The following is a 57,671-nucleotide window of genomic DNA, read 5'->3' on the forward strand; positions in this document are numbered from 1 at the left end:
GCACGTCGTTCTTGTCAAACAGCGCTTTATCATATTGCTGAAGCTATGACTCGCTGGATGGCGCCAATCATGAGCTTTACAGCGCAAGAAATTTGGGAAGCACTTCCAGGTGAGCGCAGTGACTATGTATTTACTTCAACATGGTATGAGGGATTACAAGCACCAACAACGACCAAGTTTAGTAATGAAGACTGGCAAGCTATTTTAAATGTGCGTGACGAAGTGAACCGTCTGTTAGAAGCTGCACGTAAAGAAGATGTGATTGGCGCAACATTACAAGCAACCGTAAACCTGTTTGCCAGCAAAGAGCTTGCAGCAAAACTTGCGGCGTTAGGCGATGAGCTACGTTTTGTGTTGTTAACCTCTGCGGTTAACGTTACCGAGGTAGACAGTCAACCTGCAGATTCACAAACTACTGAAATTGATGGCTTATACATTAGCGTATCAGCAACAGATGCTAAAAAGTGTGAACGTTGTTGGCATTACAGTGAAGATGTAGGTGTTGAGCCTGCTCATCCCGAAATTTGTGGTCGTTGTGTAAGTAACGTTGACGGTGAAGGTGAAAAGCGTCAATTCGCTTAGGAGTTGTTTTTAGTGAGCAAACTAACCCAAAAAAGTGGTTTAGTGTGGCTTTGGTTGAGTCTATTACTGCTTGTAATAGACTTTGCCAGTAAAACACTGGTTGTAAACACCATGGCTTATGGTGAGTCAATTAATTTACTGCCTGTTTTTAGCATCACTTATGTACATAACTACGGTGCAGCCTATAGCTTTTTAAGCGAAGCGGGTGGCTGGCAGCGTTGGTTTTTAAGTGCAATAGCAATCGCGATTAGTTGTTTGTTGGTGTGGTGGTTAAAACGTCTTCCAGCGTCTAATAAAGTATTATGTGGTGCTTACTCGTTAGTTTTAGCCGGTGCTATTGGTAACTTGTACGACCGCATTGCTTATGGTTACGTTATTGATTTTTTACATGTGTTTTACGAAGACTCACATTTTCCCGTATTTAATATTGCAGACTGCGCTATTTGTATTGGTGCTGCATTATTACTATTTGACGCCTTTACCGGCGAAAATCCAAAGGAGCATAAAGCATGAGCCAAGCTGTAATTGGTGAAAACTCAGACGTTATTTTTCATTTTTCTATTAAACTAGAAGATGGCTCTGCCGCTGACTCAACGAAAGTGCATAACAAGCCGGCTAAGCTCACTATGGGTGATGGCAGCTTAACCGCTAATTTTGAAAAATGTTTACTTGGCCTAACGGCCGGTGAGAGCAAAACATTTGAGCTTGAGCCGGAAGATGCCTTTGGTCAACCAAACCCAGATAATATTTATTATGTAGATCGTAGTAAGTTTGGTGTAGAAACGCCGGCTAAAGTAGGTGCTATTATTGCGTTTACTCAACCTGATGGCACCGAGCTTCCGGGTTTGGTGCGTGAAGTGCAAGGCGAGTCAGTTACTATCGATTTTAATCACCCATTAGCGGGCCAGCGCTTAACGTTTGAAGTTGATATTATTGAGGTGCAAGGTTAATGGAAATATTATTAGCTAATCCACGAGGCTTTTGCGCCGGTGTTGACCGCGCAATTAGCATTGTTGAGCGCGCTTTAGATATTTTTGAAAAACCAATCTATGTGCGCCATGAAGTGGTACACAATCGTTATGTGGTTGATGGCTTAAAAAATCGCGGCGCTGTGTTTGTTGAAGAGCTTGATCAGGTACCGGATGACAGTATTGTTATATTTAGTGCTCATGGTGTATCACAGGCTGTACGCAGTGAAGCAAAACGCCGTGAGCTTAAAGTATTTGATGCAACCTGCCCGTTAGTGACTAAAGTGCATATGGAAGTTACCCGTGCCAGCAGAAAAGGCATTGAATGCATTTTAATTGGTCACCATGGACACCCCGAGGTTGAGGGCACTATGGGTCAATACGACAATCAACAAGGTGGCATTTACCTAGTTGAAACCGTTGATGACGTGTTAAAGCTTGATGTTAAGAATGCAGATAACCTTTTTTATTGCAGCCAAACAACCTTGTCGGTAGATGATACTGCGGATGTGATTGATGCTTTACGCAGCAAGTTTCCTGCTATTGATGGTCCGCGTAAAGATGATATTTGTTATGCAACTCAAAACCGTCAAGATGCAGTACGTGACTTAGCAGACAAAGTCGATGTGCTATTGGTTGTAGGCGCTAAAAATAGCTCTAACTCCAATCGTTTACGAGAACTAGCTGATAAAATGGGTACGCGTGCGTACTTAATTGACGATGCCAGCAATGTTGAAGCGTCATGGTTTGATGGTATCAATAGTGTGGGGGTTACCGCAGGCGCCTCAGCACCTGAAGTGCTAGTGCAGCAAGTGATTACCCGCTTAAAAGAGCTCGGTGGTAACCAAGTAACAGAAAATCCTGGTGAAGAAGAAAACATTGTTTTTGCTGTACCAGTAGAGCTGCGTTAATTTAGAGATAAATCATAAAAGGAGGGTCGAATGGGTAAGCAACTGTCACCAGATGCGTTACTTTTTTCGGCCCTTTTTAATGAGCGTGGTGTGCTTGCATCCCTCGTAGTAACACAGGTTGTGGCTATTATATTAGCTTTTGCTCCTAATGCTGGCGATGACATATGGCTGCATTTGGGGGCGATCAGTTTGTTTCTCCATGTAACTGTGCTGGTCAGTACCTCTTTTTTATATCTTTGTCGTCGATTACTCGCAAAACAGACTCAGTTTATTCAGATCAGTTTTTTTATTGCTTCATATAGTCTCAGTACTGCTGTATTTAGTCTGGTGTTTTCTCATATTGCTTTTGATATTGAAAACGAAAAACAACTGACGTTTTTTGTGCTGCGTAATTGCATTATTGTATTTTTGCTTACCTTACTGTTTGTACAATTTTTGCTTATTCATTTTGAAAAAGAGCAGCAAACCAAAGCACTTTCTCGTGCAGAACTTGATGCTTTGCAGGCACGGATCCGACCCCACTTTTTATATAATAGCTTGAATACGGCGGCAGAATTAACGCATCATGACGTTGAGGCTGCAGAGCATGCAATTTTAGCACTAGCAGCGCTGTCTCAAGCTGCAATGCGTTCAGGTCAAAGTGTATTACTCAGTGATGAAATAACATTAACTAAACAGTATATTGCGCTTGAATCATGGCGCTTTGCAGAGCGCTTAAAGGTTGAGTGGTTATTACCAGAACATCTCCCTGCGCTCTATATTCCATATCTAACATTACAACCTTTGGTAGAGAACGCAGTATGTCATGGCATTGAGCCAAGCCAAAGTGGTGCTACTATAAGTATTGAACTGCATGTGACAACACATTATTTAACCTTAATTGTAACTAATCCTGTACCTACTGAAACTGAAAATACTAGAGAGCATAACGGTATGGCTCTTGATAATATTCGTTCTCGTTTAAGTATTTATTATAAAGGTCGGGCGCAACTGACAATAACCAACAAAGATAATCAATTTAGAGTCAAAGTAGTCATCCCAAAACAAGCAGAGAATACGTTATGAATGTACTGATTGTAGATGATGAACCCTTAGCAAGGGCACGATTGAAGCGTTTACTCGCTGAGAACCATACATCCATTCATGTGCAAGGAGAGGCTAGTAATGGCAATGACGCTTTAACACAAATGAAAAAGCAGCAGCCTGATTTAGTGTTTTTAGATATTGATATGCCAGGCTTAAATGGCATCGAAGTGGCCAATCAACTCAATGATCTAGCGGTACCTCCGGCGATTATTTTTATAACCGCTCATCCTGAGCATGCACTTGATGCGATGCAGTTAAATGCAGCCGGATATTTGGTAAAACCTATATCAGAAAAAAGTTTGCAACATGCATTACAACAGCTAGGACGTTTAAACAGAGTACACCTGCAACAGCAACAAACAGAAAAAGTAACGTATCAATTGGCAGGCACCGTAAGAAGCATAAAAATAGAAAATATTTTCTATTTTTATGCACAGGAAAAGTACACAAAAGTCGTATTCGATGGTGGGGAGGCTTTAATTGAAGACAGTTTAAAGCAACTTGAAATGCAATATCCTCGTCACTTATTGCGAATTCATCGAAATACCTTAGTGAATAAAAATAAAATTTTGGCACTCCATACACTTAAAAACCATCAACATGTTATTGAACTCAAAGGGTGTTCACCTTTTTTAGCTGTTAGTCGTCGAGCGCTCAAAAGCGTAAAAAGCGTACTTTAGCACACCGACCTATTAACCGCTTATCAACATAATTAACCGTTGGTCGTGGTCCTAGTTGAATCTATTTTTTTATTGCATACACTTAGTATCAGATAATTATTATTTGGTTTTACTATGTCTTTGAGCACGTTTAAATTGCAAAAAGGTTTTACCCTTATTGAAGTCCTGATTGCGTTTATTATTCTTAGCTTTGGTTTATTGGGGGCTGTAGCCCTGCAAGCAAAAGCAAAACAAGCAAGCTTTGATTCAATGCAACGTGCTGCTGCTGTTGCATTAGGTAACGATATTATTCAACGTATACGTGTTAATGATACCTCAGCGCTTGTAACTCAGTATAAAGGCAACTTTACGAGTGAAACAACTTTAAATTCATCCAATACTTGCTTTACAGATTCGTGTAGCAGTGCGCAAATCGCTGTATTAGACATAGAGCAGTGGAAGCGTGCTATTCGTGCCCGCGAAAATACGGGATCACTTGATGGTGCCACCGTGTGTGTTAATCCCGAAGCGGTAGCAGGCTCTGGCGGTAAAGCGTTTAACATTGAAGTAATTGTATCATGGCAGGGTAGGCAAGAATTCACTGCAAATGAAAATACAGCAAATATTGATTGCGGAACAGCTGATAAAAAACGCCGTGTAGTAGTACTTACCAGCTATGTTTATGTTAGGAGCTAAAATGAGGCAAGCAGGTTTTACACTCATTGAAATGATGATCTCTTTGTTCATCGGCGGGCTAATTTTAGGTGGCGTCATGTTTACTTATATTGGTATGAAAACAACCACCAAAAGCACCATGGCAATAGGTGAACTGCAAGAGTCAGGGCGTTTAGCGATTAATATTATGCAACGCGATATAGAACAAGTAGGCTTTTGGGGCACATTTTATGGCAATTCATTTACTGCAATAAACACCTCATCATTAGCAAGTCCAACAGGTGATTGCTTTGAAGGTCTCAACAATGGCAGTTTTCCTGATTTAACCAGCAGTAGTAACTTTAAAACCCTTTATGCAAAAACAGCGGCAAGTCCAAGTGAACTTAATTGTGTTAATAACCCTGTATCGGGCACTGATATTTTACAAATTAAGTTTGTGCAAGGGCACCAATTAGATGTAACTAACGCGGTTAACGAAACAGCTAATAATGATTATTATTTTGTGGCCGAACAAGAACTTGCTCGTTTTGTCAAAGATCAGGTTGATGCCAACACACTTAATGTCAATGCCACTGTGTGGCCTTACAGCCACCATGTTTATTATATTAGCGAACAAACTTATACCGTAAATAATAAAAAACTAACAGTGCCCGCATTGATGCGAAAACGCCTAACTGGCAACGGTATGACCACCGAAACAATCATGGAAGGGGTTGAAAATATGCGTTTTATTTTTGGTCTCGATACTAATGGTAATGGCAAGGTCGATTCGTATCGCAGCATAAACAAAATGACTGCAGCTGAGTGGGGCAATCAACAAGGTATTTTAACCGTGCAGCTATTTTTATTAGTAAGAACATTGCAACCCGATCCAAGCATAAATAGCAAAAAGCAAATATATACACTCGGTGAAGATGAAAACGCGCGTAAGCTTGAAGTTACTGATAACTATAGGCGTACTGTATTTACTACCACTATTCGTTTAAATAATGTAGGGGCAAATTTATGGCGTATGTAACACACACACCTACACAGCATAAGCAAAAGGGAGTAGTGCTTATTACTGCTCTAATTATGGTAATAGCAGTAACCGGTATTGCCGTTACATTAATGAGTAGCAGTACCATCGACATTAAAATTACCAATGCAGCACAAGAGCGGGAAGTGGCAGAAAACATGCTAGTCGGCGAGGTTCAACGAGTGATAGCACAAGAGGCTAATAAAGGCGGCGCTAGCCAGTTTTTCTTAACTAAGAACGAGATCCCTGAGCAATGGAAAACGATAGCTACTCATGATGGTATGCAAAGTGCCATGACCAATTTAAATAAGGGAGTAATGGAGCTTAACTGCCCGCGTAGATACAACCCTACAGAGGGGGTCGTTTGCAACATGATGCAAGTCACCACTACTATTGAATATGGCTCTAAGAGCAAGCACCAGCTAACAGTTGTAACGGGTATAGCGCAAGAAATGGCCGATAAAGGTAAGGGGATTTAACATGAAACTAGCAGCAAGTATTATATTTACTTATTTTATGTGCCTTTTTTTTACAGCGCCGAGCAAAGCTGAAGACATAGAGCTGTATGTAAATAAAGATGTCAATGTAGATGAAAAACCTCGGGTATTGTTTATTTTTGATACGTCAGGAAGTATGGATGAGGAAGTTACATCAGCAGGCACAAGCGAGCGTTGTTTTATAAAAAGGAGGGGGTTTCTTTGGTTTCCTCCTTATTATGAACAACTACCAAGCTGTTATGAAAGTAAAGATAGCTACAACGAATATAATGAACAATGTTATATAAATATTGGTAACAGAAACTATCAACCAAGTTGTGTTGATGAAGTTGAAAGTGGAACAAGGCTTGAGGTTGCAAAAAGAGCTGTAAAAGGTTTAATAAAGGACAATAATGATATTGACTTTGGTTTAATGCGTTTTAATTATAACGCAGGTAACGAACCTGGTGGTGGTTATGTGCTTGCTAGAGTTGGCACAGGCGAAGATACGTTGGTTGATAGAATTAATGAATTACCTGCTTATGGCTCAACGCCCTTAACAGAAACATTATGGGAAGCGTATTTATACATTTCAGGGCAAAACCTTAAGTTTGCAAAAAATGTTGATGATAGAGACACAAGTGCAGAAAATAGCCAAAAGTATGAGTCGCCTTTTAGAAAAAACAACGAAAATTCGCTGCGCTGTGATAACTCCATCAATATTATTTTAATGACCGACGGCGAACCTCAGAATGATGATGAAGCAGATAATAGTATAAAGAGTACCTATAATAACGTTTTTAAAAGTAATGCGGGATCTTTTGGGAGTTATAGTAGTTATTTAGTAGCGCTAGCCAAAATTTTACATGGCAACGATAATACTGATGTTGATTTATATCCTCAAACTACTGAAACTATTGATACTGCCAGGTTATTTACTATTGGCTTTGGTGGAGGGATGGATGAAGATGCACTTGAACTATTGGAGGAGGCAGCTAAAGTTGGCGGTGGCGATTATTTTGAAGCAGATACAGCCGCTACTCTTACCTCCGCACTTAAAAATACCATTACCTTAATACGAGAAGAAAACAGCACTTTTACATCGCCTTCTTTTGCGAGCAACAATGTGGATCAAACTCGCAGTAAGGATGCGGTCTATCTCGCCATGTTTTATCCTGAAGTGGGCACTCGGTGGCGCGGTAATTTAAAAAAAATAAAAGTGATGGGAAATAAACTCATAGACTCTACATCAACGCTTGCATTAAATAGTGACGGATTAATTAAAAAAGACGCTAAAACATTTTGGACGAAGGGCAATTTAGCTGATGGCAACTCCGTTGAAAGCGGTGGAGTTAATGCGATGCTGACAAGTTTAGATCCGGGTAAGCGTAAATTAATTTCAGATATTGGGGTATTTAATATATCTAACCTTGTGAAAGTTTATGGTGACAAAGAAAAAGCTGCTGGTGTTTTTAATGTTTCTGAAAGCGTTTTTGATTCAACAATAAACTGGGCACGTGGTGTTGATGTTGATAATGAGAATAGTACAAGCACCCAGCGAGCTGACATTTTTGGCGACCCTTTACATTCAAAACCTGTGGCGATTGATTATGGCAATAATGATGTTCGCATACTTATTGGTACAAACGCAGGCTTTTTACACATGTTTAAAGATGATGATAGTAAGAATGAAGTAACTGAAAGCTGGGCATTCATACCTTCAGCGTTATTTAATATTATTAAGCCGCTTAGAGCCAAAGAGGCCGGAAAAAAATATGGCATGGATGGCCCTATTAGCGTGTACTCTAAAAATGAAAGTTTAGATGAAGATGGTATTAATGATGGCATTGTTAATGCTGGTAAAGGTGATACTGTATGGGCGTTTGCAGGCATGCGACGTGGCGGTAGAAATTATTATGGGTTAGATATTACTAAGCCTGACTCACCTTCTTTAATGTGGAGTATTAAAGGCGGGGTAGATTCAGGTTTTGAAGAGCTTGGTCAGTCTTGGTCGAAACCACAAGTTGCGTTTATAAAAGCCTTTGGTGATAAGCCCGTTTTGATTTTTGGTGGAGGCTACGACACCATTAAAGATAAAGACAAAGGGAATAAACGCGATGCAGACTCAATGGGTCGAGATGTGTTTATTGTTGATGCTAAAACCGGTAAAAAGCTTTGGTCATTACGCAGTAACAATAGCTTTACTGGTAAACACAGTATTGCCGCAGACGTTACATTACTTGACTCTAATTACGATGGCTATATTGATAGAATTTACGCAGCAGATACTGGTGGCGACATTTGGCGTGTTGATATGCCAAGTAGTCAAACAAATGAATTTAGTCACTTTAAACTTGCATCGCTTGCTGATGGTAAAGACAGGCGCTTTTTTTATAAACCAGCCATAGCGCGAACTATATTAAGTAAAGTGACTCAAAAAGAGGGTGTTACTTCACGTGTTGAAACTCCTTACGACGCCATCGTTATTGGCAGTGGTAATCGCACTAACCCTATAAACTCAACCACAGCCGATGAGCTTTTTATGATAAGAGATGAAAATACGCTCACAAAATCATTTAAAAGTAACGCTCCTGAAACTATTTTATTTACAGATTTAATGTCGATGAATGAAGATAAGTTTGGTAATGCATTAAGTAATGTTAGTGAGTTTATAAATCTAGAAGTTGAACTGACAAATACATTTAAAGGCTGGCATTATACGTTATCGCCCGGCGAAAAATCGCTTGCTGCGGCAACCGTGGTAGGAGGCGTTGCGTATTTTACTTCATTTAGTCCTGCATCGGATACTGGACTAAACCAATGTTCGTTAACCGGTGGCGGTGGCTCTTTATATGCATTTCATTTGCATTACGGCACTAAAGTATATGATGAGTTAAAATTTGCCACCAGTTATGAAGTCCCTGATACGCCGCAACTTTATTTTGGTGCCTCCTGTGTTGACGGTAATTCAGACGGTAAATGCGACGATGACACAACGGTTGACGTACAAAGCCAATTTTATTTAATTGGCCCAGGCATAAAAGGCAAAAATGCAGAGAATCCGCTTAGACCAATCGAAATTATTGGGCCTAATTTAAAAATAGTAGATGGTAAAATTCAGCTAGTTAACGATACTCAGCCTATTGGGTTTGGCTTTAAAACCCAGCAAATGTATATTTACAAACGTGAAGAAAACGATGAAGTGAATAATTAGGAGTCATTAAATGGTTGCCAAGCACACAGGGTTTACTTTAATTGAGCTGATGATAGCCGTGGCAATTGTGGGTATTTTAGCCGCTATTGCCGTGCCTAATTACAGTGAATATGTAAAACGCGCATCACGTGCAGAAGCCGCTTCTGCACTTTTAGATGCTGCAAACAAGCAGGAGCAGTACTTTGTAGATAACCGAGTCTATTCAACTTCGTTTAGTGACTTAGGTATTCAAAGTAAAACTGAAAACGGGCATTTTGAGTTAGCAATAAATGTGGTTAATAGTAATGAATTTACAATTACAGCGAAGCCCATCGCTGGAGCTGTAAAGGGGGATACTGATTGTACTGAATTGTCTATTAATGACTTAGGCATAAAAGGGGCTAAAGGCAGCAAAGGTAAATCAGACATAACTTATTGTTGGGGTAGATAATGCTAGTTAACCTGAACTCTGATTTATACACCTATTTCAAGTAGCTATTTTAGCGCTAATTGCGTTGAATCTACTTGCAATGGGCTTGCTACTTACGTGAAGCCCGGTTTTTTTCACTGTACCCCCTAACTAGAATTCAGGTTAGTTATTTTTGCATCTATTTGTGGACTTTATCCTTATGCGACCTGTTTGACTTATAGATAAAGCAAGCCCTTCAAGGTTTGCTTTTTCACTATTAGGGCAATAGACAAAAGTACCGTTTTGAAAGCCGTTTAAAGAGCCGTCGGGTCTAAAAGTGATGGCATCCCGAGGATACTCTAAGCTATCAGAGGGATGGGTATGTTCAAAGGTACTAATAAGGCGCTCGTCATCATCCAAAGAGGTTGACTTGTCGTTATCAATAAAAAGTGACACCTGATTGTCCCAATCATCTTCTAAACACTCATTATTTTTCAAGGCACATAGAGTGACGTAGCTATTATTTTCTATTGCATAAAGACGTGCATAATTAATGTTTCTGTGTAATAGATTAATCTGGTTATCTGCGCGATTGAGCGCCAAGAAATCAGGAAAAAACCATAAAGAGAGTTGGCTTAGTATCGCTATAACTGAAATGGTTACTAGTAATTCTAATAATGTAACGCCACCATTTTTGTGAGCACTTATAATTAACTTCATCCCTGAAGCCTTTCATTGAACAGTCCATTATATTAGTTTAGTAAACAATCAAAAAAACGACAAAGTATGAAATGGCTTTTAACCACAGCTCTCTGTGGTATCCCCTAAATAAAAAGCGGTGCCTGATTGCGTTAATGTTAACGCTTTTTGGTTTTTGTTGTCGCCGTTAGGACAAAATATGAAGTTCCCAGGATTTGTAGTTATACGTCCGCTGGTATTAAATCGTATACGGGTATCTGTAAATGAAACGCGATCATTAGGACTAATTTCCTCCATGACTCTGATCAAGCTATCTGTTTCATTATTATATTGGCCATTATTATTAGCATCAATAAAGGTAATAATTATTTGATCAACATCCCATTTACTTGAGCAAGTTAGGGTTTTATCATTACTTTTTACTTTTGTACCTGGAGCAGCGCACACAATTACGATCTCATCGGTACTAGCCGCTTGTGAACGTGCAAAACTAATATTGCGTTTAAGTTCTAATAAAAAATTTTCACCTCGGTTTTCTTCCAGCATATCGCTACTGTTCCACAACGCAATAGTGGCTATAATGCCAACAATGGCCACGGTGACCATTAACTCTAATAGGGTAAATCCACGGTGCTTAGTTTTCATATAAATCTCATTAACTCGGTGATGTTTTAGTATAGTTATTTTTATTAAAATAATCATACCATGATTATTTTTCACCGGTGCTATTCAATCTCTTTGTTTGCTATGAACCTCATGATTGTCTAAAATCGAGGCAACTGAAGCTTTCAAAAGTAATTACTATGAAAAAAATAGAAGCAATCATTAAACCGTTTAAGCTCGATGATGTGCGTGAAGCATTATCTGATGTAGGCATTACGGGTATGACAGTAAGTGAAGTAAAAGGGTTTGGACGTCAAAAAGGCCACACAGAGCTATACCGTGGTGCTGAGTACATGGTTGACTTTTTACCTAAAGTAAAACTAGATATTGTGCTCGGTGATGAAGACGTAGAACGTGCTATTGATGTTATTGTTAAAACAGCACAAACTGGCAAAATTGGTGATGGTAAAATATTTGTCACTGACGTAGAACGTGTTGTGCGAATTCGTACTGCAGAAGAGGATGAAGAGGCTATATAGTCGAATAAACCTCGTAAAAAAAAGGCGCTAATTTTATAACTAGCGCCTTTTTCGTGTTATTTATTTCTGCTATTAAATTTACGCGTTTGCTCTGCATGCTGACTTAGTTCAGTCAAGCCAAGCTTCTCGTAACTTTTTTCCATCATGGCGAGTGCCGCATCAAGATAACTACTTTGTGAGTAGTGCTCTACCACATATTTACCGCGATTTGCGGCTGCTAAATAGGCTTCACGTTCGTAATAGTAAGTTGCCACTTTTAGCTCATAACGTGCCATGCGGTTTAATAACCAAACTAAACGACGTTTTGCTTCTGGCGCATAATCACTTTCTGGAAAACGTTTAACCAAAGTTGATAAGTCGGTATAAGCAACACGGGTGCGTTTGGCATCTCTGTCTGCTCTATCTACACCAAAGTATTCTTGGAAAGCATTTTTATCCGCCTTAATATTAACCAAGCCACGCATGTAGTACATGTAATCTAAATCTTTGTGGTTTGGGTTTAAGCGAATAAAACGGTCGATTGTAGCAAGCGCTTGCTCTGTATTACCTGATTGGTAGTGTGCATACACTAAACCCATTTGGACTTGTTTTGAAAACGGACCAAACGGATAGCGAGAGTCAATTGCCGTTAATAATTCAATTGCACGAGCGTATAAACCAGAATCAAGCGTTTGTTTTGCATCTTCGTATAGTGCTTGTGCCGATCTGTTGGGTACGCGTTGAATATCTTCTTGGTCAGGTGCAGACGAGCAGGCCCCTAAACTAAGCACTGAAACTGAAAAAACAATGGCGAATGCACGTTTCCCTATTTTATTTATCATTTTATTTGTTACCTTCGATGTCTTCGGCTAGGCCAAGTGGGTAAAACCGAGTAAACTATGCGTATTATGTTATGCTTTTATTAAAAGCGATTCTAACCCAGTCAAGCAAAGCTTGCACTGGTAAATTGGGTAAAGTTACTAATGTCAGAGCAAATATCTCTCCAAGCCGAGGTCCCAACAGACTTAGGTGGTAAACGTCTAGACCAAGTATTAGCACAATTGTTCCCTGATTATTCACGATCACGGATAAAAACGTGGATTTTAGATGATAAAATCACCGTTGATGGTGAAATTTTCAACACCCCGCGTGAAAAACTACTCGGTGGTGAAGTTGTAGCTGTTGAAACAACAATAGAAGCACCTCGTGAATACGAAGCACAAGATATCAAATTAAACATCGTTTATGAAGACGATGATATTTTAGTGATCAACAAACCAATGGGATTAGTGGTTCATCCTGGCGCAGGTAACCCTGATGGTACGGTGTTAAATGCTTTATTACACTACTATCCAGAAATTATTAACGTACCACGAGCGGGTATTGTGCATCGTTTAGACAAAGACACAACAGGTTTAATGGTTGTTGCTAAAACGATTCAGGCACAAACACATTTAGTTAAAGCACTGCAAAAGCGCGAAAACTTCACACGTGAATATGAAGCGTTATGTAATGGCACTATGACCGCCGGTGGTATGGTTGAAAAACCAATTGGTCGTCATGCTACACAGCGTACGCATATGGCAGTTCATGAAATGGGTAAACCAGCTATTACGCATTACCGTGTTGCCGAAAAATTCCGCGCCCATACTCGTTTGCGTTTACGTCTTGAAACAGGGCGTACACACCAAATTCGTGTGCATATGGCGTACTTAAACCACCCATTAATTGGCGATCAATCTTATGGCGGTCGTCCTCGTCCACCAAAAGGGGCAACGCCGGAGTTATTTGAGTTACTGCGTAGCTTTAAGCGCCAAGCGCTTCACGCCGTAAAATTAAGTCTTGCGCATCCAATCACCGGTGAAATGATGACCTGGCAAGCGCCTATCCCTGATGATATGGTCCAAATGACTCAAGCACTGCGTGAAGACACAAAAGCAAACCCTGATATAGCGAGTTAACAATGTTTGGCTTATCAGCTACATGGCAATCTCTTCATGGTGTAGATACATTGAGTACTACACGTGAAGGGGGCGTATCTCAGCCTCCATTCGATAGTTTGAATTTAGGGTTGCATGTAGGTGATAACAGCCAAGATGTATTAAATAACAGAGCACGTGTAAATGCTCATTTGCCTAAACCGGCAATTTGGTTAAATCAGGTTCATAGCGCTGATGTAATTACAGTGGATGAGCGATTTGACCCCAACCAAACACTCACAGCCGATGCGCTATATACGCAATTACGCAATCAACCTTTAGCCATAATGACTGCTGATTGTTTACCTATTTTACTCTCATCGAGTGACGGGCAAGAAGTGGCCGCAATTCATGCTGGTTGGCGAGGGTTAGAGCAAGGGGTGATCAACAATACGCTGGCATGTTTTAAAAACGCCCCGTCGAATATACATGCTTGGTTAGGTCCTGCAATAGGGGCTAATCAATTTCAAGTAGGCCTAGAGGTAGTCGAGTTATTTACAGCAAATAACCCCCTAATGCACAGCGCGTTCAAAGCTCAAAATAATGAAAAGTATTTAGCTGATATCTATCTAATAGCAACTATTTTACTTAATCAACAGGGCGTTATAAACATTAGCGGGGGTGAGCATTGCACGGTTTCTCAAGCTAACTTGTTTTTTTCTTATCGGCGCGATGGCCAAACCGGTCGTATGGCAAGTTTGATCTGGCGCAAGTAAATAATCATTAGGTGATTATTTTTCCCACAATACCTTGAACAAACCCGCTAACATACCCATCTATTAAGTAATTCGTTTTTTTATAGGTAAACCCCCATGCGTTTAGATAGATTTACAAGTAAATTTCAGTCTGCGCTTTCAGATGCGCAATCATTAGCGCTAGGTCGCGATCATCAATTTATTGAACCTGTGCATCTAATGTACGCTTTGTTAAAACAAAGTGGCTCAAGTGTACGTGCACTATTTGCACAAATGAGCATCAGCGTTGATGAACTCAACACTAAATTATCACAAGAGATAGAAAAGTTATTTAAAGTGGAAGGTGTTGGTGGCGATGTACAGTTGTCAAATAACATGGTTTCACTGATAAACCTATGTGATAAATACGCCCAAAAGCGTAAAGATAAATACATTTCAAGTGAGTTGTTTGTATTAGTTGCGTGTGAAGATAAAGGCCCGCTTGGCAGTGTTTTTAAAGCACTTAACATTACTGCGAGTAAGGTTGAAACGGCAATTGAAGCGATTCGTGGTGGCCAAAAAGTTGACGATCCTAATGCGGAAGAAACACGTCAAGCACTTGAAAAGTACACCATCGATTTAACTGAGCGTGCAGAGCAAGGTAAGCTTGACCCTGTAATCGGTCGTGATGATGAAATTCGCCGCACTATTCAAGTATTACAACGCCGTACCAAAAATAACCCTGTGTTAATTGGTGAGCCAGGGGTGGGTAAAACAGCTATAGCTGAAGGGCTTGCACAGCGTATTATTAATGGTGAAGTGCCTGAGGGCTTAAAAAACAAGCGCGTATTATCACTTGATTTAGGCGCATTAGTTGCTGGTGCAAAATACCGAGGTGAATTTGAAGAGCGTTTAAAATCAGTACTTAATGAGTTGGCTAAAGAAGAAGGCCAAGTTATTTTATTTATTGATGAAATTCATACCATTGTTGGTGCTGGTAAAAGTGATGGCGCTATGGATGCGGGTAACATGTTAAAACCTGCCTTAGCACGCGGTGAACTCCATTGCGTAGGCGCAACCACTTTAGATGAATACCGTAAGTACATTGAAAAAGATGCTGCGCTTGAGCGCCGTTTCCAAAAGGTATTAATAGAAGAGCCTTCAGTAGAAGACACCATTGCTATTCTGCGTGGCTTGAAAGAGCGTTACGAATTACACCATTCAGTGGAGATCACCGACCCTGCAATCGTTGCCGCAGCGCAGTTATCGCATCGTTATATTAGTGATCGCCAATTACCCGATAAAGCAATCGATTTAATTGACGAAGCGGGCTCTTCTATTCGCTTGCAAATTGATTCAAAGCCAGAAGCTTTAGATAAATTAGAGCGCCGCATTATCCAATTAAAAATTGAAGATAACGCACTGGCCAAAGAGAAAGATGAAGCAAGTCAAAAGCGCCGTACAGAAATGGTCGAGCTGATCACTGAGCTTGAAGGGCAATACCGTGAACTAGATGAAGTATGGAATGCAGAAAAAGCGTCTTTACAAGGCACGCAGGTTATTAAAGCTGAACTAGAGCAGGCACGACTTGATTTAGAAGTGGCTCGCAGAGCAAGTGACTTGCAGCGTATGTCTGAACTGCAATATGGACGTATACCTGAGCTTGAGCGCAAACTCGATTTAGCATCACAAGCAGAAATGCAAGAAATGAGCTTGCTTAAAAATCAGGTGGGCGAAGATGAAATTGCAGAAATTTTATCCCGTTGGACCGGGATCCCAGTGGCGCGTATGCTTCAAGGTGAACGTGAAAAACTATTACAAATGGAAGAGCAGTTACATAACAAAGTCATTGGTCAAGATGAGGCCGTCGTGGCGGTGGCTAATGCCATTCGTCGTTCGCGTGCAGGGCTTGCTGATCCCAATCGTCCAATTGGTTCGTTCTTATTTTTAGGGCCTACAGGGGTTGGTAAAACAGAACTTACCAAGGCACTAGCAGGCTATATGTTTGATACCGAAAGTGCCATGGTGCGTATAGATATGTCTGAGTTTATGGAAAAACACTCAGTCGCACGTTTAGTCGGTGCGCCTCCAGGGTACGTAGGTTACGAAGAAGGTGGTTATTTAACCGAAGCTGTTCGTCGTAAACCTTATTCGGTTATTTTGCTTGATGAAATAGAAAAAGCGCATCCAGATGTGTTTAATATTTTATTACAAGTCCTTGATGACGGGCGTTTAACGGATGGCCAAGGGCGTACGGTTGATTTTAAAAATACGGTTATCATTATGACCTCCAACTTGGGATCAGATATCATTCAAGAGCAAGCGGGAAGTAATGACTATGACGAGCTTAAAGCAAAAGTCATGGGTGTTTTACATAATGAATTTAGACCCGAGTTCATTAACCGTATTGATGAAACTGTGGTATTTCACTCACTTTCACATAATCATATTAAAGAAATTGCAGATATTCAGTTAAGTAAATTACGTCAACGATTGACAGAGATGGGGTATTTACTTGAGTTGACAGATGTTGCTCTTGAGCGAATTGCTGCAAGTGGCTTTGATCCTGTCTATGGCGCTCGTCCACTTAAACGGGCAATACAGCAAACCATTGAAAATCCATTAGCACAAAAACTGCTTAATAATGAATTTCAACCAGGTTGTATCATTGTCATTGATGCTAACGAAGACGGCTTAGTGTTTACGAGTCGATAATCTGAGCACAGCAAAAAGCCGCTGTTTACAGCGGCTTTTTTGTTTCTATTTTAGGGCGATGGTTAAACTTTAAAAGTCAGTAATAAGTCATTCACTTTTCTTGAGCCTTCCACTAGTTCAGCCGCACCGCGTGCTACGCTAAAACTCAATTGTAAATTGTCATCCCCTAAGCCTTTAATCTTTTCAACATTGCTACCAATGTCTTTACTTACAACCTGTTGCTGTTCTGCTGCGGCTGAAATATCCGTGGCGAGCTGTGAAATTTCACTAATTTGAATAAAAATACTATCAAGCTCTTGTTGTGTTTGTCCTGTTGTATTAACACAGTCATCGGCTTGTTGTTTTGTGCTCTGCATAATTTTAGACCAGCTAAACAAGGTATCTTGAATTTCTTTAATTGAGCTATGAATTTGTGCTGTGGCGTTTTGAGTTCGTGACGACAGCGCTCTTACTTCATCGGCAACGACGGCAAAACCACGCCCATGCTCACCGGCGCGTGCCGCTTCAATAGCCGCATTGAGTGCCAATAAGTTAGTTTGTTCAGCAATCCCTTCTATTTCACTCATGACTTGGCCAATTTTATCCGCTTCAGAGGCAAGCCCCGTTGCTGTGGCGGCCGCTTGCTCAACTTGTACAGCTAAGTCAGACACCATTTTACTGTTATCTGCAATATGATTCTTGATATCAGAGCAGCTTTGATAAGTAATGCCCACTTTATCAGCCGTGTTATTGGTATTGTTAGAGATTTCACCAATCGTGGTACTCATTTGTGACATCGCTGAAGCAATTTGTTCTAGCTGAGTGCCTTGAGAAGAAATACCTTGCTCGGTCAACGTCGATTGTTGATCTAACCCTTGGGCAATCGAATTAAAACTCAAGGTTGAATCTTTTACCCGCCCTAGTACCGTTCTTAATTTAGCACTGAGCATCTGCTCTCTATACTCACTAATACTATGTGGGTGCGAGCCACTAAACACATAACGAGATACAGAGTCTGCTTGGCTTTTTTGTTGTTTGAGGGTTGCAGGTGTTATTACCAGCTCATCATAATTTAAAACTAAAATAACAATACATACTAATAAGTTAATCGCGGCAAGCGAAAGAGAGCCCCACATTGCGACACTGGCTAACCAAATTATAATACCGGCAATGCTCAAACTTTGTCTTAATGATGTGCGTTCGCGCCAGCTAAATAATGATTTATTAGCGTTAATTTTGGCATAGAGCTTTTGCGCTCTGCGTTTTGCGCGTTGCTCTAGTTTTATTCGTACAGACTGATAACCAATAAGTTGGCCATGCTCAAAAATAGGCGTTACAAATGCATCAACCCAATAATAGCGGCCGTCCTTACATAAGTTTTTTACCGCGCCACGCCACGAATGGCCTTGTTTTAAGGTGTCCCACATTTCTTTAAATGCAGCTTTTGGCATATCAGGGTGGCGAACGATATTGTGATTTTTATTTATCAGTTCATCCATCTCGTAGCCTGCGATACTACAAAACTCATGATTGGCATAAGTAATAACACCGCGTAAGTCAGTGGTTGAAACCAACTCTTGGTGTTCTTCGAAGTTAACTTCTTCATCTATTAAGCTTTGATTACGACGCATAGTGACTCTTTATCATTCTTTATTATGGCGGCTATTGTAATTACTAAAACTAATGTACGTTAGTGATATGTGTAAAATAGCAGGAATAAGACATTTTTTTTGATATTTATATGATCTTTATCAATATTAAGCGTAATTGAATTTTTCAGTTATGACAAACTTTTAGGGTTTAACTCTATCTTATCAAAGTGTTTTAAAACGCCATGTTGTCAGCGGGGGGTTATGGCAAATAATATGTAAAAGAAATTGTATATTCGTAGTGGCAATGGCAAGATTATCTTTTATAGCGTGAAACAAAGCGTGTTTAAAATCCAGTAAAAACTATATCTAATAAATTCATATAGTTTTTTCATCGTTTAATCTTGAGTAAAGGTAAAAAGACCCCATAACCTTATGATTAAGCCACTTGGCTCGAGGAAACTTTTTTTTGACAACTTATAATTTAAAGAACACGCTCAACGCGCTATCTAATGCAGATAATCAACAGGCTATTAAAGGCATTATGCGCGGTATTGAGAGAGAATCATTAAGAATTAATCACGATGGTTCCATTTCAAAACAGGCTCATCCTCAAGGGGTGGGCTGTGCGCTCACCAATGGGCATATTACCACTGATTTTTCTGAGTCTTTACTTGAGTTCATTACACCGGTTAGCGAGTCATCAACGCAAACTTTGCAGCAGCTAAAAGATTTACAAAAGTTCACCCTAGAACATATGGGCGATGAATTATTGTGGCCAATTAGTATGCCGTGCTTTATAAATCATCAAGACGATATTGTATTGGCACAATTTGGCGACTCTAATGTCGGTAAAATGAAAACCCTATATCGCGAAGGCTTGAAGAACCGTTACGGCAGTATGATGCAAGCGATTGCTGGCGTGCATTTCAATATTTCTTTTCCACAAACGCTATGGCAGTCACTGCACTCATTAAAGCAAAGTGACGCGAAACTTGAAGATTTTATATCGGATAGTTACTTGGCGTTAATTCGTAACTTTAAACGCGAACTGTGGTTAATTAGCTACATGTTTGGCGCATCACCGGCATTATGTAGCTCTTTTTTACAAGGGCGTAAAAGCGACTTACCGTTTAAAAAACTCGGTAAAGGCACTTTATATTTGGAAGTGGGCACCGCATTACGTTTAGGCAACTTAGGCTATACCAATAGCGCACAATCGTCATTACGAGTAATGTATAACTCATTAGATGAATATGTTGCAGGACTTAAAAAAGCCATAAATACGCCTTCAGATATTTACGGCAGTATTGACGATTACACCAGTGCTACGCCAAAGCAATTAAATAAAAACATTTTGCAAATAGAGAACGAGTTTTACTCGCCAATTCGTCCTAAACGTAATGCAAAAAATGGTGAAACGCCCACCGATGCATTGCTAAGAGCGGGTATAGAATATATTGAAATTCGTGCATTGGATGTTAATCCGTTTAGTGAAGTTGGCATTGATTTAGAGCAAATACACTTTTTAGATGTGTTTTTAACTTATTGTTTATTAAAAGATTCAGCGCCTATGGATTGGCAAGAGCAAACTCGTAGCACTGAAAATCTTGATACTGTGGTTAACCAAGGTCGAGAACAAGGCTTGATGCTTAATTTTAATAATGAGCAGCGCAGCCTAGAATCTTGGGGTGATGAAATATTTAGTCAGCTGAGTGATGTTGCTCAGTGGATGGATACTGCTTACGATGTTGACTACTACTCAAACACTATTAAGCGCATGGCGACTTGGATTCATGATCCGGCATTAACGTATTCTGGTCGTTATGTTGAGCAGTTAAAAGCGTCTGGGTTAGATAATGGCCACTTTGCACTCTCACTTGCTCAGAAGTACAAACAAAGCCATGAAACAGCAAGTTATACTGAATTTTCAAAATCGTGGCTAGAGCAACAAGCTGCAGAGTCGTACCAAGCCCAAAAGGCAATTGAACAAGCTGATAAACAATCATTTACCGCATTTTTAGATACGTATTTCAGGGTCTGTTGACCTTTGCGGATTATAATTTGTTCAAACTAGGAGCGGTTTAATCGCGGCGCGAGGTTTGTAACCTAGTGGGCTCGATAACTGCTCCTGCGTTATTCTACTGGCTTACATCCATGTAAGAATAAGTAAAAACCGAGCAACAAAGAGTAAATCGCTCCTAGGCAGAACCCGAAGGGCAGCACCTGTTTGGCATTGATGCTGCGTTATCGCCTATTTATGGGAAATAACCATACCACATAGGCTTTGCCTTGCCTAAATACCAAACAAACTGCTGCAAATGCAACCTTGAAAGGTCAACAGACCCAAGTAAGTAGCAGGCAAAAAAAAACGCAGCTCATAGTAGCTGCGTAAATATTCTTTAGGGATGAAACAATGCTGTACTGCTGCATTCATAGATTCAGACCCACACTTTATTAAAAAGTTCAGTGAGATCTAAAAAAATGAAAAAAAATATTATTACCTTATCTTTGCTGCTCACTATAGCTGGGTGTGCAACAGCTCCCCCAAAGCAACCAGAAGATATTTGTAAAATTTTCGAAGAGAAATCTGACTGGTATTTTGATGCCAAAGACGCGCAGGAAAAGTGGGGCTCCCCAAAACATGTGTTAATGAGCATGATGTATCAAGAAAGTTCTTTTCGCCACGATGCAGCACCGCCTATGGAATACTTCTTATGGATAATCCCTACTGGTCGTGCAAGCGATGCCTATGGCTATTCTCAAGCTAAAACGCCTACTTGGTCTGATTATATTCGTGAAACAGGTAACAGTGGCGCCGACAGAGACGAATTTGAAGATGCGATTGATTTTATGGCGTGGTTTGTTTACAAAACCCATAAAGTTAATGGTGTGTCTAAGTGGGACGCCTACGCACAGTATTTAAATTATCATGAGGGATGGGGCGGTTATAAACGAGGCACCTATCGTAAGAAAAAATGGCTAATGAGCGTTGCCAATAAAGTAAAACATCGGGCAAGCCGTTATGGCGCACAGCTAAGACGCTGCGAAGATGATTTAGATAAAGGTTGGTTAGAGCGATTGTTCTTTTAGATTAGATTAAAAAGGAGCCAGCAGGCTCCTTTTTTATTGGTTTATTTTTTACGTTTGTTTGGTTGAATTTTAACTTGTTTAATCATGTTTTCTTTTACCTCAAGTACTTCAACCGGATAGCCTGCAATACGAATACTTAAATTAGCATCGGGGATATCTTCTAAGTACTCAACAATCAAGCCACTCAATGTTTTAGGGCCGTCTAATGGGAATTCCCAGCCCATTTCTTTATTTAAGTCGCGAACGTTAGCACCGCCGTCGACAATGTAAGAGCCATCGTTTTGTGTGGTTACTTCTTCACTCGGTGTCCGAGTTTGAGTGGTAGTAAAATCACCCACAACTTCTTCAAGAATATCTTCAAGAGTGACTAAGCCCTGAATGTCGCCATATTCATCAACAACAATACCAATACGTTCTTTTGATAACTGAAATTTTAGTAGCTGAGTGTTAAGCGAGGTGCCCTCAGGGATAAAGTAAATTTCACGTACCGCACGTAATAGCGAAGGCTTATCAAACTGCTCTTTAGTTAAAAGGCGAAGCGCATCACGAGAGTGAATAAAGCCAACAGCATCATCAATATTGTCGCGGTATAAAAGCACCCGAGTATGTTGAGCGTGAGTAAGTTGTTTACTGATTATTTTCCAATCGTCATTAATATCAATCGCCACAATTTCATTGCGAGGGATCATAATATCTTCAACGGTAACTTGTTCTAAATCTAAAATAGAGGTCAACATACTTTGGTGACGAGCGGGGATCAGCGCCCCCGATTCATTTAGCACGGTTTTTAATTCTTCTTTACTCATGCTGTGCTCATCTATTTGTGCAGCGCTAATACCAAATAAGCGCAATATACCATTGGTCATCCAGTTAACAACGACAACAAATGGGAAGAGAATTTTTAGTAACCCTTTGAGTATCACCGAACTTGGAAAAGCGACTCGCTCAGGATAGAGGGCGGCCAGTGTTTTTGGCGTTACTTCAGCGAAAATCAGCACCACAAGTGTTAATGCACCTGTTGCTATAGCAATACCTAAATCACCATACAAACGAATACCAATAATGGTGGCAACTTGGGCAGCCGCAATATTGACAAGGTTATTACCAATAAGGATAAGACCTATCAACCTGTCAGGTCGACTGAGTAATTTACTAACGCGTTTCGCAGCACGATGATTCTCTTTAGCGAGGTGTCGTAAACGAATACGGTTGATTGACATGATTCCGGTTTCTGACCCGGAGAAGTAAGCAGAAAAAAGTACCAATAAACCTAAAATGATAAACAGCGTACTTGTCGATATGTCGTCCAACGATGGATCCTTTTTTTATAAACCAATGCGTATTAAGCTAGAGTGAGCTTTCAGAGTCAAGTTAAAACTTATTTAGAACCACTTCTTGTATAAAACGGCTGCCAAAATAAGCGAGTGTGAGTGTAAATGCGGCAATCATAATACTCACTACCACCATTTTCCCTCGCCAACCTCGTTTTACATGGCCAACGGCAATCGTAGCAAAAATAGCCCAAGCAACTAAAGATAAGATTGTTTTATGGATAAACTCTTTGGCAAACATGCCATCAAGAAATACAAACCCTGTAATCAGCGCCACGCTTAATAATACTGTGCCTAAATTTAATAGTTGATAAAGTTGACGCTCTACCACCATTAGTGGCGGTAAATGGCTATGTACTATTGCTAAATCTTTACGTTTCAAACGTTTATCAATAAAGTAAAATTGTACGCCGTAAAGGGTGGCAATAATTAAGATACAGTAGGCTAATAACGACAGTGAAATATGCGCAACTAACGCAAGCTCTACATTAATGCTATGAAGTAAAACGTGATGAGGAATAAACAGGCTAGCAATAGTTAACAGGGCAGCAAAGCCGTATACAACAGGTAATAGCAGTGTCGCAGGGAACTTCAAAGAGACGGTGGTGACACAAAGCACTATTACCCAACAAGTCAGTAATGCAACATTAACAATACTTAAATCTTGGCCATCGGCTCTAAACACCGAGTTTACTAAAAGCAGCATATGCGCCAAAATAGCGACAGTGCTCAGTATTATGGTAATTTTTTGGCTTGGTCCCTGACGATGAAACAATCGCGAAAGCACGTGAGACGTTGCTAACACATAAAATAAACTGGCAATAATAGTTAAACTAATAATCAGCATTTTGCTTTGGCCACTTAATTGAAGTCAAATAATTCGTGTTCGTTATCTGGTCATTGTATTTTATAGCAACGCAAATGCATAGACCCTGTAAAAAGAAACTCAATAAGCAGCACTTCAGCACTGTATTGTATGCCACCATTTACGGTATACTATTTTCAATTGAATTTTAATAACATCGACCTTATTAATAGAGTTGATATAAACGTCTTTTCGGAACCGTTACATGTTTGAGAACCTCCAAGAACGATTAGGTAAAACCCTAAAAAATATTAGTGGCCGTGGTCGCTTAACTGAAGACAACATTAAAGATACACTTCGTGAAGTGCGAATGGCATTTTTAGAAGCCGATGTGGCGTTGCCTGTTGTTCGCGAGTTTGTAAAGCAAGTTAAAGAGCGTGCGGTTGGTGTTGAAGTCACCAAAAGCTTGAGCCCTGGCCAAGTATTTATAAAAATTGTTCGTGAAGAACTTGAAAAAGCCATGGGTGAAGCCAACGAAGAGCTAAGCCTTAACGCACAGCCGCCAGCGGTAGTGATGATGGCTGGTCTTCAAGGTGCGGGTAAAACCACCAGTGTGGGTAAGCTGGCTAAGTTTTTAAAAGAGCGCAAGAAGAAGTCTGTGCTAGTGGTGAGTGCCGATGTGTATCGTCCAGCAGCAATTAAGCAATTAGAAACCTTAGCAACAGAAGTTGATGTAGAATTTTTCCCAAGTGATATTTCGCAAAAACCAGTTGATATTGCAACTGCCGCCATTTCTCATGCGAAAAAGAAATTTATTGATGTTGTATTAGTCGATACTGCGGGTCGTTTGCATGTTGATAGCGACATGATGGATGAAATTAAAGCCTTGCATCATGCAATTAATCCAATCGAAACGCTATTCGTTGTTGATGCAATGACAGGTCAAGATGCGGCAAATACAGCAAAAGCATTTGACGAAGCTTTACCGCTGACCGGTGTGATACTGACTAAAACAGATGGTGATGCCCGAGGTGGTGCTGCTTTATCTATTCGTCATATTACTGGTAAGCCAATTAAGTTTATGGGTGTGGGTGAGCGCACTGATGCCCTTGAGCCTTTCCACCCAGACCGAATTGCTTCACGTATTTTAGGCATGGGTGATGTACTTTCATTAATCGAAGAAGTCGAGATGAAAGTAGACAAAGAACAAGCGGCAAAAGTAGCACAAAAAGTATTTAAAGGTGATGGCTTTACGCTGGATGACTTTGCTGATCAACTAAAGCAAATGAAAAACATGGGTGGCATGATGTCGATGCTCGATAAACTGCCTGGCATGCAAAACATCCCAGATGCGGTTAAAGGGCAAATGGGTGATAAAACCTTTATTCAAATGGAAGCGATTATTAGCTCTATGACCAAAAAAGAGCGTGCACGCCCAGAAATCATCAAAGGTTCGCGTAAAAAGCGTATTGCTGCGGGCTCTGGTACTCAAGTACAAGAGATCAATAAACTGCTTAAGCAATTTACGCAAATGCAAAAAATGATGAAGAAGATGAAAGGTAAAGGTGGCATGCAAAAAATGATGCGTGGCATGAAAGGGATGTTACCACCTGGCATGATGGGTGGCGGTGGTCCAAAATTTTAATAATTTAACCTTTAATACCTCCAATACGAGATAAAAAGTAATCAATAAAGAGGCAAAATGCCTCTTTATTGTTGAATAAACTATGCACAGAATAGCTTATTCATATACTTTTTCATCTTGGATCACGGTTTAATCTACTAAACTGGCTTTTTGCATCACTTCTTACTTGCATTGTTGCTAAAAACTCGTACAATTCACCGGCTCCCCATACTGGGGAGTAAATCTTATTAATGAAAACAGTCAATCTATTTAGAGGACGGTATGGTAACTATTCGTTTGCAACGTGGTGGCGCTAAAAAACGCCCTTTCTATCAAATTGTGGTTGCGGATAGCCGTTTCTCGCGTGACGGTCGCTTCATCGAGAAAGTAGGTTTCTTTAACCCAATTGCTTCAGGTCAAGAAGAAAAACTTCGTTTAGATTTACCACGTGTTGAACACTGGTTAGGTCAAGGCGCAGGTCTTTCAGATCGTGTAGCTAAATTAGTTAAAGACGCTCGTAAAGCGGCTTAATAGGCGTAAGTGTAACCATGAGTCAAGAGAACACCTCATCAATAATTGTCGTAGGAAAGCTCGGCGCCCCATATGGTATAAAGGGCTGGCTTAAGGTGCATTCATTTACTGATGATCCCCAAGGGATCTTCGATTTCAGCCCGTGGTTGATAGGGCAGCAAGGTAAATGGCAATCCTTAGAAGTGGTCGACTGGCGTCGCCACAACAAAGGCTTTATCGCTAAGTTTGCGCAAGTAAATGACAGAGACCAAGCAATGGCTTATACCAATGTAGAAATTTCTGTTGATTCAGCGCAGCTACCAGAATTACCGCAAGGTGAATTCTATTGGCGAGATCTCATCGGCATGTCGGTTGTAACTGATAAAGGTTATAACTTAGGCATTGTTGATGACCTTATGGAGACAGGCTCAAATGATGTACTGGTTGTGAAAGCAAACAGTAAAGATGCATTTGGCCAAGCAGAACGTTTAATTCCTTTTTTAACTGATTCAGTTATTCAAGAAGTTAAATATGATGCGAAAGAAATTACTGTAGATTGGGATCCAAGCTTTTAATGAGTCAAACAAGTTCGTTGTGGGTAGGGGTTATCAGCCTTTTCCCGGATATGTTTGATGCAATTACAACGCAAGGTGTAACCGGTCGTGCTGTTAAAAATGGCTTAATCGATTTTAACTGCTGGAATCCACGTGACTATGCAACTGATAAGCATAGAACCGTAGATGATCGTCCTTACGGGGGCGGGCCAGGCATGTTAATGATGGTTGAACCATTAAAACAAGCCATTCTTGAAGCCAAACAGGCTGCAGGTGATGGTGCAAAAGTAATTTATATGTCGCCACAAGGGCGCAAATTAGATCAGCAAGGGGCTAGCGAACTCGCAAACTCTGAAAAACTGATTTTAATTGCCGGTCGCTATGAAGGTATAGACGAGAGAATAATAGAGTCGTACGTTGACGAAGAATGGTCAATTGGTGATTTTATTTTGAGTGGGGGTGAACTACCTGCCATGACATTAATTGACGCAGTAGCGCGATTAGTGCCAGGGGTGTTAGGACACAACCAGTCAGCAGAGCAAGACTCATTTTCGGATGGCTTGCTAGATTGTCCTCACTATACACGGCCAGAAACATTGGACGACAAACAGGTGCCTGCTGTATTACTCAGCGGAAACCACCAAGAGATAGCAAAATGGCGGCTTATGCAGTCATTAGGTAGAACTTGGCTTCGCCGTCCTGACTTGTTGCATAACCTAGCTCTGACTGAGGAGCAAGCGGTATTACTCGCGAAATTTCAGCAAGAGTACCAAAAAGCTTGTGGCTAGAAGACAGTTACACCTAGGAAAGTGAGAAACATAATGGCAAAAGTAAACCAAAATATTATTAAAGCGCTTGAAGATGAGCAGCTTAAAACAGACGTACCTGCATTCGGCGCTGGTGATACAGTAGTTGTACAGGTAAAAGTAAAAGAAGGTGCTAAAGAGCGTCTACAGGCCTTTGAAGGTGTTGTAATCGCTAAGCGTAATCGTGGTCTTCACTCAGCATTCACAGTTCGTAAAATCTCGAACGGTGAAGGTGTTGAGCGTGTATTCCAAACGCACAGCCCTCTTATTGATAGCGTAACAGTTAAGCGTCGCGGTGCGGTTCGTCGTGCGAAACTTTACTATCTACGTGAGCGTTCTGGTAAATCTGCACGTATTAGAGAAAAACTTAACTAATACGCGCTGTTTATCAACGCAAAAAAACGGGTTGCAACCTTTGGGTTGCAACCCGTTTTGGTTTTAATGCTATTGCAATTTTTATATCGCTACATTTAAAAACCAATACACACCTTAACCAGCATGCGTTAAAGTGTGGTTCACTTCAAAGCACAATATCTTCTCACTTCTTGCAAAAAATGATGTACAAAAATGAATGATAAAACGATAGTTACGCACAACGGCAATTTTCATGCAGATGATGTTTTTAGTATCGCTGCGCTTAAAATTATTTTCCCTTCTTTTACCCTGATACGCACACGCGATAATGCGATTATTAATGACGCTGATGTGGTTATTGATGTTGGCGGCCAATATGACCCAGAAACTGACCGGTTTGATCATCATCAGCGCGGCGGTGCCGGTGCTCGCGAAAATGGGATTCCTTTTTCGTCATTTGGCTTGGTGTGGAAAAAATATGGCTTAGCAATATGTGATGATAATCAAGATGTGGCGAATGCAGTTGATGCAGGGCTTGTATCAACTATTGATGCCATTGATTGTGGTCATGTTGAAGGTGTTGCCACAGGCATTAGTTTAAGCCAAACAATTTCTATGTTTAACCCAACATGGGAAGAGGAAAGTAATTTTGATGCTGCTTTTGATCAAGCGGTTGAATTTGCACACACTTTGCTGCTTCGTTTTGTTGCCTCAGCGCAGGGTGGTTTAAATGCTAAAAAGATTGTTGCTCAAGCAATTAAACAGGCAGACGATCCACGATTAATCGTACTAGAGCGTTATACGCCGTGGAAAAAAACCGTACATAGCTTATCAGAAGAGGCGCTATATGTAGTGTATCCATCGCATTCTGGTAAGTGGATAGTGCAAACGGTACCTGCAGAGCTAGGCTCGTTTGAAGACCGAAAGCCATTACCTGCACCGTGGGCTGGATTATCTGATAGTGAATTTCAAGCAGTGACCGGTATAGATGATGCTATGTTTTGCCATAATGGCCTATTTATCGCCGGTGCAGAATCATTTGAAAGTGTTATGTCGCTTGCGACTATGGCATTGGAATATTAGATAAAAAGTGCTAATTAAAGTGGCTATTAAGCCACTTTAATTTTCATTGTTTAAACTCGGCATAGACTTACATTTTTATATGCTTTTTAATTCACTTTACGCAAGCTGTGTTCTATTCATTTAATTATCCTACCTTGGTCGCAGTTGAGTGACTCATACTGATCTTTTCACTAATTAGCCTTTTAACCCCTAACGTATCCTGTTAGTATTTATCGTATTGATTAGTTTACTTTTTTGTAATTATTAATTTACGATTTTGCTTTTTTTGGATGGAATGAGAACGTGGCAGAGATAAGTGATTTAGCGCAGCTAAGAAAAAGTATAGATGAATGCGATGCGCAACTGGTTGCCTTACTTGCAAAGCGCAATGGTATTACTCAACAAATTGGCGCAATAAAACAACAAACTGGCGCGCCACTACATGCACCCGATAGAGAAGCTGATTTATTAGCTGCACGACGCCAAGAGGCAATTAATCAAGGTGTAAACCCTGATTTAGTCGAAGACATTCTCAGGCGCATGATGCGTGAAGCTTATCAAAATCAACAGGCCAAATTAGCTTGTGCCGACTCACAACTATCTCCGATTGTCATTGTTGGTGGTGAAGGGGCAATGGGGCAGCTATTTGCAAAACAATTTCAGCGCTCGGGTTACGAAGTTAAAGTTTTAGATAAAGCCCAGCAATTACAGGCAGCAGAGATTTTAAAAGGCGCAAAACTGGTGATGATCAGTGTGCCAATTAATGCCCTCGAAACGGTTGTTAACGCGTTACCTAAACTCGATGATGATTGTTTGCTGGTTGATATTACATCGGTTAAACAAGCGCCGTTAAATGTGCTCAAAAAAGTTCACAATGGCGCTGTTGTTGGCTTACACCCCATGTTTGGTCCTGATATTTCTCATTGGGTGAAACAAACCGTGGTGGTATGTGAAGGGCGTAATCCTGAAATGGCACAAGGTTTATTAAAGCAGCTACAAATTTGGGGCTGTCAGTTAGTAGAACTTGATGCTAAAAAACACGATGAAGCGATGCAAATCATTCAGGTTATGCGCCATTTAACCACCTTTGTGTACGGTCAGTTTTTAGCAAAACAAGGACATACACTGGCAGAGCTGCGTAGTTGCTCATCACCTATTTATCAGTTAGAGCTGATGATGGTCGGTCGTCTCTTTGCGCAATCGCCAGAGTTGTATACTGATATTATGCTGGCGCAATTTGATAATGTAGAAAGCTTATTAGCGCAGTATCAGTGTTTGTTCTCAGAGACGCTTAAAAAGTTAAAAGCAGGGGATAAGCCAGCCTTAATCGATGCCTTTGCTGATGCAAAAGCCTACTTTTCTGACTCCACAGCGCACTTTTTGACACAAAGTCGCAGTTTATTAAATAAAGCGAACGACGCCAAAGTACTCGATTAAACGTGACAGATTAATTAAAACTAAAAAAGGGCCCGCAGGCCCTTTTTTAATGTTGCTTTAGACTAGCTTTGTACGCTCACTGCTTGCAGTGATTCGCTTTGATAACAGCCTAATACGCGTACGTACTGGGTATGCTCTTTAAGCTCTTCTAACGCATGTTTCACTTGGCTATCAGCAAGGTTCGCTTCTAAATCCACATAGAATACTTCTTCCCATGGATTTCCTGGTACAGGACGAGACTCTAATTTTACTAGATTTATATTATGCTGTTTAAAAATCATCAGCGCATCGGCGAGTGAGCCTGCTTGCTGCTTAGTTGCCATAATTAAACTGGTTTTAGTGGGGATTTGTTTAGATACATGTAGCGGTTTACGTGCAACCACAATGAAGCGACTATGGTTTTCTTTTTGATTAGCAAGATTGGCCTTAATGACTTCAAGCCCTACATTTTTACCTGCTTGTGCAGAGCCAATAGCCGCACTGTTAGGTGTTTCAAGTGCTGATTTTAATGCACTCGATGTTGAATCGCAGGTCTCATGCTGCAAATCGCCAAGCCCTTGTAAAAAACGGCTACATTGAGCAAACGGTTGCGGGTGAGCAAACACTTTGGTTAATTGGTTAAGTTCTGTGTCTGGGGCGGCTAATAAACAATGCTCTACGCTGTGAGTGACTTCGCCGACAATAGAGACTTGCGCGTGTTGGAGTAAATCAAATACTTCATTAATACTGCCTGAGCTAGTATTTTCAATCGGTAACAAGCCAAAGTCTGCTTGGCCATTTTCTACTTTACCGGTGATCTCATCAAAAGAACTACAGCCAATTTCAATTAATTTTCCTGGTCGGCGACTAAAGTACTTATGACACGCAAGTTGACTGTAAGATCCTTGTCCGCCTAAATAGGTCACCCGATGGGTTTCACTTAGCGCATCAGGGTTGAGGTTTTTTTGCAGCATAGCTTGTTGATGTAATACTGAGTCTTCTAATATGGTTTGAAAAACATTATTTACATAGTAGGCATCTAAACCAAGAGATTTACCATAACCGATTAATTTTTCGAGTAATGCTAATTCACGTGCTTCATCACGAATTGGTTTATTATTCGCTATCTTATATTCAACAACACCATGGCTAATACGGCGTCGCTTCGCTAATAACACAAGTAGGTCAGAATCGATTTCATTTATATCGTGCCTAAGCGTGTCTAAAACATCATTGCTCATTTGGTTTTCCTCATTCCAAAAATGTCACTGTATTTAACAGCGTAAACAAAAAAGCCTCCCAGTTGGGAGGCTTTACTATTCGATTGATTTTATCTCACAAACAGGGAAGCCTCTTCTATATAAAGAAGCTAAAAAAAGATAAGAAAGTAAGTGAGTATTTTATATTCATGCCCTTAATGTATGAAGAGTAACCTCTAATGTCAACAAGCACTTATATTAAATAGGTTTTTTACCTGATATATATACAAAACATATTGTTTTTTAAAAACTTTACAAATAATTTATAATTCTGATTTGAGATCTGGTATATTTCTACTACTCGCAAAAATAATAATTATAAATAAGGTTGGCCTTTTGTGTATCGACGCCCTCCATCTCGATTTGGAATAAACTCACTCAGTGTCAAGTTATCACTGTTGATCTCTGGCATTTGTTTAGTTGCAGGTATTTGTGCGGCTGCATTAATGCTCAAATCAGAAGAGAAACAGCTTGTATTTGAAGAGCATGAGGTATTAAAGCAATCAAATGAATTATTAATAAACCAGTTTAATAATTTGATAGCGACCAAAGTTAAAATAGCTGAGCAAGCTAATATTGTTGTTAGCGAGCAGTTATTTGAGGGGCAATTATCATTTAAGAATAACAATGCCCCGACTATGCAAGTCACCAATGATGGTTCAGTGCGCAGCGCATCTGCCGATGGCTTATCTGCGGCGTTCATTCCCGAAAATGCTTATTCTCCTTTTTATAAACAGTTAATTGCAGATTCTGAATCGCTTTGGAAAGTGATTTCCCCCACGTTAATTCAAGATTTTTATAATTTTTACCTGATCACCAAAGATAATTTTATCCGTGTTGCGCCACCAAATTGGGCACTTAATGTCCCCGGAGATTACACCTTTAATCAAAGCAAAAGTTTTAATTACGCAAAATCGTTAACAAACCCACAACGCGAGCCGCTGTGGTCACGAGTGTATTACGATGGCGTTTGGAATAAGTGGGTCGTTAGTTTAATTGTACCTATTTATAAAAATGATGAGTTTTTAGGAGTTACGGGTAGTGATATTTCTCTCGATTCTCTCATATCGCAATTGCCCGTTGGCGGAAAAGAAAAACACTTAGTGGTGTTCGATAAGCAAGGGCAGCTATTGGCGCACCCTAATTTAGGAGCCGATAGTTATGCACAATACGGAGAGGCGGGTAAAAAGCTGCTACCTGGCGATTTTATTTCTCCTGAGCTAAAGCGAGTTATTGATAATGCAGGGCAAATACAATTGCCGGAATATGCCGACTCGTTTTCATTAAATGGTGAAGACTACATTATAAATATCCATAAAGTTGAAGGTGTAAATTGGTACGTGGGCGTATATAAAAAGCGCTCTTCTACACTATCGGCACTGAAAGACTTAAAACTGAAGTTTTTTGGCTTGTTTATTCTGTATGCCATTTTAGTTGCTTTGTTATTACACCAAGCACTTTATCAACTAGTTTTAAGACGCCTACATTCACTGGTTTATGCGGTTACTAACTTTGGTAAAGGTCAGTTAGAAATTGATTTTCCAAAAGAAAACAAAGATGAAATTGGCACGCTTAATGGTTCATTCAAAGATATGACCATTGAAATCCGCAAACTCATCGATGGCTTAAACCAGCGCATAATAGAAAAAGAAATTGCAGAAAAGGCTGCAAATCGCTTGTCTAAAGCGGTTGCCTTCTCGGGCACGGGTGTGGTGATCACTGATGAAAACTTTGTGATTGAATATGTTAATCCAAAAATGCTGGAAATGACCGACTTTGCAGAAAGTGATTTCCTGCGCCAGCCACTTCTGACTATTATTGCTAATGAAATGACCATGCTGGTAGAGGATATTGACATTGATTTGCGCAACCGTAATTACTGGCGAGGGGATACCCTTATTGAAGCGCAAAACAAGCCACCCATATGGGTATCGCTGAGTGTGTCACCTATTCGTGAAGATGGTGGAAAAATCACCAGTTACGTTGCTTCAGCGCAAGATATTTCATTTGTAAAAGAAAGCCAACGCAAAATGGAACAGCTCGCTTACTTCGACACATTAACCGGGCTTGCTAATCGTACATTCTTTAGAATGCAGCTTAGAAAGTCGATGGCGCTTGCTGAAAGAGGGCGTTACTCGTTTGCTTTATTTTATTTTGATTTGGATGAATTTAAGCGTATTAACGATACTTTAGGTCACGATGCAGGCGATCAACTATTGGTTGAAGTGGCAACACGCTTAAAGCAGCGCTTACGAGCAGAAGATACTATAGCCCGTTTAGGCGGTGATGAGTTTGCGGTATTACTCAGTGGTATTGAGCATCAAAAAGAAGCATCGGAAGTCGCTGACACCATTCAAAAAACGTTAAATCAGCCAATAAAATTAGGTAGTAACGAAGTGATTGTTAGTGCCAGTATTGGTATTACCTTGGCGCCATTTGATAGCTTAGAAGAAGATCAGTTATTAAAACATGCCGATTTAGCCATGTATGAAGCAAAAGCGAAAGGGCGCAATACGTTCCACTTTTACAGCCAAGATCTAAATGCAGCCGCCAATGAGCGATTATTCCTTGAAAATGAGTTGCGCCATGCAATTAAAGAAAAGCAACTCACACTGCATTATCAGCCACAAGTTGATTGTCGCGATAATAGTGTAGTGGGATATGAAGCATTGCTTCGCTGGTTCCATCCTACGCAGGGATTCATTCCACCTACTAAATTTATTCCTATTGCTGAGGCAACGGGTTTAATTGTGGAACTTGGTAAGTGGGTGTTACAACAAGCATGTGAGTTCACTAAACGACTAGAGCAACAAGGTAGAGCGAGCAACATGTCGATAAACCTGTCAGCAAGGCAGTTTAAAGACGCAAGCTTAGTACCTATGCTGAAAAAAATAATCATAGAGACGCAAATTAATGCTAAAAGCCTGCACCTTGAACTGACTGAGAGCATGCTAATGGGTAATGTTGAGGCGGCTATTGATCAGCTACATCAATTGAAAAAGCTGGGTATTTCAATTTCTATTGACGATTTTGGTACGGGCTATTCTTCGTTGAGTTACCTTAAACGTTTTCCTGTTGATATTCTTAAAATTGACCGCTCGTTTGTTAAAGATATCCCTGAAGATGATAATGATATGGAGATCACCGCTGCGATTATTGCGATGGCACAAAAGCTCAAGCTTGATGTGGTTGCTGAAGGGGTTGAAACAATAGAGCAAGTTGAATTTTTACAAAACAATAATTGTTTTATTGTGCAAGGCTATTACTTTAGTAAGCCCGTAGCCGAAGCCGATATCCCTGTGTTGTTTGATCAATTAGCTGCGTTAAAAGTCCCTGAATAGAACAAAAATTGCGGGTTAACCACCCGCAATTTTTACCTTAAACTTTAATCCTTCTAAAATCGCCTTTAACTTATCGCGATCATCACCTTGTACTTCAATAACTCCTTCTTTTACTGCGCCACCTTGGCCCATCTTACTTTTTATTGTTTTTGCTAACTTTTTTAAATCGTGCTGTTGGGGATCTAATCCTACAACTAGCATTACGCCTTTACCTTTTCGACCTTTGGTTTGACGCTCTATGCGAATAGACCCGTCTTTAAATAGTTTTACATCCAGTTCTTTTTCTGGCTTTGGCTGGTCAATTCGCCCTGTTGCTGTTGAATATACTAAGTGATTATCACTCATAAATAACCTATCTAAGATTGAATCTAATATTGGGCTAAATAATAACAAATTTGTGACGCAAAGGCGTAATTTTTGCGCCTAAGCTGAACACCTTTTAATCCCGCAAAGATAAACATCTTCTGTTTAAGTACCGCAATAGTGCTTATGAATAAAAGTGCTTAAGGATTTTAAAAAGCGCTTTAAATTGGCTAGCGCTATAAAAATATCCATGCTACTATTTCGGCATTATAGATGTATGGATGGCCAAATGATAAATTCTTATTTAGAGCAAGCTCAGCTTAATGTAGAGCAACAGTTAATTAATGCTGAGCTAGAAAAGCTTGAGCAGTACTTAAATAGCAATGCTGCACCGGCCGTGCGTTGGCAGTATCAAATTCCAGAACTCGGTGAAGGTGGCGCATGTAGTTTATTCGGCTACTTGCAAGATGAGCCGTTTAATTTAAACGATTACGTTAGCCAAAATACGCAAACAACGGCAAAGTTAGCGCAACTTCAGTTGATTGTTGACTATGTAATCGAAAACACCCAGTTAGATTGGTATGGCATCTATCAAAATACGGCCACCCCTGAAGGCGAGCAGTTATTAAAGCTCGCTTATTTTGGTGCACCGAGTCGCCCTTTATTTCCGCTCACCGCTGAATTTGCAACCGGCAGTAATAATGTGCAAGTGGCACTCAGTGGTAAAGGACGTGTCATTAATAATGTTGAGCAATATTTAGCCGCGGGTGGTGAGTATTACACCTGCGATCCGAAAGTAAAAGCAGAGGCCTGTTTACCACTATTTAATGCGCAAAAGCAGTGCATTGGCATTGTCGATGGCGAAGCCTTTAGCACGGATTTTTTTGATAATGCGACACTCGCATTATTAATTGCATGCTGTATTAAAATTCCTCACTTTTTAGTGTAAATAACACTGGTCAATCGAGTGAGTTTTTATGTTAAGCTTAGCGCAACAGCTAACCCCTAAATAACGAAGAGATAGTCAATGTTCTCAGTATTAAAACCATTACCAACAGACCCTATTCTTGGCCTTATGGCGGCCTATAAGCAAGATACTAACCCTAATAAGATTGACTTAGGGGTTGGTGTATATAAAGACGAGCAGGGGAATACCCCAGTATTAAAGTCAGTAAAAAAAGCAGAAGCGTTTCGTTTAGAAAATGAAATGAGCAAATCTTACATTGGTCTTGCTGGTAACTTAGATTACTGTCAACAAATGGAAAATCTTCTTCTTGGTGAGCACCCAGCATTATTAGCTAATCGCGTACGCACAGCACAAGCACCTGGTGGTACAGGCGCACTTCGTGTTGCAGCAGAATTTATTGTACGTTGTAATCCAGGCGCTACTGTATGGGTTACTAACCCAACGTGGGCTAACCACATTAGCTTATTTGAAGCTGCAGGCTTAACTGTAAAAGAATACCCATACTACGACTACGAAAACAAAGATTTATTGTTTGATGAAATGGTTGAAACATTAACACAGGTGCCTAAGGGCGATGTTGTGTTATTACATGCATGTTGTCACAACCCAAGTGGTATGGATTTAAACGAAACACAATGGAATACTATTGCTGAACTTGCAAAAGATGTGGGCTTTACGCCATTGATTGATATTGCATACCAAGGTTTTGGTTCTTCTTTAGAAGAAGATGCCAATGGTTTACGTATTTTAGCCAATGCGGTTGAAGAGTTGATCATTTGTTCATCATGTTCTAAAAACTTTGGCTTATACCGTGAGCGTATTGGTGCGTGTTCAATTATTGCAAAAGACAGTGCAACCGCTGATATTTCAAACTCGGTATTATTAAGTGTGGTACGTAGCATTTATTCTATGCCGCCAGCGCACGGTGCAGACATTGTAAACACCATTTTAAGCAGCACAGAGTTAACGCAGTTATGGCACAGTGAACTTGATGAAATGCGTAACCGTATTAATGGTTTACGTAGTTTAATTAAAGACAGCCTTGCAGCCAAAGACATTGCTCAAGACTTCTCATTTATAGACCGCCAACACGGTATGTTCTCTTTCTTAGGTATTAATAAAGAGCAAATCGAGCGTCTACAAAAAGACTACGGTATTTATATTGTGGGCTCTAGCCGTGTAAACGTAGCGGGAATTAGTCAAGCAAACATCGATTACTTTGCTAACGCTGTTGCTGATGTATGTAAGTAACCAATAATAAGTTTTAGCTTATTAGCAATAAAAAACCGCACACTCGTTGCGGTTTTTTTATTGTTTGTAATACCTATCCCCTTATATCAATCTGCTTAGATATAAGGGAGTTTAATTCGTTAAATTGTTCAAATATTTATACAAATTGGTATTACAGCCAGCGAATAGCGCCTGCAATACGTTCATTATACATATCAACCGGTGAGCCTAGGCTTGCTATTAGTACAGTATCAGCTTGTTTTCCTCGGCTTATATGGCCTACATAGCGAGAGTCACTAAAGTCACCCGAGCCAATTTCAAAGACTTTGTTATCACTAGGGACAATAAACACGGTCATAGGGCCAAAGTCCGATTCAAACACTAAATGGATGCCTTTCTCGCCTTGAAAATCGCAAAAGTTAACATAAGTAACTTTCCCAGGTAAATCATTAAGTTGACCGCCAAGTAAAGCCAGCTTTTCATTGACTGTTTGTAAGCTGATAGGTTGAGTTTTATTTAACGCGTTAAGTTCATGATAAACATGCGCCAATGCATGCTCGCCAGCCGCATGATTCAAGTTTTGCTCTGTGCTAAACATAAACGCACTTACCGCAATCACAAATGAAGCAGCGAACGCCAAATATACACGGTCAAACTTAAAGCGTGAGCGTGAATCAATAACGTTGTCTTTTTGTTCAAGCTCATCTTTTCTGGCTTTTTCTTTTAACGAGGTGTTTAAAATAATCCGTTCAGCAAGGTTGTCAGGCACAGGAATATCAAGCGCATCATTAAGTTGCTTATCAAATGTTTTGTTTTCATTTAAAAATTGTTGTCTATCGGGACTGCTGTTTGCAAATTCCAGTAGTTCTTTGTCTAGCTCGTTTGGCTGTGCAATCGTGCGGCGACGAAACTCAAGTTCATCCATTATTTTGATGCCCCTTTAAGTTGTTCATCATCACGGCTTAGTGCCTCTTTAAGTTGATTTTTTGCTCGAAATAAACGTGTCATAACCGTATTTTTGTTTAAATCGAGTATGTCTGCAATTTCATCCCCAGAGCAGCCCATAACCACTTGTAATAGTAGCGGCTCTTTGTATTCATCGGCCAACAACGAAATTTGCCGTTGAATAACGGTTTGCTCCATTTCATCATCTAAAGAATGACTGGTTTGATCCACTAGCGTGTCGTTATCTACATCACTGTAATCAAATTGCTTGCGCTCAAAGCGCCTCGCATTTTCGCGTCTTAAAATTGTTAGCAACCATGGCTTAGCTGCTTTTTGATCGAGTAACGAGTCAAGCGATCGCCAAGCACGTAAAAAGGTTTCTTGCACTAAGTCATCTGCAATATTCGGATCGTTACATAACCAGTAAGCGAAGCGATAGAGTTCCTTATGATAAACGTGAACCAGGGCTTCGTAGCGTTGTTGTTTTTCAGCCATATTTAGTAAGACCCGATCATTCGATTTTTTATTTCCAAACATAAGCACTTTTTAGTTAAAATTATTATAGGTCAAAAAAGCAAAATACAATTGAGATCAAGAATACAGCTCTTTTAACGCAGGTGATGAAGGCTTAGCTGTTTGCGATTGATGTGCCTTTAACATGCTAACTATAGCGTCTAAGTTGGCGCTAGCCGTTTGCTTACTGTACAACTGTGCTTGTAAATTGTTTACCTGCGCGGTGAACTGCGAGTTGTTTATCATAGCGCATAAATGGGATAGCGCCCCTACCTTTTTACCTGTAAGGGTTAGCGCATACTGATTAAGCGCATCGTAAAATGCTTTTTCGTCATGGCTTTTAGCTAATACCAGCAGGGCTTTTAAAGATGGTTGTTGATTTGTTTTATTAGTTGTTTGAGCCGCTTGTTGCACTTCTTTAGTTGGGCGTTTAATAAAGTAAAAAATCACCGTCGCAATCCATAAAACATAACCAAGTGCGGCCACAATAATTAGCCACAGTGGTGTGGCAGTTTGCTGTTGCACTGTAACTGCTTGCTCCGTTGACTCTGCCATAGTATTACTTAGATTGTTTTCAGCTGGCGGATTAAGCGTTTGCACTGGCGCTGTTGTACTGGGTGTTACTGTAATAGTGCGCTCAGGTAAGGTCGCGTAACTAATTCGATTCATTTTGGTGTTATACCAAGGCAGGCTAATTTCAGGCAATGTGTAAGTGCCAGGTGTTTGTGGCAGTAGCGCATACGAGGCCGTTTGCTGTGATACCACTCGGCCATCGCGTACCGCATTATTGGTTTCTTTTTCATCAGGGTAGCTGCGAATACCATTAATAGTAGGCATATCAATTTCGGGTAACTGCTCTTTAGTCACCCCTAGCGCGGTGAGCATAATTGTACGTGTTATTGGCGTACCGGCTTCAACGGTATTATCCTCTGGCTGCCATTGCTCGGTTAAGCTCACCAGTTCACTGGGTAACCAGTCTCCTTGATAGTTTTCAGGGATAGGTTTAATTTCAATTTGCTGCTCATCGCCAAGCGCTGACACTTCCAATTGACGATAGTTTTGCTGAATACGCCCCTGAAAAACGGGAGCTGCAATAGTGTATGCGCCACTTTTTTGGGGCTGAATTAAATAATTACGGGTGATCACTAAATAACGTTTACCGTTAACCAGTTCATAATCTTCGCTTTGTTTACCGAGTTGGGTAAGTTGGGCATCTTCCATACTTGGCGCACTTAAGCTGCCATCAAGAAGCTCTTTGGCTAAGTAAAGCTTAATGGTGTAAACGCCAGCCTCTTGCACAAATAAGCTGTTGTTTGAGAGTGAGGTTTTTAAAAATATATCGTTATTTTTATCTGCGTCGCTGCTGCGCTCTTTAACCGATAAACTAATTGGTTGCGAGTTTAGCCCTGCAACACTAAAACTGGGAATGGTGTATTCACCCGCCTTGCGGGTCATTAGTTTAACAGACCAAGAGGTTTGTTTTTTTATACTGCCATTAATAATGTTAGTGCGGCTACTTAAGCTCATAGGGCCGACTACAAAATCTTTTAATAATGCTGAGGTGTCGGGTTGTTGCCCTTTTATTGAATCATCAATGCTAATATTAAGCATAAAAAATTCACCCGCTAATACTGGGTTTTTATCAACGCTTGCCTCCAAAGTGGTGGCGGCCATTAATGGCATGGCAGTTAATAGCAATAAACAGCAAAATAATCGCATTACCATGATTTTTCTACTCCTGTTGGACGACGTTGATATTGTCTTTTTTGGGCTTCTAATTGCATTTTGTTTCTTAATAAAATAGCGGGATCGTCGGGCACTTTTCTTAATAACTGATTTAGTTGCTGTGCTTTTTCTTTTTCTTCATTAGTGAGCTCAGCGGCTTGTGCTTGCATGGCTTGTTGCTGTGCCTGCTGTTTTTGCTCATCAGAGGGCGGTTGCTCACTCATTTCATTAGGTTGATTTTGAGGCTCATCTTGCTGCGGTTTATTCTGGTCTTTATTTTCATTTTGTTGGCTTTGTGACTGAGCTTGCATATCAGGCTCATTCTGTTTGTCTGATTGCTCACCAGATTGGCCTTGTTCATCTTTTGATTGTTCCGAGGACTGATCTGATTGCTGTTGCTCACTATTTTGGCTGCCCTCTTCACTTTTATCTGCGTTGTTTTTCTCGCCATTTTTTTGCTGATCTTGTTTTGATTTATCTGCATCATCTTGACTTTGCTCATCTTGATTTTGCGAATCATTGCCTTGCTGATTTTTTTGGTCTTGCTGTTGACTCAGTAACTGCTCAACAAGCGCTTGATTCTCAGCGGCTTCACTAAAGTTATCTTGCTTTACTTGCGCTTGTTTATACGCGTCAATGGCAGCCTCTAATTGTCCTGCTTTAGCCAAGGCGTTGCCATAGTTATAATAACCGGTTGCTGACTTATCTTGGCTAAACTCATTCAAGGCAGCATCAAATTGCCCTTGCTGATAAAGTGCAGCCCCTTTGAGAGCGCTTGAGCGAGCCTGAGCTGCTTGTTGATACTCTTTGTTGTTGTATGCCTCTAATGCCCGTTGATCCGTATTTTTAAACAGGGTTGGCAGCTCTGCGGCATGCGCATTTTGTTGAGGTAAAAAGCTAAGTAATAGTACTGCGCTAACTAATGCAGAACGTCTAAATAAATACAAAGCTAAAGGCAGTAAAATAAGCAAACCATAAATACCGGCGTCAATTCGCCATAAGGCTAAATTTGGTTTTTCACTTTTTAATACTTCACTGTTTGCTTGCGGTGAAAAAACGGCAATATCGCTATTGCTTGGCTGATAATCGGCAAACTGCCCACCACTATTTTTTGCAAGTCCTTCAAGTAATGATGCATTGAGGGTTGGCACCACAATTTGACCATAATTATCTTTTAAAAACCCGCCTTCAGGTAACTTTATAGGAGCTCCTTGCGCTGTGCCTACGCCGTAAATATTAAGTCGATATTGGCTACTGTTGGTAAAACGGCTTACATCGCTTTGCTGTTGTTGTTCAATACCATCGGTGATCAAAATAATATCGCCATCGAGGTAGCCGGCTTGGCTTAGTAGCTCTTGTGCCATATCTAAGCCAGCGAGTACGTTTGAGCCTTTATCTGGCATAATTTCAGGGCTTAAACTAGGAATAAGGTTGGCAAGAGTCTTAGCGTCGTTGGTCAGTGGTGAAATGGTATAGGCAGTGCCTGCGTAAGCCACTAACGCGGTATCGCCTTCTTTAAATAGCTCAACCATATCGAGGGCTTTAAAACGTGATTGCATTAATCGATTGGGAGCAATGTCGGTGCTATACATAGAGTAGGACATATCCATGACAATAACGCGGGCACTTTTACTTTGAAACACGGGTACTTGTTTCTCTTCAAAGCTTGGCCCTGCACTAAATATAATCGCTAAATTGCAAAATAACGCAACCAGCCACAGCGGCTGGCGAGCTTTATTGTTTGATTCACTCATTACAAATGGTGCCAAATGCGGCGCAATAAGCGGCGCTGACTGGGTTTTTTTATGTTTTAGTAAGGCGATAAAAAATAACCCTGAGGCAGGGAGTAACAGCCATAAAATAGCAGGACGAATAAATTCAAAATCCATTAGTTTGGCTCCTTCATTGCGCGCACCGTTTTTATCAATGCCATTGCACTTATGAGTAAAATGGCCAGTAATAACGGATAATAGAACAAGGCTGTTTGTGGGCGAAAGGTTTGCTCATCGGCACTAATTGGTTCAAGCTTATCAAGCTCAGCGTAAATCTGTTGCAGGCCAGCGACATCTTTTGCTCTAAAATACAGACCGCCTGTTTGCTCAGCAATTTTTTTCAATAAACCCTCATCTAGGTTACTGCCCCCAGAGCCCATATTAAATAAACTAAAGCCGCGCGGGTTATCTGAACCGACTCCGATGGTGTACACTTTTATACCTTCTTCACGGGCAAGTAACAGTGCATCTTCTGGGTTTAAATTTCCCGCGGTGTTTTGTCCATCTGTAAGCAACACCACAATACGGTTACTTTCTTTTTTACTGGCAAAGCGTTTTACCGATAAACCTAAAGCGTCACCAATCGCCGTGGCGCGTCCTACTAAACCAATTTGCGCCTCAGAGAGCATTTTACTGACGGTTTTCACATCACGCGTCAATGGGGTTTGTAAAAAAGCGGTATCACCAAACAATATAAGGCCGAGTCTGTCGCCTTGGCGCTGCTCTATAAAGTCACTTAGCACTGCTTTAACCATGGTTAAACGGTCAACATATTGGCCATTGTAAGCCATGTCTTGTTCGGTCATTGACCCTGACAAATCCACAGCGAGCATTATATCGCGGCCTTCGTTGGGTAGCGATATGGGCTCATCTAACCACGTTGGATTTGCTGATGCGGTCACTAATAATAACCACAGCAACCACTCGATAATATTCAATTTACGCGCACTTGGCTCTATGCTTTGATTGCTTAAATTATGTGATGCAAAACTTGGAATGCGCAGACGCGTGTTGGCATCATTGGCGGCGGGTTTTAATAGTAACAATATTAAAGGTAGCGGCAGTAATAAAAACAGCCATGGCCAGCTAAATTCAAACATGCAGCGGCTCCTTTAGTTTAAATTGTTTAATGGCTTGGCGAAATTTATCACTAAGTGCTGCCTGTGTTTGATTAGCGTTATATAGGCTTAAAATTTCTTCTTCTGTAAAGCCAATAGCTGAAAGTTGGTTTAATGTGTTGCACCAATGCGTTGTTGACTGCGCGGCCAAACGCGGATCGTAATAGGTGATCACTAAACGCTTTAAAATGACATGCAATTGCTGCGCTGACTGTTGTTGATTAGCTAATGCAATGGCATCACGTTTTGGCTTTTTAAAGCGATAATTTTTATAAATTATGACAATTAAGCTACACAATAAACACACAGCAATTGCAATAACAACCCACCAAGCAGGAGCGAGTGGCCACCAGTCGACTTGGGTGGGAGCAATAATATCGTGTAGACCATCAAGTGGAGAGGTTTGCATGATTTATTTTCTCACTAATTGCAGTTCCAGCGCAGTGGCTGCATCAAATGATAATAGGGTGAGTCCAGACTTTGTTAAGCGATTAATGCGTGCGCTAAATGCGTGCTCGGCATTTTTGGCAAATCGTTGTCTAAAGCTCTTGTCCATTAAGGGCAGGGCAAATTGCTGATTATTAGCACTGACGGTTACCGTTTGTTTAAAAGCAGGTAATTGATGTTCAAAGGGGTCGCTAATATGACACCCAATCAGTTCGCAATGACGCGCTAAAAGTTCAAGTTGCTTAAAGCTGGCGTCATCCAAGGCGTTAAAATCAGACACGATATAAACCAAACTACCGGGCTTAGCTAAGTGATTTAAACGTTTGAGGTTATCGCTAAAATTATTCGCGGCCGGCTTATCAATGTTCTCAAGAGCCAGCTGATGCGCATCGCATAAATTATGGCATAGTTTTAATACCGCTTTTTCACGAGCGCTGGGTTTTAGCTCTAAATGCGAGTGCTGATTAAACACAATACCGCCAATTCTGTCGCCACGCTGACACGCTGACCACGCAACTAAGGCGCTAATATGTGCCGCTTGCACCGATTTTAACAGTAATTGCGAGCCAAATAGCATTGAGTTTGAAAAGTCAGTAAACACAAATACCGGGCGCTCTTTTTCTTCTTGAAAAAGTTTAGTGTGGGTTTCGCCTGTGCGCGCGGTAACGCGCCAATCAATAGAGCGTATATCGTCACCGTTTTGATAATGACGCACTTCGGCAAATTCCATACCCCGGCCTTTGTGGGGCGCAAGGTATTGCCCCGCCAAGGTGTTTTTTATTCTAACTTTAGGTGCCAGCTCAAGCAGTTGCGCTTTTGCTTTATAATACATCAGCTCTTTAAGCGATAAATTAACACCATGGCTATGGCTTAATTTAAGCCATGCCTGAGAATCAAAGTGTGTTTGCATAACTTAAGGTACTGCGACTAGTTCAACAATACGGCTAATAACCTGATCTTTTGTAATACCATCGGCTTGTGCTTCGTAACTTAGAATAATGCGATGGCGCAATACATTATGTACCACAGCTTGTATATCGTCAGGTGATACAAAATCACGACCACTTAACCACGCATGAGCGCGGGCACATTTATCCAAAGCAATCGTGGCACGTGGGCTGGCGCCGTATTCAATCCAGCGGCCAAGTTGTTCATCTAAGTTTGCACCTTCTCGAGTGGCTATGATCAGTTGCACTAGGTACTGCTCTAATGGCTCGGCCAAATACAGACCTAAAATTGCTTTTCGCGCAGCAAACAAATCGGTTTGTGAAATTTGCTCAAGCACTGGGGCTTCATCATTAAGTGCTTCACCACGGGTTAAACGTAAAATATCAAGCTCATGCTCAGCACCTGGGTAATTAATACTTAAGTGCATTAAAAAGCGGTCTAATTGCGCTTCTGGTAGAGGGTAAGTACCTTCTTGCTCAAGCGGGTTTTGTGTTGCCATCACTAAAAACAGGTCACTGAGTGGATAGGTGTTTTTGCCTACCGTGACTTGGCGCTCGGCCATCGCTTCTAATAATGCCGATTGTACTTTTGCCGGTGCTCGGTTTATTTCGTCCGCTAAAATGAGGTTATGAAATAAAGGGCCTTTTTCAAATACAAACTCACTGGTTTGTTGGCGATAAATATCGGTGCCGGTCACATCGGCTGGTAATAAATCTGGGGTAAACTGAACACGCTGAAACGAGCCTTCAATACCTCTTGCTAAGGCATTAACTGCGCGTGTTTTTGCAAGCCCAGGTGGGCCTTCAACTAATAAATGGCCATCGGCTAGTATAGCAATTAATAGTGCTTGAGTGAGCGCAGGCTGGCCAATAATTTGGGTGTCTAAATACGTTTTTAATTGTGAAAATGCGTTAGCTGCCATAATAAGTGGACTGTCCTCGTCAGCTTAAATAATACCTAAATTGGTTAGGTAACAAATACTGAGCTAGTTATAAGGTTTATAAGTGGATAACTCAAGAGTTAGACTGATTTTTTAAAAATAGTTCGTTATTTTTTAACGATTTTTTAGCCTAACATAAAACTTTGTAAAACCAGCTAAAAAAGCCTATTGTATTACCCTCATACAATGTATGTAGTGATTTACAATGGCGCTTTTGTATTAATTTACCTTTATCTATTGGCTTTATCACACGGGTTGTTTAGAATCGGAGAAAACATACAGGTCTGACCTGTCAGCGGGAGAGAATAATAAATGTCTGAGCAAAACATACTTAAAACACCAAAAGGCGACCGTATTGCCATCGTAAGCGGCTTACGTACTCCTTTTGCTAAGCAAGCGACTGCGTTCCACCATGTACCAGCATTGGATATGGGTAAGCTAGTAGTTAATGAAATGCTTGAGCGATTAAATTTCGACAAGTCAGAAATCGATCAATTGGTTTTTGGGCAAGTAGTACAAATGCCAGAAGCGCCAAATATTGCGCGTGAAATTGTATTGGGTACTGGGATGCCAGTATCGGTTGATGCGTACTCTGTATCGCGTGCTTGTGCGACGAGTTTTCAAGCGATAGCAAACGTTGCCGAATCAATTATGGCAGGCTCTGTGAGCGTAGGTATTGCCGGTGGTGCCGATTCATCATCTGTATTGCCAATTGGTGTAAGTAAAAAATTAGCGGGTAGCTTAGTTGATTTAAACAAAGCACGTACGCTTGGTCAGCGTTTAAAAATATTCTCAAAACTACGTTTAAAAGATTTATTGCCAGTGCCGCCAGCGGTTGCTGAGTACTCAACGGGTTTATCAATGGGACAAACAGCTGAGCAAATGGCTAAAACCCATAATATTAGCCGTGAAGATCAAGATGCTTTAGCACATCGTTCTCACTCATTAGCAACTCAAGCTTGGGCAGATGGCAAGTTAAAAGATGAAGTAATGACGGCGCACTTACCGCCTTATAAAAGCTTTATTGAAGAAGATAACAATATTCGTAAAAACTCAACGGTTGAAGGTTATGCCAAGCTTAAACCCGTATTTGATCGTCAGCACGGCTCTGTGACTGCCGCTAATGCAACCCCATTAACCGATGGCGCAGCTGCAGTGTTAATGATGAGCGAAAGCAAAGCAAAAGCATTGGGTTACGAAATTTTAGGTTATGTGCGCAGTTTTGCGTTTTCAGCTATAGGCGTAGAAAAAGACATGCTAATGGGGCCTGCCCACTCAACGCCAATCGCGCTTGATAGAGCAGGTATTACGTTAGCTGATTTAGACCTTATAGAAATGCATGAAGCGTTTGCATCGCAAACCTTAGCGAATATGAAAATGTTTGCTTCAGATAAATTTGCACAAGAGCACTTAGGGCGTAATAAAGCCATAGGTGAAATTAACATGGATAAGTTTAACGTTAACGGCGGTTCACTCGCTTATGGTCACCCATTTGCGGCAACCGGCGCGCGTTTAATCACACAAAGCTTATACGAGCTTAAGCGTCGTGGCGGTGGTTTAGCGTTAACGACTGCCTGTGCTGCGGGTGGTTTAGGTGCAGCCTTTGTATTGGAGAGTGCGTAATGACAGATTCAGTATTTAATTTAACGGTTGATGATAACAAAATAGCCGTGGTAACCATTGATGTGCCGGGTGAAAAAATGAATACCCTGCGTGACAGCTTTGCTGACGATTTAAAAGCATTATTAGCACAGGCTAAAGAGCATGCTGTTAAGGGTATGGTATTTATTAGTGGCAAAAGTGATAACTTCATTGCCGGTGCTGATGTAAAAATGTTAGACGGTGTTGAAAAACGCGAAGATGCATTAGCTATCAGCGAATTATGCCATCAAGCATTTTTTGATATGAAAAAACTACCGTATACCACGGTTAGTGCTATACATGGCCCTGCTTTAGGTGGTGGTTTAGAGTTTGCTTTAGCCTGTGATTACCGCGTAGGTACAGATAGCGATTTAACTAAAATTGGTTTACCAGAAGTACAACTAGGTTTATTGCCTGGCGGTGGTGGTACACAACGCTTAACTAAAATCGTGGGTATTCAAAAAGCCCTTGAGTGGATGCTAACTGGTAAGCAAATTCGTCCAAAACAAGCTAAAAAAGCCGGTGTATTGGATGATTGTGTTCCACAAAGCGTACTGCTAAAAGTGGCCAAAGAGTTTGCGGCGAAGAAAAAGCCACAAGCTAAAGAGCCTAAACTTGATAAGGTCAGCAAGTTATTAGAATCAAACCCGTTTGGTCGTAACTTTATCTTTAAAAAAGCTAATGAAAACGTACTTAAAAAAACAGGTGGTCACTACCCAGCGCCGCTTGCGATTATTAAAGCGGTTCGTGCAAGCGTAGAGCTTGATGAAATGAAAGCGTATAAAACCGAAGCCGAAGGCTTTGCTACGTTAGTAATGAGTGATGAGTCTAAAGCACTTCGCGGTATTTTCTTTGCAACCACTGAAATGAAAAAAGAATGGCGCAACGATGATGCTCCCGCGATTAGTAAAACTGCCGTGTTAGGTGGTGGCTTAATGGGCGCAGGTATTGCCCATGTGAGTGCGGTCAAAGCTAAATTGCCGGTCCGTATTAAAGATGTGGCAGAGCAGGGCATAAGTAATGCCATGAACTACACTTACAAAATTTTAGATAAGCGTCTTAAACGCCGTATTATGTCTAAAGCCGATATGCAGTTAACGATGAACCGTATAACCGGCACTACCGATTACAGCGGTTTTAAACACATAGATTTAGTGATAGAAGCAGTATTTGAAGACTTAGAACTGAAGCAAGGTATGGTTGCTGATGTAGAGCAGCATTGCCAAGCAAACACCATTTTTGCCAGTAATACCTCATCATTACCTATTTCGCAAATTGCAGCTAAAGCAGCGCGTCCTGAAAATGTAATTGGTTTACATTATTTCTCACCAGTAGAGAAAATGCCACTGGTAGAAATTATTCCTCACGAAGGCACCTCAAAAGAAACGATTGCTCGTGTAGTTAACTTTGCGCGTAAGCAAGGTAAAACGCCAATTGTGGTAAAAGATATGGCTGGTTTTTATGTTAACCGTATTTTAGCGCCATACCTGAATGAGGCGGCAAACTTAATGCTTGCCGGTGAGCCAATTGAAAAAATTGACGCAGCCTTAGTTGAGTTTGGTTTTCCAGTAGGGCCGTTGGCACTGCTTGATGAAGTCGGTATTGATATTGGTTCTAAAATCGCGCCAATTCTTGAAAAAGAACTCGGTGAGCGTTTTAAAGGCCCAGATGCTTTCTCACGTATGATTGATTCAAAACGCTTAGGCCGTAAAACGGGTCGTGGTTTTTATGAATACGACAAGAAAGGCAAAAAGGTTGATGAGTCAGTCTACGAGCTACTGGGTGTAACCCCAGCTCCACGTTTAAATAAAAACGAAATTGCTAAGCGTTGTATCTCACAAATGCTTAATGAGGCCGTTCGCTGTTTAGATGACGGTATTATTGCCAGCCCGCGTGATGGTGATATTGGTGCTATTTTTGGTATTGGTTTCCCACCATTCCTAGGTGGCCCGTTTAGCTACATGGATAAATTAGGCGCAGGTAAAATAAGCTCTGATATGTCTACTCTGGCTAACAGCAACGCTATTTTTACACCTTGTGATACTTTACTTGCAATGGCTGACAAGGGCGATAAGTTTTACACTACAGCCGCTAAAAAAGCTGAAATTGAGATAGCGCAAGGTGATGATAAATCAACTGACACTCCAAATGAGACGACTGAACAGAAAGATTAATGTTTTAAGTTAACGTAAAAAAGCCGCAAATTATGCGGCTTTTTTGTGTTCGATAATCAACAATAATACTTAATCAATCGAATTGGTAAAAGTTGCGTCTGGACGCTTATTTACAGTAACGCTTCAATGGCCTTTTTATCTTTATCAGGCATGTTGTCGACCACCAAATTAAACGAGTTATCAATCATACGCTCAATTTCACCCTGTGGTACTGAGCCATCTAAAATCACGGTATTCCAAAGGCGTTTATTCATATGATAACCAGGAATAACGGCAGGGAAAATATCTCGTAATGATTGCGCCTCATCAGGATCGCACTTTAAGTTTAGCCACCAAATAGGCTCGCCATTTTCGTCGGTTTCACCCTCATTGCTAAGTGCAAGAGTGGCAAACATTTTATGATTTACTTTATACACATCAACATCTTTAGCAAAAGGCTGGGTTAGTTTAACTAACGGCTTGTTCATTAAATAGGTATGTACAGTTTGTTGGTTCATGAGCCATTCCTTGAGGTCATAATCGATAACTTAACCATAGCAGCTTTTTGCCACTAGATAACACGAGTTTAAGTCTAAATTACAGATTTATAAGTCAGTACGAAGTAAGAAGCTAATCATATCACTTTATTGTTGAACAAAATCAGTTTCGTGGTATGTTTCTCGCAATCAAAAAAACAATAGGAATTCACCCATGCCAAAGGCAAGTGATGTTAAAAAAGGGACGGCTATTGACTTTAATGGCCGTGTATTAGTAGTAAAAGATATCGTACGTTCTGTACCACAAGGTCGTGCCGGTGGTAGTTTATACCGTATGCGTTTATACGATGTGGTCACGGGTAGCAAAGTTGACGAAACATTTAAAGACAGCGACATGCTTAACCTTGCTGATTTAACCCGTCGTGAAGCCATGCTGTCGTACATTGATGGCGATGAGTATGTCTTTATGGATAATGAAGACTACACGCCTTACAACTTGGCTAAAGACGCCATAGCTGAAGAGATTCAGTTTGTTAACGAAGAGACCCAAGGCGTGCATGTTATTGTGATTGATGGTGCGCCAGTTGGGCTTGATCTTCCTTCAAGTGTTGAACTTGTAGTTGAGGAAACCGACCCTTCAATTAAGGGGGCTTCAGCCAGCGCGCGTTCAAAGCCTGCTCGTTTATCAACCGGCTTAACTATTCAAGTGCCAGAGCATATTTCTACGGGCGATCGCATCCGTATTAATACCGCAGAGCATAAGTTTATGGGCCGTGCTGACAAGTAAGCCGCTATAAATCTATGATGATTAGCCGAGTATTTAAGTTGCTCGGCTTTTTTGCGTCTGATTTGCCCCTCAAATTGATTAAGCATTATTGCTGATTAGCAGCATGCGTTGCTTCAAATTTAGCCAATTTAACGCTATTATACGCACCTTATTTTTGAGCAAGTTGAGGTAGTGGTGTTATTTATTTTGCTTAGCGGTGTATTTATAGCGCTTATGTATTTAGAAACCATTAAAAAGGGCATGCCTGTTAAACGCTGGTTATTTTTAGGTGGCGTGTTTGGTCCTGTTGCTTGGTGCTTGTTTAATATGCATTATCGACGTGCATTGATACGCAATATAGGTGTAAATGCGTGTCTATGGCGTGCTTAACTGGTCGCTCTAATTAAACTGAGTTTTGATTGGCTTTGTTGTTGTTTTAAAAACGCAGTAAATTCATCTTTTGAGAGTGGTTTAGAGTAGTAATAACCCTGCAGTGTTTCACAGTTTAGCTCTTCAAGTATGCTTATTTGTGACGCTTGCTCCACCCCTTCGGCAACTACATGCAAATCAAGGTTATGCGCAATAGTGACGATAGAGTCCACCATATTGCGGCCACGTTCAGTCTTCATATCATCGATAAAGGCTTTATCTACCTTAAGCGTATTGAGTGGAAACTGCTTTAAATACGCAAGTGATGAATAGCCGGTACCAAAGTCATCCATTGCTAAGTGAATACCACGGGCACTTAAAGAGCGCATAATCGCAATGGCTTCTTGTGGATCGTCCATTACGGTGCCTTCAGTTATCTCAAGCTCTAAAAAGTACGAGGGCAGTTCATTTTTTTGTAAAATCACATCTATGCGCGAGGTTAGATCGGGTAGGCTAAATTGTTTTGCTGATAAGTTAACAGCAACACGGGCATTAAATAAGCCTGCATCTAACCACTGTTTTACATCGCGACAAGCTTTGTTTAAAACTACTTCACCAATTTCAATAATTTGCCCTGTTTCTTCGGCAATTGGAATAAATACCCCTGGGCTAATAACCCCCTTTTTCGGGGTAATAAAACGTACCAACGCTTCCATTCCAGCAAGCTTACCAGTACGAATATTCATTTTAGGCTGGTAATACACCTCAAAATGATCTTCTTTTAAGCCAAAGCGCATTAGGTTTTCTATTTGCAGTCGTTTTACTGCTTGGCGGTTCATGGTGTCATTAAAGAACAGGTAGCTATTGCCTTTCTTTTTAGCATGATACATCGCAGTATCGGCGTTCTTTAATAGTATTTCGGGGGTGTTACCATCTTCGGGAAACAACACTATACCAACGCTTGAGGTGATAGCAAGTTCATGGCCTGCCATTTTAAATGGTGTAGCTATGGCCGCCAAAAACTGTTTAGCCATGCGAGTGATAGTGAGAATATCGTTGGTGTTTGACATTACTAGCGCAAATTCATCGCCGCCAAGGCGATAAAATACGTCATTTTCACGGGTGAGCTTATTTAAACGCATAGCAAGCTTTGCCAGTAAACTATCACCTAATTGATGGCCTAATGAGTCGTTTATCTTTTTAAAGTTATCTAAATCAAATACGAGTAATGCATGATGAGAATGCTGCTTTGCAAGTTTTTGTAAGTCAGAAAAAAACAAATTACGGTTGGGTAAGCTGGTGGTGCGATCTCTGTTTGATAAATTATTCAGTTCAGATTCGGTCTTTTTACGTTCGGTTAAATCTGAATACACCACCACATAATTGGTTATTTGATTTTGTGCGTTTTTAATTTCGTCTATTGAGATTTCAAATGGCAGCAGAGCATGATCGCTATTGCGAAGCTTTACTTCTTCTTGAATATGTTCGTGCTTTCTAACGGTATTTTTTATAGATTCTATATAGCTTTTGTCGTAACCGGCTAAATGAAACTCTTTCTTTAGGTATTGCTCGCGTACGCCGCCAAACAAAGTTAAAAAGCTTGGATTAATATCCACAAGCCTAAAGTCTTTATCATAAATGGCCAGCGCATCAGTGAGTGACTCAACACATTTTGCAAATAAGTTAAGTCGATCTTCCGTTGATTTTAACTGCGAGATATCTCTGACTGTGCCAGTCATTCGCAGTGGGCTTAGGTTAGCGTCTTTTTCAATGATTTTTCCGCGGTCGAGCACCCAGTGCCATTTACCAAAGCTGTCTTTAATACGATAAGTTGCTTCAAAAAAAGTACTTTCTTCGGCAAAGTGTTTTTTTAGTAGGTAATCAACATGGGTTAAATCGCGGGGGTGGATCAAGCTTTTATTCGGTGGAAATTCTACTAGGTTATTACTATTCATCACGTATTTGTCATTGATACGAATAACTTTACCGGTTTTGATATTCCAATCCCATAGAGTATCACCACTGCCTTCTACGGTACTTTTTAACCGTTTTTCAGAAAGCTGTAATTGAGAGTGTGAACGCTTGAGTGAGTGAACAACCGTTAACAAGTAAACCACAACTAACGACATTATTGCGCACACGCTAACGACTAGCGCATTTAAATTCAAGTTAAACGATGACTCGAATGCACTCGCAGAGTAGGCTGTGGCCAAAGTGGCCAACAATAGAATGTATTTTATTATTTTTATTTTTTTCATTGTCTTACTTCTTATTAACAAAAGACAATCTAAATCAAGCGCGAGCAAGAGTCAAAGAGAATGCGAATAAAGTGGTAGTTTCTCAGACAGATTGACAGATTTGGCACTTAAAAGCTCATATCTTGGGCGATCTGCATTAAAAATTTCAGCGGCGTAGGCTTTTAAATCTTCAAGCGTTAATGCGTTTAAAGAATCCAGCAGGCGTTGCTGCATATTAAACCGATGATCGCCATTACCTATAGCAAGCCATAAACGTTGTGAACGTAAACGCAAATTTTTGTCTTTTTCAGCAATATGGGTTGTTAATCCATGTTTTTGTTGCAGCCAGTCTTGTTCTGTTAGTTCATTAATTGTTGCTAAATACTGGCTAATAAATAAATTATGCCTGTGCAGTAACGTGGTGGGCTCAAATTTTGGTGATTGTATATAAAAGGCAATACCAGCACGGGTATTAAAAGGAGCGTATCCTGCCCCTACTAAATAACCGAGTTGTTGCGTGGTTCTGAGTTCATTAAAGTAATCTTGATTAATTAAATGATTCAGCGCCATCATTTTCACTTTTTCATTAACGTCATCGCTTTGTGCTTGGTAGTAAATCACCATGGCATTATCGCTGCAGGCAAGTTCAAGCTCGTAGCGGGTCACTTTAGTGATTTCATAAAGTGGGCGCTTTAAATCGTCGATAACGGCTGATTTTTTAAGGTGCTGGGCGACCTTCTTTTGAAACTCAAGCGCATCATTTTGCTGCCAATTACCATGTAAAAAAGACTCAACATGAAGGGCATTAAAAAACGCTTGTCTAAATTCATTAAACTGATGGAAACAGGTGTCTTTGAGTGCGTTTGCTAACTCGTCAGGCTGAGGATTCCACGGCATTATTTTAGCGCCTAAAATACTAAATAGCTCACTAACGGGTTTGTTTTGATTGCTATTACGCCAATGCCTTACCAGTTGCTTTTTATATTCTGCAAAGCGTTTGGCACAAATTTTTACGTTAAATAGTGCATCAATCAGCTGATCGACTAATTCGAGTTGGCTTGAAGAAAGCCCCGCAGTGTGAAGCGTTAAGCCACCTTGATGAGAGGTTAAGTGATAACTTAAGCCCGCAAGTTCCGCTGGGTAAAACTGTTCGCCAACACTGTCCATGAATAAATCTGAAAATAACCGCGTCAGTGCCATATGTTTCACATCTTTTACTGCAAAGTCAGAGTCCATGGCTAAATAAAAATGCCCTTTGGCGACTCTAAAGGTGGCGTCTTGTTTAAACCAAAAGTCAAAGCCTGCTTCTTTTACCAGTAATGTTGGATATCGTTGCTGTGATTCAACCGGATATAAAATGACATCTTTAGCTAAATAAGGATTAGCCGTGGGCAATAGCATTTCACTTTGTGGCTGGCTAATCTGTGCAAGTGCTTCGAGCCAATGTAGCGACAATTTTTCAATTTTATAGGGGGTGTTATACCAAGCAGCTGTGTGTTCAGGCTCTACATCAGGATGAATAAGCACTAAACGCATGTTGTGCGGAGTTAACCACTGCATAGCCATTTCATGCGTGCTGGCTTTAAAGCCCTCCATTAAATAGTCACCCTGTAAGTAATTAACTTCATCGTAGTGTTGCATGTTAATACTTAAATTACTGACCCAATCAATTAGGCGAGACTTTTCTTGGTTATCAAATGCGATTTGTAATAGTTTTTGCTTATCTTGATATAGGCGAGGTAGTTTGCTGGTGTTGTTATTAATTAAACAAATGTATTCAAACACCATTTCAATAATATCTTCGTAGTATTCAATGCCTTCATCGGTCAGCGCCATACTAATATTAAAGTCTTTAAAGTTACTACCGTTGATGCCACCTCCGGCAGAAAGAGCATTGATCCAGCCTTGTTCTTTTAGTACTGAATACAACGAGCCTTGTCCTTCATACCCTAGTAAGTGGGCAATAAAACTAACAGTTTTATGACGGTAAAAATCGTCAATGTTTGGCATAGCAAAGCTAATAATCAGCTTTTGTACATGCTTGTGTGGCTCAATATGGAGCAACTTACCCAAGTCTTGGCTGCGATAAAGCGGTGCCTCTATGGGTGGCTTTAACTTGCTGTTATTGCCTTTAATCTGCCAGAAATATTGAGTTGCCCATGCCTCAAGAGTATCTAATGATTCATTGGCACAAATCACTAGGGTCATCCATTGAGCTTGGTAATGCTGATTAAAAAAGTCGCGTAACTCATCACTAATACAGCGTTTTCTATCAGCTAATGTTTGTAGGTTGCCTACAGAGAACTTAGCAAACGGATGTGCAGGGTTAACCGTTTCTTTATGCACTTGATAGATGCGCCGGCCATCATCTTTAATCTTTAATTTAAACTCAGCCTCAATAGCATTACGTTCTTTTTCTGTTTCTGCTGGGTTTAGTGTAGGCGCTATAAAAAATCGGCTAAATTGCGCTAATGCTGTTTCAATATGATGGTTATTAATATCAAAGAAATAGCAGGTATGCTCTGTGCCAGTCCACGCGTTGGTATTGCCACCAGACTGCGAGACAAAATTATTAAAACTTCCTGATTCAGGATAAAGGTCAGTGCCTAAAAACAACATATGCTCTAAAAAGTGCGCTAGGCCTTGTCTATCAAGTGGATCATCAAAGTGACCAGCGTTAACAGCCATGGATGCGGCAGCTTTTGCTGAGTCTTGATCGTGCACTAAAAGTACTTTTAGACCATTGTCCAGTGTTAGTGTGCGGTAAGCTCTGTTATCATTGGTGCTGATTTTCAAATGATGCTCCTGAAACTAAACGTATAATTGTTAACAACAGATGATAACTTCAGGAATGCAATGCTATTTACCTGAACATCATGAAAGAACTATTTTAAGAAAATAAATAGGTTTGAGTTATTAATATAGCGGAAATTCGAGCAAACTGGCTACTGTTTTATATTCTTTAATTGGTTGATTTTTTATGAAAACAATCTTGATAATGCGTCATGGTGAAGCAATACCGATGCACTCTGATGATGTCAGTAGAAATTTGACTCCTTTGGGCCATCAGCAGGTAGAAAAAATGGGGCTGTGGTTACAAAAAAAGCATGCTCCAACGGGGTTATTAGTGAGTCCTTATGTAAGAGCGCAGCAAACAGCTGAGGGTGTTAAAAAAAATAATACCTTTTTATTTGAAGAGACCTGCCAAGATATTATTCCTGAAGGTAACCCGCAGGTTGCTGCAGATTACTTAGAAACGTTAATCGCGCTTCATCCAGAATGCGATACTTGGCTTGTGGTTGCCCATATGCCTATGGTGAGCTATTTGGTTGATCAGTTGTGTGCTGGGCACATGCCTATTTTTAATACCGGCGCTGTTGCACAAATTAGTTATGATGAAACTCGCCACAAAAGTGATTATATCACCATTAATGCACCAGCGAATGTAGATGCATAGCGTGTAAATTAGCATTTAGCTAAGCCACTTTCTATTAAATAAATGTCAATACTTTTAGGTATTTGTCTACAGTAGAATTGTTAACCACATACTAAAACTCACCACACTCAAAACTGTCGATAAAACAACCGCACTGGCTAACGTATCTTGATGTTGTTTTATTTGGCATGCAATTAAGTACGCATTAACCCCCAAGGGGGATGCGCTCAATAATACGAGTACTTTTAACAGCGACTCATTAATAGCAAATACATGTGAGCCTAACACTAATACTAAGGCGGGCAATATAACTAGCTTTAACAGGCTGGCAATAACTGCCGCTTGCCAGTTATCGCTAATTTTATAAAAAGCTAAGTTTGCGCCTAAAACAAATAACGCACAGGCAATGGCAGGTTTAGCTAAAAGCGCTAAGCCATTAGTTAAATCAGAAAATAAAGTAATCCCTGCTAAATTTACCAATAAACCCGTGCTAATACTCAATACGACAGGGTTGAGTAGCATATTTTTGGCAAATGTTGACCAAGAAAACGCATGACTGGCACTGTTTGCACTAATTAAAAAGGTAAGGGTGAACAATAGCGCGCTATGAAAGGTGATGATCATAAAAATAATGCCCATCATTTGCTCACCCATGGCGGCTATGATAATGGGCAAGCCCACCAATACGGTATTTGAATAACTACTGCCAAGGGCAAATACACTGTGACGTTCATATTGAGGATGTTTAGAGAGAGTGTAGCGGTCAATAATGAGCG

At 40.5% G+C, this 57,671-nt stretch carries 52 protein-coding genes and 1 other annotated feature (2 of these 53 cut by a window edge); of the genes, 32 read left to right on the forward strand and 20 right to left on the reverse strand.

Translation table 11 applies throughout. The features are described from left to right. The 11 genes from ileS to ACTRWE_RS04825 all read left to right on the forward strand — a co-directional run. Positions 1-582: the final stretch of an isoleucine--tRNA ligase gene (gene ileS / locus ACTRWE_RS04775; RefSeq protein WP_013464470.1), read on the forward strand. It extends 2,247 nt beyond the left edge of the window; the window shows 582 of its 2,829 coding nt (coding positions 2,248-2,829); its start codon lies beyond the left edge, outside the window; it ends in the stop codon at positions 580-582. Positions 583-594: 12 nt separating this feature from the next. Beyond that, the gene (gene lspA, locus ACTRWE_RS04780) at positions 595-1,095 is read left to right on the forward strand and encodes a signal peptidase II (RefSeq protein ID WP_013464471.1); all 501 of its coding nucleotides are present in this window, start codon (positions 595-597) and stop codon (positions 1,093-1,095) included. Beyond that, positions 1,092-1,532, forward strand: coding sequence for an FKBP-type peptidyl-prolyl cis-trans isomerase (gene fkpB, locus ACTRWE_RS04785; RefSeq protein WP_013464472.1), 441 nt, complete (start codon positions 1,092-1,094; stop codon positions 1,530-1,532). Before lspA ends, fkpB begins: the two co-directional genes overlap by 4 nt. Next, complete coding sequence (gene ispH / locus ACTRWE_RS04790) at positions 1,532-2,461, forward strand: 4-hydroxy-3-methylbut-2-enyl diphosphate reductase (protein ID WP_013464473.1); 930 nt, start codon at positions 1,532-1,534, stop codon at positions 2,459-2,461. The genes fkpB and ispH overlap by 1 nt, the downstream gene beginning before the upstream one ends. A 30-nt stretch (positions 2,462-2,491) precedes the next feature. Continuing rightward, positions 2,492-3,526, forward strand: a complete 1,035-nt coding sequence (locus ACTRWE_RS04795) for a sensor histidine kinase (protein ID WP_013464474.1) — start codon at positions 2,492-2,494, stop codon at positions 3,524-3,526. Continuing rightward, positions 3,523-4,227, forward strand: a complete 705-nt coding sequence (locus ACTRWE_RS04800) for a LytR/AlgR family response regulator transcription factor (RefSeq protein ID WP_462879567.1) — start codon at positions 3,523-3,525, stop codon at positions 4,225-4,227. Before ACTRWE_RS04795 ends, ACTRWE_RS04800 begins: the two co-directional genes overlap by 4 nt. Before the next feature lie 114 nt (positions 4,228-4,341). Continuing rightward, positions 4,342-4,902: a type IV pilus modification protein PilV gene (pilV, locus tag ACTRWE_RS04805; protein WP_350654465.1), complete on the forward strand. Its 561-nt coding sequence runs from the start codon at positions 4,342-4,344 to the stop codon at positions 4,900-4,902. A gap of 1 nt (position 4,903) precedes the next feature. Then, positions 4,904-5,899 (forward strand): PilW family protein, encoded by a 996-nt coding sequence (locus ACTRWE_RS04810; RefSeq protein WP_138562931.1) that lies wholly within the window; start codon positions 4,904-4,906, stop codon positions 5,897-5,899. After that, positions 5,887-6,378 carry a pilus assembly PilX family protein gene (locus tag ACTRWE_RS04815; protein WP_290168746.1) on the forward strand — a complete coding sequence of 164 codons (492 nt, stop codon included), beginning with the start codon at positions 5,887-5,889 and terminating at the stop codon, positions 6,376-6,378. Before ACTRWE_RS04810 ends, ACTRWE_RS04815 begins: the two co-directional genes overlap by 13 nt. Position 6,379: 1 nt before the next feature. Further along, positions 6,380-9,589 (forward strand): pilus assembly protein, encoded by a 3,210-nt coding sequence (locus tag ACTRWE_RS04820; RefSeq protein ID WP_462879568.1) that lies wholly within the window; start codon positions 6,380-6,382, stop codon positions 9,587-9,589. A gap of 10 nt (positions 9,590-9,599) precedes the next feature. After that, positions 9,600-10,019 (forward strand): type IV pilin protein, encoded by a 420-nt coding sequence (locus ACTRWE_RS04825; RefSeq protein ID WP_350654468.1) that lies wholly within the window; start codon positions 9,600-9,602, stop codon positions 10,017-10,019. 141 nt (positions 10,020-10,160) lie between these two features. Here ACTRWE_RS04825 and ACTRWE_RS04830 read toward each other — a convergent pair whose 3' ends face one another. Both ACTRWE_RS04830 and ACTRWE_RS04835 read right to left on the reverse strand, forming a co-directional pair. Then, entirely contained in the window at positions 10,161-10,697 is a 537-nt protein-coding gene (locus ACTRWE_RS04830; protein ID WP_350654470.1) for a GspH/FimT family pseudopilin, read from the reverse strand. 78 nt (positions 10,698-10,775) lie between these two features. After that, complete coding sequence (locus ACTRWE_RS04835; RefSeq protein WP_350654472.1) at positions 10,776-11,321, reverse strand: GspH/FimT family pseudopilin; 546 nt, start codon at positions 11,319-11,321, stop codon at positions 10,776-10,778. A gap of 158 nt (positions 11,322-11,479) precedes the next feature. On the opposite strand from ACTRWE_RS04835, the gene ACTRWE_RS04840 reads away from it, so the two are divergent. Further along, the gene (locus tag ACTRWE_RS04840; protein ID WP_013464483.1) at positions 11,480-11,818 is read left to right on the forward strand and encodes a P-II family nitrogen regulator; all 339 of its coding nucleotides are present in this window, start codon (positions 11,480-11,482) and stop codon (positions 11,816-11,818) included. A gap of 56 nt (positions 11,819-11,874) precedes the next feature. Here ACTRWE_RS04840 and ACTRWE_RS04845 read toward each other — a convergent pair whose 3' ends face one another. Continuing rightward, positions 11,875-12,639, reverse strand: a complete 765-nt coding sequence (locus ACTRWE_RS04845; protein ID WP_350654474.1) for an outer membrane protein assembly factor BamD — start codon at positions 12,637-12,639, stop codon at positions 11,875-11,877. 141 nt (positions 12,640-12,780) lie between these two features. Between ACTRWE_RS04845 and rluD the strand changes: the two genes are divergently transcribed. From rluD to clpB, 3 genes are all read left to right on the forward strand, one after another. Continuing rightward, on the forward strand, positions 12,781-13,758 hold the full coding sequence (gene rluD, locus ACTRWE_RS04850) for a 23S rRNA pseudouridine(1911/1915/1917) synthase RluD (RefSeq protein WP_350654476.1): 978 nt from the start codon (positions 12,781-12,783) through the stop codon (positions 13,756-13,758). A 2-nt stretch (positions 13,759-13,760) separates the two neighbouring features. After that, the gene (pgeF, locus tag ACTRWE_RS04855; protein WP_350654478.1) at positions 13,761-14,492 is read left to right on the forward strand and encodes a peptidoglycan editing factor PgeF; all 732 of its coding nucleotides are present in this window, start codon (positions 13,761-13,763) and stop codon (positions 14,490-14,492) included. 96 nt (positions 14,493-14,588) lie between these two features. Continuing rightward, positions 14,589-17,165, forward strand: a complete 2,577-nt coding sequence (gene clpB / locus ACTRWE_RS04860; protein WP_350654480.1) for an ATP-dependent chaperone ClpB — start codon at positions 14,589-14,591, stop codon at positions 17,163-17,165. A 62-nt stretch (positions 17,166-17,227) separates the two neighbouring features. Here the strand turns inward: clpB and ACTRWE_RS04865 are convergent, their stop codons facing one another. Further along, on the reverse strand, positions 17,228-18,775 hold the full coding sequence (locus ACTRWE_RS04865) for a methyl-accepting chemotaxis protein (RefSeq protein ID WP_013464488.1): 1,548 nt from the start codon (positions 18,773-18,775) through the stop codon (positions 17,228-17,230). A 427-nt stretch (positions 18,776-19,202) separates the two neighbouring features. Between ACTRWE_RS04865 and gshA the strand changes: the two genes are divergently transcribed. Then, positions 19,203-20,780, forward strand: a complete 1,578-nt coding sequence (gshA, locus tag ACTRWE_RS04870; RefSeq protein WP_013464489.1) for a glutamate--cysteine ligase — start codon at positions 19,203-19,205, stop codon at positions 20,778-20,780. Between the two features lie 437 nt (positions 20,781-21,217). Continuing rightward, entirely contained in the window at positions 21,218-21,826 is a 609-nt protein-coding gene (locus ACTRWE_RS04875) for a transglycosylase SLT domain-containing protein (protein WP_013464490.1), read from the forward strand. Between the two features lie 41 nt (positions 21,827-21,867). Here the strand turns inward: ACTRWE_RS04875 and ACTRWE_RS04880 are convergent, their stop codons facing one another. Together ACTRWE_RS04880 and ACTRWE_RS04885 are read right to left on the reverse strand one after the other, a co-directional pair. Continuing rightward, positions 21,868-23,136: an HlyC/CorC family transporter gene (locus ACTRWE_RS04880; protein WP_013464491.1), complete on the reverse strand. Its 1,269-nt coding sequence runs from the start codon at positions 23,134-23,136 to the stop codon at positions 21,868-21,870. Positions 23,137-23,197: 61 nt separating this feature from the next. Beyond that, positions 23,198-24,004, reverse strand: a complete 807-nt coding sequence (locus ACTRWE_RS04885) for a cytochrome C assembly family protein (RefSeq protein WP_013464492.1) — start codon at positions 24,002-24,004, stop codon at positions 23,198-23,200. Positions 24,005-24,227: 223 nt separating this feature from the next. Here ACTRWE_RS04885 and ffh point away from each other — a divergent pair, with 223 nt between their 5' ends. From ffh to tyrA, 7 genes are all read left to right on the forward strand, one after another. Continuing rightward, positions 24,228-25,607 (forward strand): signal recognition particle protein, encoded by a 1,380-nt coding sequence (gene ffh, locus ACTRWE_RS04890; RefSeq protein WP_008464738.1) that lies wholly within the window; start codon positions 24,228-24,230, stop codon positions 25,605-25,607. Positions 25,608-25,868: 261 nt separating this feature from the next. Continuing rightward, positions 25,869-26,117 (forward strand): 30S ribosomal protein S16, encoded by a 249-nt coding sequence (gene rpsP / locus ACTRWE_RS04895; protein WP_008114468.1) that lies wholly within the window; start codon positions 25,869-25,871, stop codon positions 26,115-26,117. 17 nt (positions 26,118-26,134) lie between these two features. Beyond that, the gene (gene rimM, locus ACTRWE_RS04900) at positions 26,135-26,671 is read left to right on the forward strand and encodes a ribosome maturation factor RimM (RefSeq protein WP_008114470.1); all 537 of its coding nucleotides are present in this window, start codon (positions 26,135-26,137) and stop codon (positions 26,669-26,671) included. Continuing rightward, on the forward strand, positions 26,671-27,438 hold the full coding sequence (trmD, locus tag ACTRWE_RS04905; RefSeq protein WP_008114471.1) for a tRNA (guanosine(37)-N1)-methyltransferase TrmD: 768 nt from the start codon (positions 26,671-26,673) through the stop codon (positions 27,436-27,438). Before rimM ends, trmD begins: the two co-directional genes overlap by 1 nt. Before the next feature lie 33 nt (positions 27,439-27,471). After that, entirely contained in the window at positions 27,472-27,831 is a 360-nt protein-coding gene (rplS, locus tag ACTRWE_RS04910; protein WP_011327636.1) for a 50S ribosomal protein L19, read from the forward strand. 192 nt (positions 27,832-28,023) lie between these two features. Further along, positions 28,024-28,893, forward strand: a complete 870-nt coding sequence (locus ACTRWE_RS04915; protein WP_013464495.1) for an MYG1 family protein — start codon at positions 28,024-28,026, stop codon at positions 28,891-28,893. Positions 28,894-29,175: 282 nt separating this feature from the next. Continuing rightward, positions 29,176-30,309 (forward strand): bifunctional chorismate mutase/prephenate dehydrogenase, encoded by a 1,134-nt coding sequence (gene tyrA / locus ACTRWE_RS04920; protein ID WP_262976137.1) that lies wholly within the window; start codon positions 29,176-29,178, stop codon positions 30,307-30,309. Positions 30,310-30,371: 62 nt separating this feature from the next. On the opposite strand, the gene ACTRWE_RS04925 is transcribed toward tyrA, so the two are convergent. After that, the gene (locus ACTRWE_RS04925) at positions 30,372-31,529 is read right to left on the reverse strand and encodes a chorismate mutase (RefSeq protein WP_013464497.1); all 1,158 of its coding nucleotides are present in this window, start codon (positions 31,527-31,529) and stop codon (positions 30,372-30,374) included. 44 nt (positions 31,530-31,573) lie between these two features. Beyond that, positions 31,574-31,696 (reverse strand) — a sequence feature (Phe leader region). 189 nt (positions 31,697-31,885) lie between these two features. Here ACTRWE_RS04925 and ACTRWE_RS04930 point away from each other — a divergent pair. Continuing rightward, positions 31,886-34,888, forward strand: coding sequence for a bifunctional diguanylate cyclase/phosphodiesterase (locus ACTRWE_RS04930; protein WP_262976136.1), 3,003 nt, complete (start codon positions 31,886-31,888; stop codon positions 34,886-34,888). A gap of 15 nt (positions 34,889-34,903) precedes the next feature. On the opposite strand, the gene ACTRWE_RS04935 is transcribed toward ACTRWE_RS04930, so the two are convergent. Beyond that, positions 34,904-35,233 carry an SUI1 family translation initiation factor gene (locus tag ACTRWE_RS04935; RefSeq protein ID WP_008464752.1) on the reverse strand — a complete coding sequence of 110 codons (330 nt, stop codon included), beginning with the start codon at positions 35,231-35,233 and terminating at the stop codon, positions 34,904-34,906. A 247-nt stretch (positions 35,234-35,480) separates the two neighbouring features. Here ACTRWE_RS04935 and ACTRWE_RS04940 point away from each other — a divergent pair, with 247 nt between their 5' ends. Together ACTRWE_RS04940 and ACTRWE_RS04945 are read left to right on the forward strand one after the other, a co-directional pair. Further along, entirely contained in the window at positions 35,481-36,140 is a 660-nt protein-coding gene (locus ACTRWE_RS04940) for a GAF domain-containing protein (RefSeq protein ID WP_013464500.1), read from the forward strand. Positions 36,141-36,218: 78 nt separating this feature from the next. Beyond that, positions 36,219-37,409: an amino acid aminotransferase gene (locus ACTRWE_RS04945; RefSeq protein WP_008464755.1), complete on the forward strand. Its 1,191-nt coding sequence runs from the start codon at positions 36,219-36,221 to the stop codon at positions 37,407-37,409. A 151-nt stretch (positions 37,410-37,560) separates the two neighbouring features. On the opposite strand, the gene ACTRWE_RS04950 is transcribed toward ACTRWE_RS04945, so the two are convergent. From ACTRWE_RS04950 to ACTRWE_RS04985, 8 genes are read right to left on the reverse strand one after another with little or no spacing between them, the layout of a single operon-like run. Next, entirely contained in the window at positions 37,561-38,313 is a 753-nt protein-coding gene (locus ACTRWE_RS04950) for a DUF3379 family protein (protein ID WP_028835377.1), read from the reverse strand. Beyond that, positions 38,313-38,870: a sigma-70 family RNA polymerase sigma factor gene (locus ACTRWE_RS04955; RefSeq protein ID WP_013464502.1), complete on the reverse strand. Its 558-nt coding sequence runs from the start codon at positions 38,868-38,870 to the stop codon at positions 38,313-38,315. Before ACTRWE_RS04955 ends, ACTRWE_RS04950 begins: the two co-directional genes overlap by 1 nt. Before the next feature lie 54 nt (positions 38,871-38,924). Continuing rightward, complete coding sequence (locus ACTRWE_RS04960; RefSeq protein WP_350654485.1) at positions 38,925-40,571, reverse strand: BatD family protein; 1,647 nt, start codon at positions 40,569-40,571, stop codon at positions 38,925-38,927. Then, on the reverse strand, positions 40,565-42,460 hold the full coding sequence (locus ACTRWE_RS04965) for a vWA domain-containing protein (RefSeq protein WP_290155638.1): 1,896 nt from the start codon (positions 42,458-42,460) through the stop codon (positions 40,565-40,567). The genes ACTRWE_RS04960 and ACTRWE_RS04965 overlap by 7 nt, the downstream gene beginning before the upstream one ends. Then, positions 42,460-43,443 (reverse strand): vWA domain-containing protein, encoded by a 984-nt coding sequence (locus ACTRWE_RS04970; RefSeq protein ID WP_028835374.1) that lies wholly within the window; start codon positions 43,441-43,443, stop codon positions 42,460-42,462. Before ACTRWE_RS04970 ends, ACTRWE_RS04965 begins: the two co-directional genes overlap by 1 nt. After that, on the reverse strand, positions 43,436-43,870 hold the full coding sequence (locus ACTRWE_RS04975) for a DUF4381 domain-containing protein (protein ID WP_013464506.1): 435 nt from the start codon (positions 43,868-43,870) through the stop codon (positions 43,436-43,438). The genes ACTRWE_RS04970 and ACTRWE_RS04975 overlap by 8 nt, the downstream gene beginning before the upstream one ends. Before the next feature lie 3 nt (positions 43,871-43,873). Beyond that, positions 43,874-44,818, reverse strand: coding sequence for a DUF58 domain-containing protein (locus ACTRWE_RS04980; protein ID WP_290155643.1), 945 nt, complete (start codon positions 44,816-44,818; stop codon positions 43,874-43,876). Between the two features lie 3 nt (positions 44,819-44,821). Beyond that, complete coding sequence (locus ACTRWE_RS04985) at positions 44,822-45,778, reverse strand: AAA family ATPase (protein WP_248474299.1); 957 nt, start codon at positions 45,776-45,778, stop codon at positions 44,822-44,824. 330 nt (positions 45,779-46,108) lie between these two features. Here ACTRWE_RS04985 and fadI point away from each other — a divergent pair, with 330 nt between their 5' ends. Both fadI and fadJ read left to right on the forward strand, forming a co-directional pair. Continuing rightward, positions 46,109-47,419 (forward strand): acetyl-CoA C-acyltransferase FadI, encoded by a 1,311-nt coding sequence (gene fadI, locus ACTRWE_RS04990; protein ID WP_013464510.1) that lies wholly within the window; start codon positions 46,109-46,111, stop codon positions 47,417-47,419. Then, the gene (gene fadJ, locus ACTRWE_RS04995; RefSeq protein WP_248474300.1) at positions 47,419-49,611 is read left to right on the forward strand and encodes a fatty acid oxidation complex subunit alpha FadJ; all 2,193 of its coding nucleotides are present in this window, start codon (positions 47,419-47,421) and stop codon (positions 49,609-49,611) included. Before fadI ends, fadJ begins: the two co-directional genes overlap by 1 nt. Before the next feature lie 110 nt (positions 49,612-49,721). Here fadJ and ACTRWE_RS05000 read toward each other — a convergent pair whose 3' ends face one another. Beyond that, positions 49,722-50,108: an MmcQ/YjbR family DNA-binding protein gene (locus ACTRWE_RS05000; protein WP_013464512.1), complete on the reverse strand. Its 387-nt coding sequence runs from the start codon at positions 50,106-50,108 to the stop codon at positions 49,722-49,724. A 193-nt stretch (positions 50,109-50,301) separates the two neighbouring features. On the opposite strand from ACTRWE_RS05000, the gene efpL reads away from it, so the two are divergent. Both efpL and ACTRWE_RS05010 read left to right on the forward strand, forming a co-directional pair. Beyond that, the gene (efpL, locus tag ACTRWE_RS05005; protein ID WP_024602810.1) at positions 50,302-50,874 is read left to right on the forward strand and encodes an elongation factor P-like protein EfpL; all 573 of its coding nucleotides are present in this window, start codon (positions 50,302-50,304) and stop codon (positions 50,872-50,874) included. Positions 50,875-51,048: 174 nt separating this feature from the next. Then, positions 51,049-51,243 (forward strand): hypothetical protein, encoded by a 195-nt coding sequence (locus tag ACTRWE_RS05010; RefSeq protein WP_024602809.1) that lies wholly within the window; start codon positions 51,049-51,051, stop codon positions 51,241-51,243. Here the strand turns inward: ACTRWE_RS05010 and ACTRWE_RS05015 are convergent. After that, a complete protein-coding gene (locus ACTRWE_RS05015) occupies positions 51,240-53,480 on the reverse strand; it encodes a sensor domain-containing protein (RefSeq protein ID WP_036956874.1) in 2,241 nt (746 codons plus the stop codon). The genes ACTRWE_RS05010 and ACTRWE_RS05015 overlap by 4 nt on opposite strands. 51 nt (positions 53,481-53,531) lie before the next feature. Further along, positions 53,532-56,255, reverse strand: coding sequence for an insulinase family protein (locus ACTRWE_RS05020; RefSeq protein WP_036956875.1), 2,724 nt, complete (start codon positions 56,253-56,255; stop codon positions 53,532-53,534). Between the two features lie 184 nt (positions 56,256-56,439). Here ACTRWE_RS05020 and sixA point away from each other — a divergent pair, with 184 nt between their 5' ends. Next, a complete protein-coding gene (gene sixA / locus ACTRWE_RS05025) occupies positions 56,440-56,916 on the forward strand; it encodes a phosphohistidine phosphatase SixA (protein ID WP_024602806.1) in 477 nt (158 codons plus the stop codon). A 66-nt stretch (positions 56,917-56,982) separates the two neighbouring features. On the opposite strand, the gene ACTRWE_RS05030 is transcribed toward sixA, so the two are convergent. Further along, positions 56,983-57,671 carry the 3' portion of an AEC family transporter gene (locus ACTRWE_RS05030; RefSeq protein ID WP_462879570.1) on the reverse strand. Its footprint extends 235 nt past the window's final position, so the window shows 689 of its 924 coding nt (coding positions 236-924); its start codon lies beyond the right edge, outside the window — the gene reads right to left on this strand; the stop codon is at positions 56,983-56,985.

The sequence above is a fragment of the Pseudoalteromonas sp. G5_S1_54_S4 genome (assembly GCF_054968565.1).

Excerpts from the sequence above, each read along its gene's own strand:
- fkpB (WP_013464472.1), top strand. The coding sequence starts at position 1,092 with ATGAGCCAAGCTGTAATTGGTGAAAACTCAGACGTTATTTTTCATTTT.
- ispH (WP_013464473.1), top strand. The coding sequence starts at position 1,532 with ATGGAAATATTATTAGCTAATCCACGAGGCTTTTGCGCCGGTGTTGAC.
- ACTRWE_RS04795 (WP_013464474.1), top strand. The coding sequence starts at position 2,492 with ATGGGTAAGCAACTGTCACCAGATGCGTTACTTTTTTCGGCCCTTTTT.
- ACTRWE_RS04800 (WP_462879567.1), top strand. The coding sequence starts at position 3,523 with ATGAATGTACTGATTGTAGATGATGAACCCTTAGCAAGGGCACGATTG.
- pilV (WP_350654465.1), top strand. The coding sequence starts at position 4,342 with ATGTCTTTGAGCACGTTTAAATTGCAAAAAGGTTTTACCCTTATTGAA.
- ACTRWE_RS04810 (WP_138562931.1), top strand. The coding sequence starts at position 4,904 with ATGAGGCAAGCAGGTTTTACACTCATTGAAATGATGATCTCTTTGTTC.
- ACTRWE_RS04815 (WP_290168746.1), top strand. The coding sequence starts at position 5,887 with ATGGCGTATGTAACACACACACCTACACAGCATAAGCAAAAGGGAGTA.
- ACTRWE_RS04820 (WP_462879568.1), top strand. The coding sequence starts at position 6,380 with ATGAAACTAGCAGCAAGTATTATATTTACTTATTTTATGTGCCTTTTT.
- ACTRWE_RS04825 (WP_350654468.1), top strand. The coding sequence starts at position 9,600 with ATGGTTGCCAAGCACACAGGGTTTACTTTAATTGAGCTGATGATAGCC.
- ACTRWE_RS04830 (WP_350654470.1), bottom strand. The coding sequence starts at position 10,697 with ATGAAGTTAATTATAAGTGCTCACAAAAATGGTGGCGTTACATTATTA.
- ACTRWE_RS04835 (WP_350654472.1), bottom strand. The coding sequence starts at position 11,321 with ATGAAAACTAAGCACCGTGGATTTACCCTATTAGAGTTAATGGTCACC.
- ACTRWE_RS04840 (WP_013464483.1), top strand. The coding sequence starts at position 11,480 with ATGAAAAAAATAGAAGCAATCATTAAACCGTTTAAGCTCGATGATGTG.
- ACTRWE_RS04845 (WP_350654474.1), bottom strand. The coding sequence starts at position 12,639 with ATGATAAATAAAATAGGGAAACGTGCATTCGCCATTGTTTTTTCAGTT.
- rluD (WP_350654476.1), top strand. The coding sequence starts at position 12,781 with ATGTCAGAGCAAATATCTCTCCAAGCCGAGGTCCCAACAGACTTAGGT.
- pgeF (WP_350654478.1), top strand. The coding sequence starts at position 13,761 with ATGTTTGGCTTATCAGCTACATGGCAATCTCTTCATGGTGTAGATACA.
- clpB (WP_350654480.1), top strand. The coding sequence starts at position 14,589 with ATGCGTTTAGATAGATTTACAAGTAAATTTCAGTCTGCGCTTTCAGAT.
- ACTRWE_RS04865 (WP_013464488.1), bottom strand. The coding sequence starts at position 18,775 with ATGCGTCGTAATCAAAGCTTAATAGATGAAGAAGTTAACTTCGAAGAA.
- ACTRWE_RS04875 (WP_013464490.1), top strand. The coding sequence starts at position 21,218 with ATGAAAAAAAATATTATTACCTTATCTTTGCTGCTCACTATAGCTGGG.
- ACTRWE_RS04885 (WP_013464492.1), bottom strand. The coding sequence starts at position 24,004 with ATGCTGATTATTAGTTTAACTATTATTGCCAGTTTATTTTATGTGTTA.
- ffh (WP_008464738.1), top strand. The coding sequence starts at position 24,228 with ATGTTTGAGAACCTCCAAGAACGATTAGGTAAAACCCTAAAAAATATT.
- rpsP (WP_008114468.1), top strand. The coding sequence starts at position 25,869 with ATGGTAACTATTCGTTTGCAACGTGGTGGCGCTAAAAAACGCCCTTTC.
- rimM (WP_008114470.1), top strand. The coding sequence starts at position 26,135 with ATGAGTCAAGAGAACACCTCATCAATAATTGTCGTAGGAAAGCTCGGC.
- trmD (WP_008114471.1), top strand. The coding sequence starts at position 26,671 with ATGAGTCAAACAAGTTCGTTGTGGGTAGGGGTTATCAGCCTTTTCCCG.
- rplS (WP_011327636.1), top strand. The coding sequence starts at position 27,472 with ATGGCAAAAGTAAACCAAAATATTATTAAAGCGCTTGAAGATGAGCAG.
- ACTRWE_RS04915 (WP_013464495.1), top strand. The coding sequence starts at position 28,024 with ATGAATGATAAAACGATAGTTACGCACAACGGCAATTTTCATGCAGAT.
- ACTRWE_RS04925 (WP_013464497.1), bottom strand. The coding sequence starts at position 31,529 with ATGAGCAATGATGTTTTAGACACGCTTAGGCACGATATAAATGAAATC.
- ACTRWE_RS04935 (WP_008464752.1), bottom strand. The coding sequence starts at position 35,233 with ATGAGTGATAATCACTTAGTATATTCAACAGCAACAGGGCGAATTGAC.
- ACTRWE_RS04940 (WP_013464500.1), top strand. The coding sequence starts at position 35,481 with ATGATAAATTCTTATTTAGAGCAAGCTCAGCTTAATGTAGAGCAACAG.
- ACTRWE_RS04945 (WP_008464755.1), top strand. The coding sequence starts at position 36,219 with ATGTTCTCAGTATTAAAACCATTACCAACAGACCCTATTCTTGGCCTT.
- ACTRWE_RS04950 (WP_028835377.1), bottom strand. The coding sequence starts at position 38,313 with ATGGATGAACTTGAGTTTCGTCGCCGCACGATTGCACAGCCAAACGAG.
- ACTRWE_RS04955 (WP_013464502.1), bottom strand. The coding sequence starts at position 38,870 with ATGTTTGGAAATAAAAAATCGAATGATCGGGTCTTACTAAATATGGCT.
- ACTRWE_RS04960 (WP_350654485.1), bottom strand. The coding sequence starts at position 40,571 with ATGGTAATGCGATTATTTTGCTGTTTATTGCTATTAACTGCCATGCCA.
- ACTRWE_RS04965 (WP_290155638.1), bottom strand. The coding sequence starts at position 42,460 with ATGGATTTTGAATTTATTCGTCCTGCTATTTTATGGCTGTTACTCCCT.
- ACTRWE_RS04970 (WP_028835374.1), bottom strand. The coding sequence starts at position 43,443 with ATGTTTGAATTTAGCTGGCCATGGCTGTTTTTATTACTGCCGCTACCT.
- ACTRWE_RS04975 (WP_013464506.1), bottom strand. The coding sequence starts at position 43,870 with ATGCAAACCTCTCCACTTGATGGTCTACACGATATTATTGCTCCCACC.
- ACTRWE_RS04980 (WP_290155643.1), bottom strand. The coding sequence starts at position 44,818 with ATGCAAACACACTTTGATTCTCAGGCATGGCTTAAATTAAGCCATAGC.
- ACTRWE_RS04985 (WP_248474299.1), bottom strand. The coding sequence starts at position 45,778 with ATGGCAGCTAACGCATTTTCACAATTAAAAACGTATTTAGACACCCAA.
- fadI (WP_013464510.1), top strand. The coding sequence starts at position 46,109 with ATGTCTGAGCAAAACATACTTAAAACACCAAAAGGCGACCGTATTGCC.
- fadJ (WP_248474300.1), top strand. The coding sequence starts at position 47,419 with ATGACAGATTCAGTATTTAATTTAACGGTTGATGATAACAAAATAGCC.
- ACTRWE_RS05000 (WP_013464512.1), bottom strand. The coding sequence starts at position 50,108 with ATGAACCAACAAACTGTACATACCTATTTAATGAACAAGCCGTTAGTT.
- efpL (WP_024602810.1), top strand. The coding sequence starts at position 50,302 with ATGCCAAAGGCAAGTGATGTTAAAAAAGGGACGGCTATTGACTTTAAT.
- ACTRWE_RS05015 (WP_036956874.1), bottom strand. The coding sequence starts at position 53,480 with ATGAAAAAAATAAAAATAATAAAATACATTCTATTGTTGGCCACTTTG.
- sixA (WP_024602806.1), top strand. The coding sequence starts at position 56,440 with ATGAAAACAATCTTGATAATGCGTCATGGTGAAGCAATACCGATGCAC.